At 62.8% G+C, this 54,815-nt stretch carries 42 protein-coding genes and 1 pseudogene (1 of these 43 running past the window's edge); 11 read left to right on the top strand and 32 right to left on the bottom strand.

From position 1 onward, the window contains the following. Nucleotides 1-173: 173 nt before the first annotated feature. From AB4Y36_RS30695 to AB4Y36_RS30685, 3 genes are all read right to left on the bottom strand, one after another. The gene (locus AB4Y36_RS30695) at nucleotides 174-1,127 is read right to left on the bottom strand and encodes a 3-hydroxyacyl-CoA dehydrogenase NAD-binding domain-containing protein (RefSeq protein ID WP_368684974.1); all 954 of its coding nucleotides are present in this window, start codon (nucleotides 1,125-1,127) and stop codon (nucleotides 174-176) included. A gap of 307 nt (nucleotides 1,128-1,434) precedes the next feature. After that, entirely contained in the window at nucleotides 1,435-4,035 is a 2,601-nt protein-coding gene (locus tag AB4Y36_RS30690; protein WP_368684973.1) for an ATP-binding protein, read from the bottom strand. A 33-nt stretch (nucleotides 4,036-4,068) separates the two neighbouring features. Continuing rightward, nucleotides 4,069-4,731, bottom strand: coding sequence for a response regulator transcription factor (locus AB4Y36_RS30685; protein WP_368603453.1), 663 nt, complete (start codon nucleotides 4,729-4,731; stop codon nucleotides 4,069-4,071). 565 nt (nucleotides 4,732-5,296) lie between these two features. On the opposite strand from AB4Y36_RS30685, the gene AB4Y36_RS30680 reads away from it, so the two are divergent. Then, nucleotides 5,297-10,843, top strand: a complete 5,547-nt coding sequence (locus tag AB4Y36_RS30680; protein WP_368684972.1) for an AAA family ATPase — start codon at nucleotides 5,297-5,299, stop codon at nucleotides 10,841-10,843. A gap of 51 nt (nucleotides 10,844-10,894) precedes the next feature. Here AB4Y36_RS30680 and AB4Y36_RS30675 read toward each other — a convergent pair whose 3' ends face one another. The 9 genes from AB4Y36_RS30675 to AB4Y36_RS30635 all read right to left on the bottom strand — a co-directional run bounded on the left by AB4Y36_RS30675 (nucleotide 10,895) and on the right by AB4Y36_RS30635 (nucleotide 21,776). Beyond that, a complete protein-coding gene (locus AB4Y36_RS30675; RefSeq protein ID WP_368684971.1) occupies nucleotides 10,895-12,346 on the bottom strand; it encodes a DUF2252 domain-containing protein in 1,452 nt (483 codons plus the stop codon). 65 nt (nucleotides 12,347-12,411) lie between these two features. Next, nucleotides 12,412-14,163 carry a SulP family inorganic anion transporter gene (locus AB4Y36_RS30670; protein ID WP_368684970.1) on the bottom strand — a complete coding sequence of 584 codons (1,752 nt, stop codon included), beginning with the start codon at nucleotides 14,161-14,163 and terminating at the stop codon, nucleotides 12,412-12,414. Beyond that, nucleotides 14,160-14,834 (bottom strand): TrkA family potassium uptake protein, encoded by a 675-nt coding sequence (locus AB4Y36_RS30665; RefSeq protein ID WP_368610357.1) that lies wholly within the window; start codon nucleotides 14,832-14,834, stop codon nucleotides 14,160-14,162. The genes AB4Y36_RS30670 and AB4Y36_RS30665 overlap by 4 nt, the downstream gene beginning before the upstream one ends. 184 nt (nucleotides 14,835-15,018) lie before the next feature. Then, complete coding sequence (locus AB4Y36_RS30660; protein ID WP_368616305.1) at nucleotides 15,019-16,572, bottom strand: phospholipase D family protein; 1,554 nt, start codon at nucleotides 16,570-16,572, stop codon at nucleotides 15,019-15,021. Between the two features lie 38 nt (nucleotides 16,573-16,610). Then, nucleotides 16,611-17,543: a 3-hydroxyacyl-CoA dehydrogenase NAD-binding domain-containing protein gene (locus AB4Y36_RS30655; RefSeq protein ID WP_368684969.1), complete on the bottom strand. Its 933-nt coding sequence runs from the start codon at nucleotides 17,541-17,543 to the stop codon at nucleotides 16,611-16,613. A gap of 18 nt (nucleotides 17,544-17,561) precedes the next feature. After that, entirely contained in the window at nucleotides 17,562-18,764 is a 1,203-nt protein-coding gene (locus AB4Y36_RS30650; protein WP_368684968.1) for an acyl-CoA dehydrogenase family protein, read from the bottom strand. A gap of 21 nt (nucleotides 18,765-18,785) precedes the next feature. Then, nucleotides 18,786-19,535 (bottom strand): acetoacetate decarboxylase, encoded by a 750-nt coding sequence (locus tag AB4Y36_RS30645; protein WP_368603445.1) that lies wholly within the window; start codon nucleotides 19,533-19,535, stop codon nucleotides 18,786-18,788. 48 nt (nucleotides 19,536-19,583) lie between these two features. Beyond that, nucleotides 19,584-20,813 (bottom strand): CaiB/BaiF CoA transferase family protein, encoded by a 1,230-nt coding sequence (locus AB4Y36_RS30640; protein ID WP_368684967.1) that lies wholly within the window; start codon nucleotides 20,811-20,813, stop codon nucleotides 19,584-19,586. A gap of 90 nt (nucleotides 20,814-20,903) precedes the next feature. Further along, entirely contained in the window at nucleotides 20,904-21,776 is an 873-nt protein-coding gene (locus AB4Y36_RS30635; RefSeq protein ID WP_368684966.1) for an enoyl-CoA hydratase-related protein, read from the bottom strand. A 256-nt stretch (nucleotides 21,777-22,032) separates the two neighbouring features. Here AB4Y36_RS30635 and AB4Y36_RS30630 point away from each other — a divergent pair, with 256 nt between their 5' ends. Beyond that, the gene (locus tag AB4Y36_RS30630; RefSeq protein ID WP_368616310.1) at nucleotides 22,033-22,404 is read left to right on the top strand and encodes a response regulator; all 372 of its coding nucleotides are present in this window, start codon (nucleotides 22,033-22,035) and stop codon (nucleotides 22,402-22,404) included. A 141-nt stretch (nucleotides 22,405-22,545) separates the two neighbouring features. After that, nucleotides 22,546-23,565 carry an AraC family transcriptional regulator gene (locus tag AB4Y36_RS30625; RefSeq protein ID WP_368684965.1) on the top strand — a complete coding sequence of 340 codons (1,020 nt, stop codon included), beginning with the start codon at nucleotides 22,546-22,548 and terminating at the stop codon, nucleotides 23,563-23,565. Here AB4Y36_RS30625 and AB4Y36_RS30620 read toward each other — a convergent pair. Then, nucleotides 23,559-24,266, bottom strand: coding sequence for a response regulator transcription factor (locus AB4Y36_RS30620; RefSeq protein ID WP_368684964.1), 708 nt, complete (start codon nucleotides 24,264-24,266; stop codon nucleotides 23,559-23,561). The genes AB4Y36_RS30625 and AB4Y36_RS30620 overlap by 7 nt on opposite strands. 440 nt (nucleotides 24,267-24,706) lie before the next feature. On the opposite strand from AB4Y36_RS30620, the gene AB4Y36_RS30615 reads away from it, so the two are divergent. From AB4Y36_RS30615 to AB4Y36_RS30600, 4 genes are all read left to right on the top strand, one after another. Further along, the gene (locus AB4Y36_RS30615) at nucleotides 24,707-25,651 is read left to right on the top strand and encodes a LysR family transcriptional regulator (RefSeq protein WP_368603439.1); all 945 of its coding nucleotides are present in this window, start codon (nucleotides 24,707-24,709) and stop codon (nucleotides 25,649-25,651) included. A 113-nt stretch (nucleotides 25,652-25,764) separates the two neighbouring features. Continuing rightward, the gene (locus AB4Y36_RS30610; protein WP_368684981.1) at nucleotides 25,765-26,016 is read left to right on the top strand and encodes an ATP-binding protein; all 252 of its coding nucleotides are present in this window, start codon (nucleotides 25,765-25,767) and stop codon (nucleotides 26,014-26,016) included. 438 nt (nucleotides 26,017-26,454) lie between these two features. Further along, nucleotides 26,455-28,785 (top strand): nitric-oxide reductase large subunit, encoded by a 2,331-nt coding sequence (locus AB4Y36_RS30605; RefSeq protein WP_368684963.1) that lies wholly within the window; start codon nucleotides 26,455-26,457, stop codon nucleotides 28,783-28,785. Further along, on the top strand, nucleotides 28,782-29,117 hold the full coding sequence (locus AB4Y36_RS30600) for a hypothetical protein (RefSeq protein ID WP_368684962.1): 336 nt from the start codon (nucleotides 28,782-28,784) through the stop codon (nucleotides 29,115-29,117). The genes AB4Y36_RS30605 and AB4Y36_RS30600 overlap by 4 nt, the downstream gene beginning before the upstream one ends. 48 nt (nucleotides 29,118-29,165) lie before the next feature. Here AB4Y36_RS30600 and AB4Y36_RS30595 read toward each other — a convergent pair whose 3' ends face one another. From AB4Y36_RS30595 to AB4Y36_RS30575, 5 genes are all read right to left on the bottom strand, one after another. Continuing rightward, entirely contained in the window at nucleotides 29,166-29,609 is a 444-nt protein-coding gene (locus tag AB4Y36_RS30595) for a hypothetical protein (protein WP_368603436.1), read from the bottom strand. A gap of 155 nt (nucleotides 29,610-29,764) precedes the next feature. Then, nucleotides 29,765-30,466: an OmpW family protein gene (locus AB4Y36_RS30590; RefSeq protein WP_368603435.1), complete on the bottom strand. Its 702-nt coding sequence runs from the start codon at nucleotides 30,464-30,466 to the stop codon at nucleotides 29,765-29,767. A 119-nt stretch (nucleotides 30,467-30,585) separates the two neighbouring features. Next, nucleotides 30,586-32,370 (bottom strand): acyl-CoA dehydrogenase C-terminal domain-containing protein, encoded by a 1,785-nt coding sequence (locus tag AB4Y36_RS30585; RefSeq protein WP_368684961.1) that lies wholly within the window; start codon nucleotides 32,368-32,370, stop codon nucleotides 30,586-30,588. A 14-nt stretch (nucleotides 32,371-32,384) separates the two neighbouring features. Further along, the gene (locus AB4Y36_RS30580) at nucleotides 32,385-33,332 is read right to left on the bottom strand and encodes an electron transfer flavoprotein subunit alpha/FixB family protein (protein WP_368684960.1); all 948 of its coding nucleotides are present in this window, start codon (nucleotides 33,330-33,332) and stop codon (nucleotides 32,385-32,387) included. 24 nt (nucleotides 33,333-33,356) lie between these two features. Further along, complete coding sequence (locus tag AB4Y36_RS30575; protein WP_368603432.1) at nucleotides 33,357-34,106, bottom strand: electron transfer flavoprotein subunit beta/FixA family protein; 750 nt, start codon at nucleotides 34,104-34,106, stop codon at nucleotides 33,357-33,359. A 267-nt stretch (nucleotides 34,107-34,373) separates the two neighbouring features. On the opposite strand from AB4Y36_RS30575, the gene AB4Y36_RS30570 reads away from it, so the two are divergent. Next, complete coding sequence (locus AB4Y36_RS30570; RefSeq protein ID WP_368616318.1) at nucleotides 34,374-37,127, top strand: LuxR C-terminal-related transcriptional regulator; 2,754 nt, start codon at nucleotides 34,374-34,376, stop codon at nucleotides 37,125-37,127. A 12-nt stretch (nucleotides 37,128-37,139) separates the two neighbouring features. Here AB4Y36_RS30570 and AB4Y36_RS30565 read toward each other — a convergent pair whose 3' ends face one another. The 6 genes from AB4Y36_RS30565 to AB4Y36_RS30540 all read right to left on the bottom strand — a co-directional run bounded on the left by AB4Y36_RS30565 (nucleotide 37,140) and on the right by AB4Y36_RS30540 (nucleotide 43,774). Then, nucleotides 37,140-38,462 (bottom strand): DUF445 domain-containing protein, encoded by a 1,323-nt coding sequence (locus AB4Y36_RS30565; protein ID WP_368684959.1) that lies wholly within the window; start codon nucleotides 38,460-38,462, stop codon nucleotides 37,140-37,142. Next, entirely contained in the window at nucleotides 38,459-39,310 is an 852-nt protein-coding gene (gene phaZ, locus AB4Y36_RS30560) for a poly(3-hydroxyalkanoate) depolymerase (RefSeq protein WP_368684958.1), read from the bottom strand. Before phaZ ends, AB4Y36_RS30565 begins: the two co-directional genes overlap by 4 nt. A 78-nt stretch (nucleotides 39,311-39,388) precedes the next feature. Continuing rightward, nucleotides 39,389-39,811: a TIGR01841 family phasin gene (gene phaP, locus AB4Y36_RS30555; RefSeq protein ID WP_176365821.1), complete on the bottom strand. Its 423-nt coding sequence runs from the start codon at nucleotides 39,809-39,811 to the stop codon at nucleotides 39,389-39,391. Nucleotides 39,812-39,876: 65 nt separating this feature from the next. Then, on the bottom strand, nucleotides 39,877-41,583 hold the full coding sequence (locus tag AB4Y36_RS30550; RefSeq protein ID WP_368684957.1) for an alpha/beta fold hydrolase: 1,707 nt from the start codon (nucleotides 41,581-41,583) through the stop codon (nucleotides 39,877-39,879). 46 nt (nucleotides 41,584-41,629) lie between these two features. Next, on the bottom strand, nucleotides 41,630-42,094 hold the full coding sequence (locus tag AB4Y36_RS30545; RefSeq protein WP_368603427.1) for a MaoC family dehydratase: 465 nt from the start codon (nucleotides 42,092-42,094) through the stop codon (nucleotides 41,630-41,632). 36 nt (nucleotides 42,095-42,130) lie between these two features. Further along, nucleotides 42,131-43,774, bottom strand: coding sequence for a fatty acid--CoA ligase (locus AB4Y36_RS30540; RefSeq protein ID WP_368684956.1), 1,644 nt, complete (start codon nucleotides 43,772-43,774; stop codon nucleotides 42,131-42,133). A gap of 593 nt (nucleotides 43,775-44,367) precedes the next feature. Here AB4Y36_RS30540 and AB4Y36_RS30535 point away from each other — a divergent pair. Both AB4Y36_RS30535 and AB4Y36_RS30530 read left to right on the top strand, forming a co-directional pair. Beyond that, a pseudogene (locus AB4Y36_RS30535) lies at nucleotides 44,368-44,634 on the top strand (tyrosine-type recombinase/integrase); the annotation flags it as partial. A 260-nt stretch (nucleotides 44,635-44,894) separates the two neighbouring features. Then, complete coding sequence (locus AB4Y36_RS30530) at nucleotides 44,895-45,590, top strand: SOS response-associated peptidase (protein WP_368684955.1); 696 nt, start codon at nucleotides 44,895-44,897, stop codon at nucleotides 45,588-45,590. A 73-nt stretch (nucleotides 45,591-45,663) separates the two neighbouring features. On the opposite strand, the gene rhaS is transcribed toward AB4Y36_RS30530, so the two are convergent. From rhaS to rhaM, 6 genes are all read right to left on the bottom strand, one after another. Next, on the bottom strand, nucleotides 45,664-46,671 hold the full coding sequence (gene rhaS / locus AB4Y36_RS30525; RefSeq protein ID WP_368684954.1) for a rhamnose ABC transporter substrate-binding protein: 1,008 nt from the start codon (nucleotides 46,669-46,671) through the stop codon (nucleotides 45,664-45,666). A gap of 80 nt (nucleotides 46,672-46,751) precedes the next feature. After that, nucleotides 46,752-47,771, bottom strand: a complete 1,020-nt coding sequence (locus tag AB4Y36_RS30520) for an ABC transporter permease (protein ID WP_368684953.1) — start codon at nucleotides 47,769-47,771, stop codon at nucleotides 46,752-46,754. After that, a complete protein-coding gene (locus AB4Y36_RS30515) occupies nucleotides 47,764-48,819 on the bottom strand; it encodes an ABC transporter permease (protein ID WP_368684952.1) in 1,056 nt (351 codons plus the stop codon). Before AB4Y36_RS30515 ends, AB4Y36_RS30520 begins: the two co-directional genes overlap by 8 nt. Continuing rightward, nucleotides 48,816-50,369: a sugar ABC transporter ATP-binding protein gene (locus AB4Y36_RS30510; protein WP_368684951.1), complete on the bottom strand. Its 1,554-nt coding sequence runs from the start codon at nucleotides 50,367-50,369 to the stop codon at nucleotides 48,816-48,818. The genes AB4Y36_RS30515 and AB4Y36_RS30510 overlap by 4 nt, the downstream gene beginning before the upstream one ends. A gap of 16 nt (nucleotides 50,370-50,385) precedes the next feature. Beyond that, a complete protein-coding gene (locus tag AB4Y36_RS30505; protein WP_368684950.1) occupies nucleotides 50,386-51,291 on the bottom strand; it encodes an amidohydrolase in 906 nt (301 codons plus the stop codon). A gap of 20 nt (nucleotides 51,292-51,311) precedes the next feature. Continuing rightward, entirely contained in the window at nucleotides 51,312-51,626 is a 315-nt protein-coding gene (gene rhaM, locus AB4Y36_RS30500) for an L-rhamnose mutarotase (RefSeq protein ID WP_368684949.1), read from the bottom strand. A 213-nt stretch (nucleotides 51,627-51,839) separates the two neighbouring features. Here rhaM and AB4Y36_RS30495 point away from each other — a divergent pair, with 213 nt between their 5' ends. After that, the gene (locus AB4Y36_RS30495; RefSeq protein WP_069266186.1) at nucleotides 51,840-52,832 is read left to right on the top strand and encodes a LysR family transcriptional regulator; all 993 of its coding nucleotides are present in this window, start codon (nucleotides 51,840-51,842) and stop codon (nucleotides 52,830-52,832) included. A gap of 18 nt (nucleotides 52,833-52,850) precedes the next feature. On the opposite strand, the gene AB4Y36_RS30490 is transcribed toward AB4Y36_RS30495, so the two are convergent. After that, nucleotides 52,851-53,633 (bottom strand): SDR family NAD(P)-dependent oxidoreductase, encoded by a 783-nt coding sequence (locus AB4Y36_RS30490; protein ID WP_368603418.1) that lies wholly within the window; start codon nucleotides 53,631-53,633, stop codon nucleotides 52,851-52,853. A gap of 53 nt (nucleotides 53,634-53,686) precedes the next feature. Beyond that, a protein-coding gene (gene rhmD, locus AB4Y36_RS30485; protein ID WP_342947114.1) for an L-rhamnonate dehydratase crosses the window boundary here: on the bottom strand, nucleotides 53,687-54,815 show its 3' portion. It continues 50 nt past the right edge of the window; the window shows 1,129 of its 1,179 coding nt (coding positions 51-1,179); the start codon falls outside the window, past its right edge; its stop codon occupies nucleotides 53,687-53,689.

Below are 54,815 nucleotides of genomic sequence, written 5' to 3'. Positions count from 1 at the left end.
TCGACACATTCGGGAAGTAGTGCGACCTGTTTGCGGTCATCGCCTTCAACGAATCGCTTCATGAGTCACCCAGATCTCAGTGCGTTGATTCAGTTTAGGCGACTAACACGTTTTCACACAGGCTGGAACACGAACGAACGGAGGAAACAGCGCTTATCGGGCACACGCATTTTTCAGGAGGTGCTTGCCTCAGAGTCCGCACCCTGGCGCAGTTTCAGCAGGTCAAGCAGCATGCGCTCGCATTGCGCCGTGAGGTCGCCAACAGACTGGCCCGCTGCCTCGCGCCGCGCACCGTCGATGATCGCCTGCTGCATATTCGGCGTCAGTTCGGGCGACCCTAGCGATTTCCACCACGCGGTCATCGGTCCGGTGAACTGATCGAGGAAGTTCTCGATGCCGCCTTTTCCGCCGCCGAGGTGAAACAGCATGGTCGGCCCCATCAATCCCCATCGCAGTCCGGGGCCATGACACACTGCGGTATCGGCATCCGACACGCTCACCACGCCCTCCGCCACGAGATGCACCATCTCCCGCCACAACGCTGCCTGTAGCCGGTTCGCCACAAGACCCGGCACCTCCTTGCGAACACGGATGGTGCGCTTGCCAAGCGAGGTATAGAAGGCCGTGACCTTGTTGACGGTCTCCTCTGACGTCTCTTCGCCTGCGACGACCTCGACGAGCGGAATGAGATGCGGCAGGTTGAACGGATGCCCGATCACGCAGCGTTGTGGATACGACTTGCAGCCCGCCTGGATGTTGCTCATCGTGAGGCCGGAGGAACTCGAAGCGATGGGTACGTCCGGTGGAAGTAGAACGTCCAGCCCTTCGTACATCGCGCGCTTCAAGTCGATCCGTTCGGGACCATTCTCCTGGACGAAGCCAACGTCCGCCACGGCGCCCGGCAAGTCGCGCGTGAAGGTGAGACGGGAGCGCGAGGCTCGAGGCGCGAGGCCAAGCGCATCGAGCGCAGGCCACGCCGCGTCGACATATTGCTTCAAGCGCTGCTCGGCGTCCGGCCCCTGGTCGAATGCGACGACGTCGAGTCCTTTCGCGAGAAACAATGCGGTCCAACTCGCGCCGATCACTCCCGTGCCAATCACCGCAACACGGTTGAATTGCTTCGTCACTGAGACATTCCTTATAGTCAGATGCGCAATGCGTAGCGTCACGAACGCGAGGGACCCCGATGTCGCTCGCACGCCATGCTGGCGCCCAGCCTGGGTATTCAGGCAGAAGTTAATTCAATCTAGCAATGTCACGACCGCAAAACATTGGAGAATGCAACGAGAGTCTTTATGCATTTCGACAATCGCGTCCCACCGAGGCCGAACGGCTGCGAATGGACAAGCAGGAAGGGGAAATTGAAGGGTCGCATGGCGCATCGCCACGACTGGCGAAGCGCCGGCACGAACCCGTTATTAATGTGAACGGACCCTAGGGGGCACAGTTCGGCAGCACGAACTGAAAGACTGCGCCATGCGGCGCATTCGGCCTCGCCCATAGATGGCCGCCATGGGCTTCGACGATCGACTTGCATATCGATAGTCCCATGCCCATACCGACTAGCTTCGTCGTAAAGAATGGCTCGAACAGCCGGTCGGACGTCGCCGGATCGAGCCCTGCGCCGGTGTCCTGAACGGCAACGCGGATACCGCCCATTTCCGCGGCCTGTGCCGTGATCGTGAGCGCTTTCGGATCGGGAGTCGCTGCGGCCATCGCTTCGATCCCGTTCATGATCAGGTTAAGCAGCACCTGCTGCAGTTGCACCGGGTCGCCGAATACGAAACCGATGTCTGCCGCCAGGTCGGTGCGAAGCGCCACGCCCTGCTCCTGCAGTTCGACCCGGGTCAGTGCCAGCACGTCCGCGATGGCGTCGTTGATGTCGACCTTCGTCAGTTGCGGCCCCGACTTCGATACGAGCGCGCGCAATCCGCGGATCACGTCGCTCGCGCGGTGCGCGTCGTGAACGATGCGGGCCATCGCGCCGCGCATGCTATCGAGATCGGGATTCTCGCGGTTGAGCCAGTTCATGCATGCGGTGCCGTTAGCGGAGATCGCACCCAGCGGCTGATTAATCTCGTGGGCAATCGAAGCGACCAACTGGCCCATGGTCGTCAGGCGGGCGATGCGCGAGAGTTCCGTTTGCGCATCGCTGAGCGCCTCCTCCGCACGCTTGCGCTCCGTGATGTCCATTACGGTGCCGATGAATTCCAGTGCCCCGGATGCCGTGATATCGGGCTGCCCCACCACCTGCAGATATCTGACGGCTCCGCCCGGGAGTTCGATGTGATGCTCGTGCCGGAATCGCCGTCTTTCGCGTACGGCGCCTTCGAGCACCCGCTCGAACGACGTTCGCTCTTCAGGACGGATGCGCCCCAAGAACGACTCATACGACGCCTGATCCTTCGTTTCGAACCCGAAGATGCGCCGCAGCTCTTCCGAAGACGAAACATCGCCGGTTTCGGGCCGCCACCGCCAGCTGCCGGTGTGGCTTATCTTCTGTGCCTCGTTGAGCGATGCCTCGCTCGCTCTGAGCGCCTCTTCGGCATCGCATCTATCCGCGTTTTCGTGAACCAGCTCGGCGTAGAGACGCGCGTTTTCCAGCGAGATCGCCGCCTGCGACGAAAGGAGTTCCAGCACCGCGATCCGGGCGGGCTGAAAAGCATGCGAGGCGAGACTGTTCTCGAGGTACAGCATGCCGATCAGCTCGGCCTGCTTGATCAGCGGCAGGCACAGGATGGAGCGCACGGGTTTGTGACTGAAGTACGCGTCGGCAGGCTGGGCGCCGAGCGTTCGCACGTCGTCGACAATCGCGGGCTGCTTGCTGCGCGCGACCTGATTGAGGATGAATACCGGCGCCTTCGCCGACGTGACCGGCGCCGGCACAATGTGCACCCGCACGGCCCCGCGATCGACACTTGCTTCGGCTTCGACGCGAAGTTTCCCCTCCTGGGGGGAAACCAGCAGCCCGTAGTCTGCTCCAGCGTGCTCGACGGCCAGCACCATCAGTGTTTCGATCAGCTTGTCGCTAACGATCTCGCTGGCTATGGCTTGAGACATTCTGACGACGGTGCCAAGGTCGATCTGCTCGGTCGAGGCTTCGATTGTCGGCAGCAAGGCGGCCGGCGCACGCTCGCGCAATTCAGGGTGCCGCTCTTCGAACTGGGCAGCGAGCGCGAGACCGGGGCCGCGCTGACCAGAATCGAGTGTTTCGATCTGGGCGGCAGCCTCCCATGCTGCGAGGCACTTTCCAAGGTCGGCCGCCACCCCAGCGGCCGTTTGATAGCGCTCCTCGGCAGTCTTTGCCAGAAGCTTCATCAATACGCTCGAAATCTGCAGGGGTGCCCCGGTCGGACCGTCGCTGGGCGAAATGGGCTGGCGCGCGACGTGGCAATCGATCAGTTCGATCGGATCCTTCGTGGCGAACGGTAGCGCACCGGTCAGGATTTCATACAGCGTGACGCCCAACGCGTAGAGATCGCTGCGGGAATCGACGCAGCGGTTCATCCGGCCCGTCTGCTCGGGTGCCATATAGGCGGGCGTTCCAGCAATGATTTCGGGCCGGTCAGGAAGCCGATGCTCACGCGGATGCCGCAAAGCGATGCTGAACCCGGTCAGCCATGCGTGGCCACGGACCACGTCCACAACGACGTTCGCGGGCCTGATGTCGAGGTGCATCAGCCCTCGCTCATGCATGCGGTCAAGCGCCTGTGCGAGCGCGATCCCGACACGTAGAAAGCTTGGAATGTCCAACGGATGACCGACGAGACAATCAAGCGGCTCCCCGCCCGGGTCCTCGAGCACAAGCGTCGTACTGCCTTCGAAGTGCAACAGCGCGATAGGCCGCGCCGCCCAGTCGGAGCTGAGCTCGGGTTCGAGCGAATATTCATGCTCTAGCCGTTTAACCAGCTCCGCACGCTCTGATTCAGCCGGCGTGACGAGCAAAATAGGGTTCAGCCCGTCGCGAGTGCCACGGCGCAGCGTGTACTCGCTGGTCCGCAGCGTGGTCAACCGATAAGTAGAGAGATCTACCATGTAGAACGCACCCCGGGCCGAAGAGACCGTCGCTCAGGCTTCTGGCTCGACCCCCAAGGCCGCTGCCATCCTGACAAGCTCCGCCACGGAGCGTGCCGCCATCTTTTTCATCACCTGCGCCCGATGGATCTTCACCGTCACTTCCCTGACGTCCATCTCGGAGGCGATCTGCTTGTTCAGCAAACCCGCTATGACGTAACCCATGACTTCTCGCTCGCGCAACGAAAGTAATTCGTAAGCCTTGCGAAGTGATGCCACCGATTGTTCCGCGACGAGCCGTTCATGGTCGCGCGCCAGTGCCTGGACAACGGCATCCAGCATGTCCTGCTCACGAAATGGCTTGGTGAAAAAGTCCAGCGCTCCAGCTTTCATTGCCCTGACCGACATCGGAACATCGCCGTACCCCGTCATGAACAGAACCGGCATGCGCAGGTCGCTCTTTGCGCCTTCCTGCTGGAAGGCAAGGCCGCTTTCGCCACGCAATCTGACGTCGAGAATCAGGCAGGAAGGTATGTCGGCCTTGGGGAACGCGAGAAATTCCCTGGGCGAGGCAAAAGTCTCGACATGCAGGCCGAAGGAATCCAGCAGGTTCGTCATCGCGATGCGCATCGACTCATCGTCGTCGATGACATAGACCACCGATTGTGCGCCCCCGCCCATCCCGGCGATCGAAGTCGAAACCGGTATCGCACTCATCCTCTTTCTCCATGTGGGAACGCTGCCTGGTGTGTCCGCTACAACGAACCGGATGCCATACCGCGCCACCCCAAAGCGACCAACATCGGCAGACACCGTGGTCCTACCGTGTTCGAGCTTGTGTCGTCTGGTAGAGAAATTTTCCTTTAACGCCCCGGATCTTATCCAATAAATGCTCGCTACAGCAACGCTTAAGTATAGTGCAGTCCGAAAAACTGAAGGATAGCCCGGGCCGGGTACCAGGTTCCAGCGCGGCAATGAATTCCTTAGTCGCTTAACAACGCTCACAGAGCCGCGCGCAAAGTGGGGCGCCGTTACGGGCGAGCGCTAGAACAATCAGTTATGCGATATTTAAACCTGCCGGGCGGCCGTAAAGGTTCTAAATCCGAAAGCAACGCTTTCGCCGGGAGTACGATTGCAGCATGACTGACGTGACTGACGACGACGCGCCGGTCGTCTTTGATCCGCAGCCCAATGATCATAGGAACCCAGGACAGACGGCGCGGCCTGGGTAGACCCTTCCGGTTCAAGCGAGGACAGACCACCCGACACGGGAGCGAGCGAGTTGAGTGTTTCATTCAGTTCATTTGATATCGATACAAGCGATCCCTTTCAGTTCGTATGGGAAGATGGCGAGCGCGCGTTCTATCGGGGATGGCGACTCAGCGCGGATGGCATGCGCGAGTCCGTACTGGTCGTGCGGCCTGTGGACGCCCATCCCAGTCAGGCTGTCGTCGATCGCCTCGCGCACGAGTACGCGCTGGCGAACGAACTCGACGAAGCGGCGGCGGTGCGGCCGCTCCTGCTGGTGCGAGAACATGGCCTCGTGGCGCTCGTGCTGGAGGATCCTGGCGGCGAGCCGCTCGAGCGGCTCGCCTCGCCAATCGACACGGAAAACTTTCTTCGGCTCGCCATTGCAATTGTCGCTGCGCTAGGCAAGCTGCATGCGCGAGGTCTCGTTCACAAGGACATCAAGCAGGCCCACATCGTCGTGAACTGCGCGGCCGGCGCGGCAAGGTTGACGGGCTTCGGCATCGCAACGCAGATCCCACGGGAGCGGCAAACGCCAAGGCGCCCGGAGTTCATCGAGGGAACCCTCGCCTACATGGCTCCTGAGCAGACTGGACGAATGAACCGGTCGGTCGATTCGCGTAGCGACCTGTACGCCCTGGGTGTCACCTATTACAGGATGTTGACGGGCGTCTTGCCGTTCAGCGCGTCCGATCCAATGGAATGGGTGCACTGCCATATCGCGCGTCAGCCCGTGCCTCCAGCGCAGCGCGAGCGGTCGGTACCAGGCCCCGTTTCGACGATCGTCATGAAACTGCTCGAGAAGAGCGCCGAAGACAGGTACCAGACTGCGTTCGGCGTCGAGCACGATTTGCGCTGTTGCCTGGCACAGTGGGAAACGGGGGGACGTATTGACGATTTCCCGCTTGGCGCGCGTGACACACCCGACCGGCTTTTGATTCCCGAGAAGCTCTATGGGCGGACACGCGAACTCGACACGCTGCTCCGCGCCTTTGATCGCGTGAGCGGCGGCGGCAACGTGGAACTGGTGCTCGTCACCGGTCAATCGGGCATCGGCAAGTCGGCCCTCGTTCACGAACTGCATAAGGAGCTGGGCCCTTCGCGAGGCCTTTTCGCCGCTGGGAAGTGCGATCAATACAAGCGGGACGTCCCCCATGCGACGCTGGCGCAGGCCCTGCAAAGCCTGCTCCGGCCACTCCTCGGTAGCAGGGAAGCCGATTTGAGCCGCTGGCGTGCCACACTGGACGCAGCGCTAGACCCAGGCGGCGCCTTGATCGTGAACCTGGTGCCGGCGCTCGCGACCGTCGTCGGCGAACAACCGCCGGTTCCTGAGCTTCCTCCCGAAGATGCACAACGCCGCTTTCAGCTCGTGTTCAGGCGCTTCATTAGCGTCTTCGCCACACCTGAGCACCCGCTCGTGCTATTTCTCGACGATCTCCAGTGGCTCGACGCGGCGACGCTCGACCTGCTCGAATTTTTGCTGACGCGATCGGACTTGCACCACTTCTTGTTGATCGGTAGCTACCGCGATAACGAGGTCGCTGCGACGCATCCACTCACCCGCAAGCTCGCCGCAATCCGCGAGGCGGGGGTAGTCGTGCATGAGATCAAGCTTGAACCGCTCGTGCCTGACGTGCTCGGGCAGTTGATCGCCGATTCGTTGCGCTGCGAACCGGAACGCGCAGCACCGCTTGCGCGATTGCTACAAGGGAAGACGAGCGGCAACCCGTTCTTCGCACTCCAGTTCCTGACGGTGCTCGCCGATGAGGGATTGCTCAGCTTCAACCACGCAAAGGGGCAATGGTCGTGGGAACTTCGCCAGATCTACGCCAGGGGTTGCACCGACAACGTGGTCGAACTCATGGTCGGGAAGCTGGGCCGCCTGCCGGCCAGAACCCTGAAGACCCTCCAGTTGCTGGCATGCCTCGGCACCATCGCCGAGGCCGCCACGCTTGCTGCCGTGTGCGAGACCTCGGAGCGAACGGTGGGTGCCAATATGTGGGAGGCGGTCCGTCAACAGTTGGTCATCCGCCAGGAGGGCGCTTACCGATTCACTCACGACCGGATACTCGAGGCAGCCTATTCCCTGATTCCGGCCACCAGCCGGGCAGATATGCACCTGCGAATCGGGCGGCTGCTCGCGGCCCGACTTCCGCCGGCGCAACGGGAGGAGTCAGTCTTCGAAATCGTCAGCCAGTTCGATCGTGCGAAAGCACTGATCGTGACGCCAGAGGAGCGTCATCGGGTTGCCCAGCTGAACCTGCTTGCCGGCAAGCACGCCATGATGTCGGCGGCCTACTCGTCAGCGCTCAATTACCTGAAGACAGGCGCGGAGTTCCTGACGGACGACGGGTGGGCGTGCCAGCATCAACTCGCCTTCTCCCTCGCCATTCACCGCGCCGAATGCGAAATGCTGACGGGGGACCTCAAGTCCGCCGAAAGCCGCCTGGCGATATTGTCAACGCGAGCCGAAGATACCGTCGAACGGGCAATGGTTGCGAGCCAGCAAGCCGATGTCTACGTCATGCTTGGTCAGAGTGATCGCACCGTCGCGGTCGGCCTCGATTTTCTGCGACATGAGGGTGTCGACTGGTCTCCTCATCCCACAGCGGAGCAGGCGCGAGAGGAATACGAGCGAATCTGGTCAACGCTGGGCGACCGCACGATCGAAGCGCTCATCGACATCCCTGTCATGAGCGACCTTGCATGCCTTGCCGTTCTCGACGTGCTGACCAAGGTCTTTCCCGCTGCATTGTTTACCGACCTCAATCTCTATTCTCTGGTGATCTGTCGAGCTGTGAATCTTGGCCTCGAGCGGGGCATTTGCGATGCGTCATGCGCCGCTTACGTACGGCTTGGCCTGATAGCCGGTTTCCAGTTCGGTGACTATGCGGCCGGATTCCAGTTCGCGCGGCTCGGCTATGAGTTGGTCGAACAACGCGCGATGAAGCGCTTTCAGGCAAGAACCTATGAGACGTTCGGTCTCGTCGCGCCATGGACGAACCCCGTCCGGACGGCCCGTGAACCTCAGCATCGCGCCTTCGACGTTGCGTGTGCGATCGGCGACTACACTTATGCGGCGTACAGCTGTGCCCACCTCAACACGAATCTTCTACTGGCCGGCGATCCGCTTGTCGAGGTGCAACGTGGCGCCGAACATGGCCTCGAATTCGCGCGGTCGGTTCGGTTCGGATTCGCCGCGGATCTCATCACGCCACAGCTCCAGCTTGCCAGGACGCTTCGCGGATCAACGCGGAAATTCGGATCGTTCGACGATGATCAGTTTGACGAACGCCAGTTCGAGCTGAACTTCTCGAGCAAACCCGCTTTGGCGGCAGTTGCATGCTGGTACTGGATTCGAAAGCTTCAGGCCCGCTTCCTTGCGGGCGACTATGCGATCGCCCTCGAATCCTCATCGATGGCTCAAACTGTCCTGACGAAACATTTAGGATCGCTTGAGATAGTGGAATTCTATTTTTTCGACGCCCTTTCGCGCGCTGCAATCTGCGAGGCCGGATCACCGCTTCAGCGCAGACAGCATGTGGACGCGATGGCTATCGATCACCAAAAACTACAGGCGTGGGCCGAAAACTGTCCGGAGAATTTCGAGAACCGACGAGCGTTGGTGGCGGCGGAAATGGCCCGTCTGCAAGGGGCGGACCTCGAAGAAGTCATGCGCCTTTACGAACTCGCGATACGCTCGGCTCGCGAGAGCGGGTTCGTCCACAACGAGGCGCTCGCCTGCGAGCGGGCAGCAAGGTTCTACGCAGCGCGCGGGTTCGAAGCCGTCGCGCGCCTCCATATGCGCCAGGCGCGTTGCGGCTATCTTCGCTGGGGCGCCGACGCCAAGGTGCAGCAACTCGATGAGCTATTCCCACAGCTCCTGGAGGATGAATCGGACGCGCGCCCGGCAATCACGATCGGCGCGCCTGCGGAGTATCTGGATCTGACTGCCGTCATCAAGATCTCGCAGGCAGTGTTTGGCGAAGTGGTTCCTGAGCGCCTGATCGATACGCTATTGCGTCATGCGATCGAGTATGCGGGCGCCGGGCGCGGTCTCCTGATCACGCCGCGGGACGATGACCTGCGGGTCGAGGCCGAAGCCCTCGCCGGCTGCGACAGGGTCGTCGCGCAGCCAGGGACCGGCGCTGCATTGCCGGAATCGGTCGTTCACTACGTCGCGCGAACTCGCGAAAGTGTGATCCTCGGCGATGCATCGGTCCAGAACCTGTTCTCTGCCGATCCCTATATCACCCGGTTTCGCCCGAGGTCGATGCTTTGCCTGCCGCTGATCAACGGAGCCAAACTGGTCGGCGTGCTTTACCTCGAAAACAATCTCGCGTCGCACGTATTTACCTCGGCGCGCATCGCCATGCTGAAACTGCTGGCATCACAAGCCGCCATTTCGTTAGAGAACTCCCGGCTGTATCTCGACCTGGCGGAACGCGAGGTGAAGATCCGGCGCCTCGTCGAGGCCAATATCATCGGGATCTTCATTTGGCGACTCGACGGCCAGATCGTCGAGGCCAACGATGCCTTTCTGCGGATGGTGGGCTACGACCGCGACGACATCGTCGCCGGCCGGGTCAAACGGGATGGCCTGAGCGCACCCGAGTGGCGCGAGCGCGATTTGCGCACCGTCATCGAACTGAAGACGGCCGGGATCGTGCAGCCCTTCGAAAAGGAATATACCCGCAAGGATGGGCAACGCGTGCCGATCCTGATCGGCTTAGCCGCTTTCGGCGAACAATCCGATCAGGGCGTGGCATTCGTGCTGGATCTGACCGAGCGAAAGCGCGCCGAGACCGAAACACGCGAGGCCGAACAACGCTATCGCGAGATGCAGGCTTCGCTCGCGCATGCGAACCGGCTCGCGACCGTCGGTCAACTCACCGCCTCGATCGCACACGAAATCAAGCAGCCGATTGCCGCGTCGGCCGTCAATGCGCAGGCCGCCATGCGATGGCTGCGCGCCGAGCCGCCCAAGCTGAAAGAGGCCCAACAGGCGCTCGATCGTGTAGTCGCCGATGCCATGCGGGCGGGCGATGTTCTCTCTCGTATTCGCGACCTCGTCACGAAGACCCCCCAACACAAAGATCTTCTGCGTATCAACGAAGCCATCGTCGAGGTCGTCGAACTGATCCGGGGCGATCTGACGAAGAACGAAGTAGGGGTAGAACTGGCATTGGCGGATAACTTGCCGCTGGTCCGTGGAGACCGCGTTCAATTGCAGCAGGTGATGCTCAACCTGATACTCAACGCCGTAGAAGCGATGACAGGCAGCCGTGCCGGGCCGCGGGAATTGCTCATTGGCACCGCGCCGGACGATCCGGGTGGCGTGCGCATCACGGTGCGCGATTCGGGGCCTGGCATCGCATCCGCGAATATCGAGCGAATCTTCGAACCGTTCTACACCACGAAGTCCGGCGGCATGGGCATGGGGCTGTCGATCTGCCGGTCGATCGTGGAAGGCCACCGGGGACGGATGTGGGCGGACGCAAGCATGCCTGGCGGCACCGTTTTTCAAGTCGTGCTTCCGGGTCATTACGCGGGCGATGACGCGGAAGATACCTTCGGCTGAGCGGCGGCGCGGCGTTCGTGGCTGCGACGTGACCGGCAGCAGCCACATGAATCACGTTTGAACCTGAATACGTCCAGCCTTGACTGCCGCCTTCAGCACAGACCAGTCCTTCTCATTCTGATCGGCATACGCAAGGGCGAAGCGCTCGATGGCCTGGTCGAATGCATCCGACTTGCCGGCATATCCCGCGAGCAGCGCCGGATCGCCCGCTTTCGCCATGGAATGCGCCAGTGCGTGGGCGCAGGACGCCGCATATTCGCTGAGGTCTTCGACATCGAACGTCGTGAAGTCGAATGCGCCCTTCATGTCGCGGAGTTGCCGCACGTAGAAGTCGTTGCCCGTATGCTGCATCTTCGACCAGCCGAGGAAAATATCGCTCGCCGACTGCAACAGGCGCTGCCCGTTCACCACGCGCTGTCCGTGATTCGGATACCGGCTCGGCGGCAAATAGCCCTCCAGCGCCGAAGCCCGCGCCTCCTTCAATTGCAGAAACAGCGGACACTCGCCATCAGCCATGAAAAGCGCCTCATAACAGCGCGTGCCGACCGAGCCGATCCCCACGACGCGAATGGCCACATCCACCAGTTCATATCGATCGAAGAGCGCGCGCCTGTCATCGGGAAGCGTCAGCCGGTAGTCGGCGAAGAAACGCCGCACCATCGAATCGTACTGCTTCTGGTCGTGCGGACTTTCCAGCGGGACGTGATACACGAGCGGAGGCACGTCCTTGATGCGCAGCTTGCCGTTGACCGTCTCGGTCGAATGATTCATCACGGAGCGCGACGACTGCAGCCGGGCCGCGTCAATCACGGCCCGTTCCTTTTTTCGTTCCTGGTCCGTATCGGCGATAGCCAGCATGCTCTCGGCCTGGAACTGGTAGTACCAGACGTCGAGCGTGTCCATGCGGCTGAACTCGGTCATTCGTTGCCGGAACGTCTCGCACAACCGGTGCACGACGCCGCGCTGATCTCGTGTCGCGAAGCCGCGCTCGCGCGCTGCGATCACAAACGAAGCCGCCAGCCGGCGCACGTCCCAGTCGAAGGGCCCAGGCAGCGTTTCGTCGAAGTCGTTCGGCCCAAAAAGAATGCGCCGCTCCGGGCTCGCGAACAGCCCGAAATTGGCCAGATGCGCATCGCCGCCGAGTTGCACGTTCACACTGGAGTGAGGCAGCTTCGACAGGTCGAAGGCCATGAGCGGCGCAGCGCCGCGATAGAACGCGAACGGACTCTGCACCATGCGCCCGTAGCGGATGGGAATGAGTTCCGTCACGCGCCCCGCGTTGGACGCTTCGAGCAGCGCGAGCGGGTCCCGATCCTCGACCTTGCAGTCGGCGAGCCTCTCGCGCGGCATCGTCTTTCGCGCCGCCTTGCCCTGCTCGACTCTCATGGCGAGCGACCCGCGGCCCGCAAACATCGTGGACGGATCGCCTGGTGCCGCCACGGTCTTCGAATCGACGTGTTCCGCGGCAGGCTCGTTTTGCTTCGCGGCAACGGTATTGAGCATCTCGCCCTCCTTTCAATTGACCGTCAAGGCGGCCTTCTCACACCTTACTTCCCACATGCCCTGCCTCAATCCGGCTTCGTGTCCGAAGGAGATTCGGGTCCCGGTGCCGATGGCTGGGGCGATGGCGACAGATCACGCAGGGCCACTACGGCCGCGTCCACCGTAGCAAAGATCTCGCGATGCGCACCGTGCGCACGCAGTGCCTTGTATCGTTCGATCTGATGCCGCACGCCTGTGGCAAGCGCGACGGCGGCGATACCCACGCCCCGCTTGTCGAGTTCCTCGCCGAGCTGGACCAAGGTCTTGCCGGCCGTGTAATCGATGTTGTACATCTCAGTGGCATCGACCACAATCCAGCGCGGTGTTGGGCTCGCTTCGCTGACGACTTTGAGCACTTCCTCAGTGAAGCGGCCGGCGTTCGCATAGAACATGTCCGCTTCGAACCGGTAAACGACAATACCGGGCGCCGCGAGCAGATTGGGCGTAACAGGATGCGCGATCCACCGGTCTGCGGGGCCGCGCGTGAGCACACGCGTGCGCAGGCGGTAGCTATGCCGCGCATGCGCAATCAGCGACAGCACGACGGCCGCCAGGATGCCGTGCATCACATCGACGAACACGACCACGCCGGCGGCAAGCAACGCCACGACGAACTCGTCTTTCTGCATGCGATACAGCTCAGCCATCCCCTTCATGTCGATCAGCTTCACGCCGATCATGAAGACGATGGCCGACAGCACGGCGCCAGGCAGAAAGCTGAGCGGCTTCGTGAGGAACAGCAGCACGATCAGCACGATTGCAGCGGTCGTGAGATGGGCGATCTGCGTGCGGCCGCCCGCTTCGTCCACCATCTCGGTTTTGGTCGGGCTACCGTTCACAACGAAAGTGCCGGTGAACGCGGCCGCGGCGTTTGCGGCGGCGAGACCGATGATGTCGGCGTTGTCGTCGCCCTTCTCGTTGTAGCGGTTGGCATATGCGCGCGCGGTCGCTGCGCTCTGCGCAATGATGACGATGAAGCACGATGCCGCGGTGGCGAGCACCTGGTTGATTTCATTCATATGCACCGGCGGCAGGAACAATGAAGGCAATCCGCCCGGCACGTCGCCCGTGACCGCGATGCCACGCGAGGCGAAATTGAACACCGCGCTCGCCGCGATGGAGCCGATCACGGCGATCAGCGCACCAGGCGCACGCGGCACAAACCGCTTGCAGCCTACGATCACCACGAGCACGGCGATCGCCAGCGCTGCAGTCGGCACATTGATACCGCCGACGCGCTGAAACACAGACACGATTTGCATGATCGGGCCATGCCCCTGTTTCGCGAGCCCGAGCAGTCCGGCGAACTCGCCTGCCGCGACCTGCACGCCGACGCCGGTCAGGAAACCGATCAGCGCGCTTCGGGAAAGAAAGTCCGCGAGAAAACCCAGCCGGAAGACGCGCGCGATCACGAGCATCACCCCGACCGCCAGCGCAACGGTGCTGGTCAGCGCGATATATTCCTTGCTGCCCAGCGCGGCGACGGCGGTCAACATGCCGGCAAGGATGGCGGCAGTGGCGGAGTCCGCGGCGACCACCAGTTGACGCGACGCGCCAAAGAAGGCGAATGCGACCAGCGGCAGCAGGATCGTGTAGAGGCCGGTGACCGTGGGCGTGCCGGCAATCTTCGTGTACCCCATCACCTCGGGAATGCCAAGCGCCGCCAGCGTGATCCCAGCGACGATATCGTGCGGCAACTGTGTGGAGTTGATGGGCAAGAGGCCCTGCAAGAAGGGCATGCGATGCAGCCGCGGTTCCATCGAAGCAGCAGATTTCATGTTGTCGCCTCCACTCGGTTTGTGAGCTTGCCGACCAGCGCATCCGCGATGATCACATCGAGGATGATCACATTGGACGCGCCCGCGTTCTCGAACAGCCCTTTTCTCAGGGGATTTTCACCCGGCACGGCGATCGGCAGCGCGGGATTGAGCGTATGCGCGAGCAACGTGATGGCCAGGTTGTTGTTGCTGTCGGGTGTCGTGACGACGAGCGCCTTGGCGCTATCGAGCCGCGCGCGCTTGAGCACTTCGTCAAATGCATCGGGCGAGCCGAGCACGACCAGATGGTCATGGTCCGCCGCGCGTTCGGCCTGCGCTTGATCACCGACGAGGATCAGCACGGTGTGCCCCGCATCGCGCAAACGATCGGCAACCAGCGTCCCGAGGGAATGATATCCAACCACGACAACGTGATTGGCGAGCTGTTCGAGTTTGTGTTCCATGGTTCTATTCTCCCGATACGCCATGACGTCGTCGCCGGATAGCATGCCGGTTAGCTTCGACACCGCGAATCCGCCTATCACCAGCGTTGCGAGCATGGCCAGCAGCATGAAGATCTTCTGATTCTCGTTGAACTCGGCAAAGTCGCCGACTGTCGTGACGAGATTGACCCCATCCCAAATGGCGTTGAACAGCTTGTTGGGAAACGGATTACTCGAACTGTCGAGCATGACCAGACCCGTAGCCGCGCCGCCTAGCAACAGCAGGAGCAGGCCCACGGTGTGGCGCGCCCGGCGGCGCCACTCCCGAATGCGGATACGCCCAAGACGCGGCTCATCGACACGGAAGATCCACATGGCTACCTTCGTACGGTTACATGCCCCTCACGCCCGGCGGCAAACAGCGCGCCAGCACTCATAGCTCCGATTCGATCGGCAGCAGACCCATGAACCAGATGCTCGTACGCCGTCCAAAAGTGACATCCGGCTCCGAGTCCAGTTCCGTTACCGTGCCGTTTTCGGTGGTGTCGATCCAGACGATCCGTTTCGAGCCGTTCGCGTCGGTGCGCAGCTCCACTCGCCACGCGACCTCGTCCAGATGCGGTTCGACGTCTTCGACCACCTGGCCGGCAATTGCCGGGCTATTGCAGAGTACGCCGATCTCCGTGTTGAGGCGACTCGAGCGCGGATCGAGATTCATCGACCCGATGAAAACGCTTTGCCGGTCGAACACATAGGTTTTCGCATGCAACGACGCCCTTGATGAGCCAAAGATCTTTCGTTGCGACTTCACGTGCACGGAGCCAACGGGTTTCAGCTCATACAGGTGTACGCCGGCCTTGAGGAGATCTTCGCGATAGTGCTCGTAGCCGGCATTGACCGCAACGACGTCGGTTGCAGCGAGCGAATTGGTCAGCACCGTGACGCGCACGCCGCGAGCAGTCAGATCGCTGATCCATGCCACCCCCTCTTTGCCCGGCACGAAGTATGGCGAAATGATCAACATCTCCCGCGTGGGTTTGAGGTTCAGGGCCGCGAACTTCGTCATGAGGTGGCCATTCGGATCGTTCGGATCGCGCGTGACCTTGGCCGGGTCGTCGTACAGCAGCGTGGCTTGCCCCCACGCAAAGTCGGTGCTGCCGGGGTCGAGCACAGCGGCCATCCGCGCTCTCGCTTGCACGACATAAGCGGAGTCGTGCACCGAATTGATGTAGTCGTCCAGTTTCGCGCGGTAGGCGGCCAACGCGGACGGATCCGCCGCGTGTCCCATCAGTTGCTCGATGGAATAACTCGATTCGGAATTCCAGAACTGATCGAAAGCGTTAGACACCTGGTGGACAACCGCACCGTGCACCAGTACATCCAGATCCCCGAAGGCCACCACGCTCGAGGCCCCGAAGTATTCGTCGCCAATATTGCGCCCGCCAAGAATGGCGGCTTCGTTGTCCGCAATCATCGCCTTGTTGTGCATGCGCCGGTCGACACGCGAGAATTCGAGTGCAGTCGCAACCGACTTGAAGTTGCGGCTCGCGACCGGATTGAATAGCCGTATCTGCAGGTTCGGGTGCGAGTTGAGCGTGAGCAGCACCCGGTCGTCCGCGTTCGTGCCCAGGTCGTCGAGCAGGACACGAACGCGTACGCCCCGGTCTGCGGCCTTGAGCAACGCCGCCGCCAGTTCACGGCCAACCAGATCGTCGTGCCAGATGTAGTACTGCAGATCGAGCGAACGGTCGGCGTTTCCGGCGAGCATAATGCGGGCCACTATCGCATCGGTCGGGTCTTGCAGCAGGTGAAACGCCGTGTCGCCCGGATGCTTCTGCTCGTCGGGAACGAAGAGTGTGCCGAGCCGGGTGCTTTCCGTGTGTTGCAGCGCAAAAGTCTGTGGCTGGTTCGTCTGTGGCGGCAAACCGGCACAAGCGGCCACCACGAAGACAAGCGCAATTACGATGAGACGCTGCAGGCTTTTCATCTTCACACCTCACAGATCCGCGCCTTCGGTGAAAGGCGTCACTCCTTGTTGCGCAACCGAAGCAATCCCATCAGAACCTCATCGCGATACGTTGCAAGCTCGTGCAACGAGCGCGACTGGACTTCTTCGTGCACGCCCTTGATGATGGTCTCCCGCACGTCCGCCGTGAGTTCCGGTGTTCCGAGCACGTGCCACCAGGCTGTCAACGGGCCGGTGAACTGCTCGAAGAAGTGTTCGATACCGCCCTGCCCGCCGCCGAGATGGTAGAGAAGACTCGGCCCCATGATCCCCCACCGCAGGCCCGGGCCCCACGAAACGGCCACGTCGGCATCGCCGACGCTCACGACACCCTCCGCAATCAGATACACCACTTCGCGAAAGAGGGCCGCCTGCAGGCGATTGGCGACGTGGCCCGGAACCTCCTTGTGCAAGCGGATGGTCCGCTTTCCGAGGCCGCGATAGAATGCGCTGACGCGATCAATGGTCTCTTCGGAGGTCTTCGCGCCACCCACGATCTCGACCAGCGGTATCAGATGCGGCGGGTTGAATGGATGACCGATTACGCAGCGTTCGGGATGGTTCGGGCAGGCGGATTGAATCTCGCTCATCGTCAGGCCCGACGAACTCGAAGCGATGATCGCCTCCGGCGCCAACGCTTCATCGAGCCGCCGGTAGAGGTCCTTCTTGAAGTCGATGCGCTCCGGACCGTTCTCCTGAACCAGATCGCTCCCGGCTATGGCTTCCTCGAAGTTCGCCGTGAATTGAAGCTTCGAAGGCGACGCGCCGGGCGTGAGCCCCAGTTCCTCCAGCGCGGGCCACGCGGCTGCGATGAATTCGTCGAGTTTCTGCTTTGCATCGGGGGCGATGTCGGTCGCGACCACATCCAGACCTTTGGCGAGAAACAGCGCCGCCCAGCTCGCTCCGATGACCCCGGTCCCGATGATCGTCACGCGCTCGATTGTCTTGCTCATGGTAAGCACTCCGTGGCGTTAAACGAACGCACTGAACCCGCTAACCGCCTTGCCGACGATCAGCGAATTCATCTCGCGCGTGCCTTCATAGGAATAGAGGGCTTCCGAGTCGGCCATGAAGCGCGCGACGTTGTAGTCGAGCACGATGCCATTGCCGCCCAGAACTTCGCGGGCCCAGCCGACCGTCTCGCGCATGCGTACCGTGCAGAATGCCTTGGCGAGCGAGGCATGCTCGTCCTTTAGCTTGCCCTGGTCCTGCAGCTGCGCGAGACGCACGACCATGCACTGCGAGGCCGTGATATTGCCGAGCATCTTCGCGAGCAGGTCCTGGACCATCTGAAACGATGCGATCGGCTTGCCGAACTGTTCGCGCGTCTGAGCATACTTCAGCGCGTGTTCATATGCGCCCATGCTGCATCCCACCGACTCCCACGCCACATACTGGCGGGTCAGGCGCAGCACGCGTGCCGTGTCGCGGAAGGTCGAGTCGCCCTGCAGGCGGTTCTCTTCCGGCACGCGGCAGTTATCGAGCGTGATGACGCCGTTTTGCACAACCCGCAGCGCGACCTTGCGCTCGATCTTCGAAACCGAGAACCCCGGCGTCGTCTTGTTTTCCACGATGAATCCTTTCACCTGGTTGTCGTCGACGTCACGTGCCCAGATGATGGAAAGATCGCACCATGGCGAATTGCCGATCCAGCGCTTCTGGCCGTTGAGCACCCAGGTATCGCCTTCGCGCTTCGCGGTCGTGAGAAGGCCGCCGCCGGCGCCCGAGCCGACCAGCGGCTCGGTCAGGCCAAAGCAGCCCACCTTCTCGAGACGGGCCATGGGCGGCAGCCACTTCTGCTTCTGCTCTTCCGACCCGCCGAGGTAAATGGAACCCATGGCGAGGCCGCTGTGCACACCGTAGAACGTGGCGATCGAGGCGTCGACACGCGCAATTTCCATGGCCATGAAGCCGTCGAGCAGAACGCTGCCGCCGGGGCAGCCATAGCCCTCGAAACCAATGCCGACGATATTCAGATCCTGAATGCCGGGGATCAGCTCGAACGGGAACTTGTCGTCGGCCCAGTACTGGTTGATGACGGGCGCCACGGTCCCTTCCATGAAGCTCCGCACCTTCTTGAGGAGCGCCTGCTCATCGTCGCTCAAGACCTGGTGGATCATGTAGAAGTCGCTATCGGGCGCTGGCAGCGCGTGAGGAAGCTTTGTTTCTGGCATGGCGTGTCTCGTTGGTGATGATCAGGACTGCGTATGGGACAGATAGTCGTAGACCACTTCGGCGTTGCCGAGTGACAGGTCGGTCAGCAGATGCACGGCCGACAGAACCTCGAGCACCGGCAGCTTGGCGACGGGCGCGAAGCAGTGCGGATGCAGTTCCAGTGAGGCAGGGCCTGTCCACGCGCCCTTTACAGTCAGATCCTCGATGTAATACCTGACGATCTCGCACACCCGGGCCGTGCAGTCCACGTGCGGCAGGATCTTAAGCAGATAGCCTGGCGCCTCGAGAGTCTTCCTGACCGAGGCGAGATCGAGCGCCTTGTACTTGTAGGCCATCGTGGCCGTGGCAACGCGCACGCCGTTATAGTCGAGCGTGCCAACGAGCGCGTCGTTGCGCACCTCCAGCTTCGGTTGCGCGAGCACCTTGGGAAAACCCAGCAGTTCGCGGCCGGAGGCGATGCCCGCCTCGCTGTCGAGATACATCGCATGCGTGAAGCCGCCGGCCACGCCGTTGAGCGTAACGGGAATCACCTGGCCGGATTCGGTGTACGAGCCCAGCCCGCTCGAATCGGGCATGTTGATGAACTCGTACTTGACGATCGGCTCGCCAGGCATGAGCGGAGCCGGGACCACTCGCGCAAGCGCCTCTGGATCGGTGCGATAGGTGATGATCACGAACTCGCGATCGACGAACCGGTACGGCACTTTGGGATAGGCGGGGCTCGTCAAGGGCATCGCGTAGGCCGATGCGCGCACTTCGTCTTCAGTCATGGAATGCTCCATAGTTGCCGTGCGGGGTGAAAGGCGCGACGGCCTCGCTCACGACGCGCGCTTGAATCGTGCGACGGCACCCGCATCGTTCAGGCGTGCGACCTCGGCGTCGTCGAACCCCAGTTCCTGCAGGATTTGCGCACCGTGTTCGCCGAGTTGCGGGGCCGCCGTGGGCTTCACTTTCGGCGAGCCGAACACCTGAAACGGGCTGCTGACGGTGCGGGCTACTTTCCCGCCGGGCTGCGCGAGCGGTACGACGATCCCGTTGGCCGGCAATTGGGGGTCGTCGATGATTTCTCGCGCGACCTGAACGACACCGAAGATCACGCGGCCGGCATCGAGCACCTGCTTCCAGTACGCGAGCGGCCGGCTCGCGAACATCGGGTCGAGAATCTCGACCAGTTGTGCGGAGTTGGCGATGCGGTTTTCGTCGACGAAGCGCGGGTCCTCCAGCAGGTCGGGCTTGCCGATCGCCTTGCAGAAGCCCGGCCAGTCCTTGCGCTGCGCCGCAACGAGCAGAATCCAGCGCTTGTCGGCGGTCTGGTAAGGATTGAGCAGCGCATTGGGCGGCGACTTGCGGTCGTGCTGAGCGAAGAAGTGGCCGCCGTTCAGGCCGCCCTCGACCCACGCGCCCGCGGCCCAGATACCGTTGGCGATCAGCGAGGTCGAGACATGGCTGCCCTTGCCGGTCGTAGCACGCACGTAGAGTGCGGTCACGATCGCTGCATAGAGCGTCGTGGCCGTCGCATGGTCGCCAATTCCCGGGATCGGTAGCGTCGGCGGACTGCCGGCGTCATGCGTCACTTCCATCAGGCCGGAGCGCGCCCAGTATGCGGTGACATCGAATCCCGGCGTGTCGGCCTCCGGGCCTTCGGAGCCATATCCCGTGACGTCGGCGTAGATGAGCTTGTCGTTGAGCGGCACGAAGTCTTCGTAGGTGCAGCCGAGCGATGCCTTGACACGCGGAGGAAAGTTCACGACGACCACGTCGGCCCAGCGCACGAGGCGATGCAGCACTTCTTTGGCGTCGGGCTTCTTCAGATCGATCGCGATGCCGCGCTTGTTGCGGTTCGTCAGTTGCCACGCATAGTTGACGTCACTCGTCGGGTTTGGCGGCATCGCCGAAAAGTAGCGGTAGACATCTCCGGTGCCCGGCGGCTCGACCTTGATCACGTCGGCGCCGAAGTCCGCAAGGATCGTCGTCGCGGCAGGGCCCGCAATATAGCTCGCAAGGTCGAGCACCTTCAACCCGGAGAAGATGTGATTGCCGACGTTCATCGAGTCACCTCCATAATTTTGTTCTGCCCGCTTCCGATCGCTTGCGCGCCCGGCGCAAACGGTCGTGAAGGGAGTGGCGAGAGCCGCGATTTATCGACCTGTGAACTTCGGAGGCCGCTTTTCCAGGAAGGCTTTCGTGCCTTCCGTCTTGTCATCGGTGGAGGCACATACCCCAAACAAGGCCGCTTCGAGCGCAAGCCCCTCGGAGAGTGAGCCATCGAGACCGCGATTGACCGCCGCAATCGCATGGCGCACCGAAAGCGGCGCATTGGCGTTGATCTTCGCGAGCATTTCCTGCGCGCGGTCGATCAATTTCGATGGCTCGACAATTTCGCTCACGAGCCCAATGCGCAGTGCGTCTTCCGCTGGAATCATTTCGCCCGTGAGGATGAGTTGCAGGGCAACGCTCTTGCCAACCACGCGAGGAAGGCGCTGCGTTCCGCCGAAGCCGGGAATGAGACCGAGCTTGATCTCGGGCTGCCCGAATCTCGCGTTAGGGGTTGCCAGGCGGATCGTGCACGCCAACGCCGTTTCACATCCGCCGCCGAGCGCGAGACCATTGACTGCCGCGATGACGGGCTTGCCCAGGTTTTCGACGAGATCGAGCAAAGCCTGTCCGGCGCGTGCTGCATGCACTGCCTCGACAGCCGTTGCGGCGGCCAGTTCGCCGATGTCCGCTCCCGCAATGAATGCATGATCGCCTGCGCCGGTCACGATGACCCCGCCAATGCGCGCATCGTCCCGCGCGTATTCGAATGCCGCTTTCAATTCTCGGATGGCCTTCTGGTTCAACGCATTGAGGACCTCTGGGCGATTCAGCATGATGAGCGCGGATGCGTTCCGCTGTTCATAGACAATCGTTTCGAACGATTGATGTGCAAGTGTCTGTTCCATGAGTCTGTGGATTCCACACGAACTGTTCAACTCACGGACGATTTCACCACCACCGGGATTGCCGGTCACGCACTATCTACGCACTAATCCGCCCGATTTTCCCGTACCGTGATCAACTCGACGGTGGGAAAATCGAACGGACTGCAATTCAGCGGGCGAAGTCGCGATGGTATGTACCAGCGATGTCCATACGAGTGCCAGGCAAGTCATACTTTGGTGTAAGCCGATTACACCAACGAACAATCTTCATCGCTTGGCTCGCAGCCTGGTACCGATGCACGATGGCGTAGCGTTCACTGAGCAAAGCTAATCGAGGGATCGCTGCATGCGTGCGCCCCAGGTCGTTTCCATCGTCGATGACAACGAGCCTTTCCGCTCGGCGACTGCGCGCCTCGTGCAAGCATACGGGTGGATCGTGCGGGCATTCGATTCCGCGGAGCGATTCCTGGACTCAGAGGACGTTCACAACACGGCATTCCTCATTTCGGATATCAAAATGCCGGGCATGTCCGGGCTGGCAATGTACAGCCGCCTCCTGGAGCTGGGACTCGCGCCTCCTGCCGTTTTCGTTACCGCGGCTGCAACTGCCTCTCTGCGTGCCGAAGTTCTGGCAACGGGAGCGTTTGCCTTGCTCGAAAAGCCAATGGATCCCGACGAACTGGAGCGGTGGTTGAATCATGCTTTACGCCAGCCTTAGTCTGTCGTTGCGAGTCTTCATTAAGGATTTCGCTACAACGGCGCGCCGCCTTGTGCACAACCTCGTCTGGGCGAGCACCTATACTTCTTGCAGCGGCGTGGCAGCCCTTTTCCCATTCCCACCCAACCCGGGGGTTCGCTCATGAGTGGCATTGGAATTGCAGAGGTCGCGCGGCGGTCGACCCGCGACCTGCCTGCCCCGCACCGTCTCGATGTCTGGGCGGATGTGCTGACTTCGGCCATGATTCCCGTGTATGTCCGGGCCAGCAATCCACGCGAGTTCGAAGCGAACATGACTGTGGCGGCCTGCGGGCCGCTGACAGTAGTGCTGCAGTCGGGCACCCCGCACACCTGCGGACGGGGGCGCAGCGAACTGGCGCGCAGCGGCCAGCGCCAGTATCACCTGATGATGAGCCTCAACCACACCTATCACGTCTCGCATCGCAATGATCTGCGCCTCGCGCCCGGTGACCTCGTACTCGTCGATTCGGACCTCATTTGCGGCATTGATCTGATGCGCCGGTACGAATTTCTTAATATCGGCATTCCCGTCGAGTGGCTCAGGCGCTGGGTTCCCGACGTTGGTTTTCTTGTCGGAAGGCGCATTCCGGGCAATTCCAACTGGGGTGCCGCCCTTGCCGCCTACCTGGTCCAACTGTTGCCTGAGGCGGTTGCGAACGCGCCCATCCCGCGCAGCGTGCTCGCCGACCAGGTGGGCGCCCTGCTGGCGCTCATCGCCCATGAGATGAGCGGCCAGGAGCCGCACAGCAAGCCTGCCGAGCGATCGTTGCGGGATCGCGTGAGCGACTGCCTCGCCCAGCGCTGCCACGAGCATGGCCTGACCGCCGAAGCTGTCGCCGACTCGCTCGGCATCTCGGTGCGCACACTACATCGAGCGCTAACGGGATGCCAGCAGACCTTCGCCGATCAACTGCTCGATGCGAGGATGAATTGCGCGCTGCGGATGCTCGAATCGAAGATATTCGCGCGGATAACGGTGGGTGAAATAGGGCGTCGCGCTGGCTTTGCGGATGCGTCGCACTTTACCCGCGTGGTGCGCAGAAGGATGGGGGTTACACCGCAGCAATTGCGTATGCGCAGCGGCACCGTTTCGAGCGACACAGCCGCCCGACATCCCGCTGAAAGCGATGGAGATCAATAGTTATCCTGCGCGTCCCAAGCAACCCATGCAGGCTTGCCTTTTGGCGTCTCTATCCCGAGCGCTGCAGTCATTCTGACGAGATCCGCCACCGAGCGCGCGGCCATTTTTCTCATAACCTGAGCGCGATAGATCTTGACGGTGATTTCGCTGAGCTTCAGCTCGTTGGCGATTTCCTTGTTCATCAAGCCGTCCACGACGAACAGCATCACCTGCTGCTCCCGAGGCTTCAAGGAATCGTAGCAAGTGCGTAGCGCGGCGAGCGCCCGGTGGGCCGCGAGCCGCTCGCTATCGCATGTCAACGCATCGGTGACCGCATCCAGCATGTCCTGGTCGCGGAAAGGCTTAGGGAGAAAGTCTACTGCACCGGCTTTCATCGCCTTCACCGACATGGCGACGTCGCCATACCCGGTCATGAAGATGATTGGCATCCGAATACCGCTCTTCACGAGTTCATCCTGGAATGCGAGCCCAGTCTCGCCGTGCAACCTGACGTCCAGAATCAGGCAACTCGGTACGTGCTCCTTATGGAATGCCGAAAATTCGCGGCAGGACGGGAACGCCTGGGCGCGTAGCCCGATTGAATGCAACAGGTCAACGAGCGCAATGCGCATCGCCTCGTCGTCGTCGATCACGTATACCATCGAGACCAGACCGTCGGCAGGGTTCATGTTCGTAACGGCCGAAACCGGCTCAGCACGCATCTCGTTCTCCCGCACCTGACTTGCGAACCGCTACGCTCTGCACCTCCACTCACAGGCAAACCGATTCCACGTTACCGGCGCAGCCGCGCCCCGTATTGGTGAATACAACGGTCCCGTATCGTGAGAATATCCCTGCCCGCACGGTCTGGATGGTCTGAGCATGCCATTCATGGTCGGAAATCCGGTCTGCACGCGCCATAGCAAGGTGTCTCGTTTCGCTTGGCGGGAAATCGCTGCATAGCAGCGAAGCTTCATTCCGCACGGTTATACGAACGTATGATTCTCTTGGCCTATCACGTGATCTCCACAACCGATCCCACATTTGTAACCAGAACGCCTCTACGTTACCTTTTATCCAGTACGAATCGACATGCATGGCTCGAACCTTCGAAAGGGTTTTCATCGAGGTTCGGACTGAACTCCGGAGCGGAGAGACGATTATGGATTTGTTGAAGAGCATGCGGATTTTTGAGCGTGTGGCCGACGGCGCAAGCTATACGTTGGCGGCTCGGGAGCTGAACATGAGTACGGGTTCAGTCTCGCGGCTCATTTTCGACCTCGAGCAGCATCTTGCCACGCGACTCCTGCATCGCACGACGCGGCGGATTGCCTTGACGCCCGCGGGCAAGCGCTATCTGGCGCGTTGCCACTCGATTCTCGAAGCCCTGGACGAGGCAGAAGCTGAAGCCAAATCGATTCACATCAGTCCCACAGGCTGCCTTAGGGTTCACGCCTCCCAATCGCTTGCGCAACACTATTTGGTTCCCGCAGTGAGATCCTATCGGGAGCGGCATCCGTCCGTGCAGGTTGGGCTGACGCTATCGGACTCTCCGGTCAACCTTCTCGCCGGTGAATTCGACATGGCCGTCGTGGCGACCGAGGTGCTGCGCGACTCTTCGCTTATCGGTACGCGTCTTGGCAGCTCCTACAGCGTGATGTGCGCGTCTCCAAACTATCTCGACGTGCATCCGATGATCAACAGGCTCGCTGACCTTTCGAACCATAGTCTCGTTTGTCTCGCCCCCTCCTGGTCGGACAACGTCGAATTGACGTCGCAAGGGGCAAACGGCTGCGAAACGGTTTCCGTTCAACCCGGGCTGTGCATCAGTTCACAATCTTCGCTTGCCAATGCCCTCGAACTTGGGATGGGAGTGGGCTTACTGCCGCTGCATGCAGCCGTTGATGCGTTCCGCGATGGACGCCTCGTGCACATACTGCCTGCCTGCCAGTTTGAACACGTTGGCATCTACGCACTCTTTGCGTCGAAGATGTTTCTCGACGCAAAGGTGAGAACGTGGGTTGAACATCTGAAAGGCAGTTTTGCTGAATCCAGCAAGAACGTTCAACTGGTTCTCTACAACTCGAGTGATTTGCAGGTGGCGTGAGCCTCCCGCAGACAGGCGGTCCGGCACGGCGATGCGCCTACCGCGGCTTGCGCTTCATCGAGAGACTGCGTCTGGTATGGCCGTCTCGCCCCCTGCCAGAGACCCAGTTGTCGATGATCGCGGCGACGGTCAGTTCGACCGTCAGCGTGCGCGATACCGGCATCGGAATCGCGCCGGAGCATGCCTATCGGTTGTTCGACGCTTTTTTCACGACGACACGCGGTGGCAAGGGGATAGGTCTCGCGATGTGCCGTTCGATCATCGATGCACATTGCGGAACCAAATTGGCATTCAACAACGCCGGGCACGGTGGAACGTTTCAATGTCGATTGCCCGTGATTGAAGCAAGCGCCAACGCTGAGTGAATCGTGGTGGCTCGGCATGGCGCGCCGCCACGCAATGACAAGTCCCCCGCAATGAATTCATAGCCATCCGGATCGCACCGGCGCAACCGGGCTGAAACGTGCAACGCGTTTTTTTAACCCGGAACGACTCCCAACATACACATGTATGATCCCACTACCCTTCTGGGGGGCTACGCGAGCCGTTGGTACGATTTTCTTGTTTTCGCAATTGCGACATGATGATATCCGCTCCGGGTGCTGCACGGCTCTCGTGGCGCCGGAGGTCAATTGCTATCACCCGCATTTGGACTCCTTATCACTTGTTGAAATTGAAACCGATCACACTCCAGATCTATCCAATCCGCCACTTGGCAGCCGCAAAGGACTGATACTCGGAATCGCAAACGAGTATTTGATCGCCGAAGACTGTGCACGGGCATTTCGCGAAGGAATGGAACCATGAATGCAAAGCCGCCGCTCACCGCGGGCAATCGTTGTCCGCAAGATCGCACGAGCCGGGTCCTGATCTGGGTTTTCATCGTGGTCACCGCGCTCTGCTGGGTGGGAATGATCCTGGCAACGCGCGCCACCTATCAGCAGGCAGCGCCACTGCCACAGCAGATGGTCGCGCCCAACCGCGCACCGGTGATGAGCTACGCCGACATCGTCGCGGGCAAGTCGGGATTTCAGCAAGCGGATCTGATGGATTTCGGCAGCCTTTATGGCATGGGGTCCTACTTTGGCGAGGATTTCACCGCCAAGTACCTCGTCGAGCTGGCGAAGGAGGTGCGCAACAATCTGGCGCTATCTCGCTACGGCAAGTCGTTTGACGCCGCGACGGCCGATCAGCAGGCAAGCGTCACGCGTACCATGCAGGCACAACTTCAGGGCATCGATCTGAGTCAGCAGCAGGTTGTGCTTCCGGACAGCGTGGCTCAGGCGATTCAGACGTTGCGGCCACGCATCAGCACAGCGCTGCTCAGCGACAACCTTGCGCAAGGGTATACGGGGGCACGTTCGCTCGACGCGTCCTCAGCAATGCAAACCGCGAGCTTCATCCTGTATTCGTCGCTCACGACCGTCGCCCGCCGCCCCGGCAAGGACTATTCGTGGACAGTCAACTGGCCGCCCGAGCCGCTGGTCGGCAACTCCCCCACTGCTGCCACGTTCCAGTGGACGTGGATTTCGTTCACGATGATATTTTTCGCGATTGGCGCGATCCTGATGATCTTTCGCCTCTGGATCGAGCCCAAGGCCGCGAATGAAACTTTCGAACCGGTGCTGCGAGACTTCAAGGAACCCACGCCCAGTCAGCGTGCGCTCTGGAAGTATTTTTTGGTGGTGGCCGCTGTCCTGCTGGTGCAGATTCTCGCGGGTTCGATCATGGCGCACTACTACACCGATCGCACCAGCTTTTACGGCATCGAAGTGGACAAATGGCTGCCGTTTGCCGCCCTGCGCAGCGTCCACCTGCAGGCGCCGATCGTGTGGATCGGCGTGAGCTGGATCGCTGGAGGACTCTTCCTCGCGCCTCTGATCGGCAAGCGTGAACCTGCCGGGCAGCGTGCGATGGTGAACCTCATCTTCTGGGTACTGGTGGTCATCGTGGCGGGGGCGCTGATCGGCGACTACCTCGGTGTGATGGGCATCATCCGCGCACACTGGTTCTGGTTCGGTAACCAGGGACTGTCGTATCTCGAGTTGGGCCGCTTCTGGCAGGTCCTCTTCTTTGTTGGCCTCGCCGTCTGGTGTCTGGTTTTGCTGCGTGCATTCTGGCCCACCCTCAAAGCGCTGTTCAGGCAAAGCGGCGGAACGCTCTACGGCCTGTTCCGCATCGAGCATCTTCTCTGGGCCGCCACGCTGAGCGTCACGGTGCTCTATGTATTCGGCATGATTCCGTTCGGCTCGCCCAACCCGTCGTTCTCGATCACCGATTTCTGGCGCTGGTGGGTCGTGCACCTCTGGGTCGAGCTTGCCTTCGAGTTGTTCGCAGCAGCGGTGACCGGCTACTTCCTCATGGCGCTGGAACTGGTGTCGCGGCAGATGGTTGAGCGCGCAGTGCTGTTCGAATGGATCCTCATTATGGTCGGCGGGGTGCTCGGCACTGGCCATCATATGTACTGGGCAGGCGAACCGAGCCTCTGGGTGAGTTTCGGCAGCATGTTCTCGTTCCTCGAGGTCTTGCCGCTGTTCCTGCTGGTGCTGGAAGCCATCGAGCAGCAGCGTCACATCCAGCACGAAAAGGATTTCCCGTATCGACTTGCCTATCTCTACATTCTCGGCTCTGCATTCTGGAACTTCGTGGGCGCCGGGGTGTTCGGCGGCGGCACGCTCAATGCGCCGCTGGTCAACTATTACGAGCATGGCACCTTCCTCACGCTGAACCACGCGCATACGTCGATGTTCGGCGCGTTCGGGTTGCTCGCCATTGGTCTGATCTACATGGTCCTGCGCTATTTGAACGGCCATCGCGCGTGGAGCGACCGCTGCGGCGTATGGGCATTCTGGCTCTACAACGGCGGCCTCGTAATGTGGATCGCGATGAACTTCTACCCGGTTGGCTGGCCGCAACTGCTGGCGGTTTACACGCACGGCTATGCGTATGCGCGAAGCCTCGAGTTCTACAGCACCACCACCTTCTGGCAGTGGATGCGCATGCCGGGTGACATCGTGTTCGCCATGGGTGCCCTGTTGATGGCCTGGGACTTTATTGTCAAGATTCTCGCGCAGCGCGCAGCGGCCATTGCCGAGGCACCGTCTGCGACCGTCGCATCCGGGCAGTCGCTGTGAGCAGCCTCGCGCTATTGGGTATCGCCCTGAGCGGATTGCAAAATCCGCTCATCTGCTCGTCGCTCGCCGCCTGTGTCCTATCACTGGCGGCCTGCACCAGCACTTCGGATGTCGCCGCTACCGACAAGCCGAATGTGTTTACCGTCACCGCCAGTACGCGGGGCGCTCGACTGTCGTGGGTCAGCGCATATCGAAAGGCCGTCAGCAGCGCCAGTGACTACTGCACCAAACGCGGCATGCAGGTCGGCACCCGGTTGGATTTCATACGCAGCGGGCGCGAACTGGAACAACAAGGAACGGAGTTGACCTTCGAGTGTCACCCGCCATTCTGACCGGCCGGCGGGAATGATTCACGGGGTATGATGTGTTCGGGGGCAAGGCTATTTGTCGCAAACGACCGCCGTCATGACGAGCGGCATGACTTCCCTTACCGTCGCCGGGCTACCCGTTTCGCGAATGCGTTCGCTGACCGCCTCTTTCCCTGCCATGACGACGACACCATAGACGCGATGGGGCGTTTCACCTTCGCTGATTTTCTGGGTGAACATGGCGTCGTTCGGGGAGAAGCCGAAGACGGCTCGCACCTTGAATCCGAGTGCCGTCAAGTTCTGATTCGGCCTGAGCCGGTACGCGTTGACCGAGTTGGCCGACACTTTCATTGGTACAGGATCGATCTCCTTTTCATCGACCAGTTGCTCGATGAACGTGTGGGGACCGAGATGGCAATCGAGGCTGGCGCCGATCTCCTGTGCATAAATCGCATTCGAGACGAACGCTGCGCCGAGGGCGACGCATCGAGGCAAATGAGAGACTTTCACGAGCATCTTCTCCTTGAACGATCGGCTCGCCGGCTCGACCAGCAATAGAAGCTTAAGCGCAAAGCGATCCGCAACTCAATTGCACAATGGTGTTAGCCACTTATCCATGTCGATGGAGGGGGCGCGAGCGCCGGGCCGAACGAGTCGCGCACCCAGTCTGATCAAAATCGGTATCCAACCCCCACGAACGTAATCCATGGATTCGCAGTGATTCGCGTCTTGTTCGTGAGCGCAGGCTGTCCATTGGCGGCATAGGCCGTCACTGTCGCATTCGTCTTGAGCGGTAAATAGGTGACCGACGCCGTGGCGTACCAGTTCTTGCTGAAATTGTACGAGGCGCCCGCATTGAACGCTGGATTCCAGGACGGACTCAAGGAGCTTTCGACATGGCTGCCCGGCCCGGCGAACCGCTGCAATGCGCCGCTAAAAGTCGAGTTGAGTTCGGTATGGGAATACCATGTGTAATTCACGCCCACGCCCGCGAACGGCCGGAATTTCGACTGCGCATCCCCAAGGTAATACTTCACGAAGAGGATCGGCGGCCATGATCGCGTGGTGGCGAGCGGCTGCAGGTTGCCCAGGTCGAGCCCCGGACCGCTCGGCCCGACTGGCGTCACCCTGCCCTGCGCATAGAGCTTGAGCTTGGGCGGTATGCCGCTCGCCAGATCGAGCGCGATGTGGTCCGTGACGAAATACGTCATCGAGAGTTCGGCGGTGAACGTATTGTGGATCTGCCCGCCCGTGCCCGGCGAAGTATAGGTGCCGAACGCCGTGGTGCTTGTCATGGGCGTCGCCGACGATTGCCCGAAGTCGAGCCACGCCCCACCCACGCTGGTGATGAGGCTGCCCGCACTCTGGGCCATCGCGCTACTGCATATCGCCCCGGGTATCAGGGCGAGACATACGAATTTCTTCACTTTCATTTTGATATGGAGTCCGAATTGACTTCAACGGAGGTTTCTGAAAATTCCGTGCAACTGCTTTACAGCTGTTCGATGACGACCGCGCCCGATGTGCCGGCCTTGATCGCCTCCAGCAACGCAGACGCCTTGGGCAGGATCTTTTCCGCGTAGAACCGTGCGGTGGCGAGCTTGGCTTGATAGAACTCCGGATCTTCCTGCGCCACCAGCTTCTGCGACGCCACCGCCGCCGCGCGCGCCATCTGCCAGCCGCCGCACACATAGCCCACGAGCATCAGGTAATCCGCCGAACTGCCGAGTGCTTCATCGGCGTCTTTGGCGAACGCGCCCAGCATCCAGGCGGTAGCGTCTTCGAGTGCCTGCACGGCCGCGGCAAAACGCGTGCCGATCGATACGACTTGCGCATCGGCGTTGCGCTCCAGTGCGGGCAGGACTTCGCGCAGCTGTGCAATCAGCGCTGCCATTGCCGCGCCGCGATCGGCCGCCAGCTTGCGGCCGGCCAGATCTGCCGCCTGAATGCCGGTCGTGCCTTCGTAGATCGTCGCGATCCGCGCATCGCGCAGGAACTGGCAGGCGCCCGTTTCTTCGATGTAGCCCATGCCGCCATGCACCTGCACGCCCATCGACGCGATCTCGACACCCAGTTCGGTACACCAGCCCTTGAGCACCGGAATCAGCAGATCGATGCGAGCCTGGTGACGCGCACGCTCGTCGCCGTCGGGATGCCGGTGCGCACGATCCATGTCGCTTGCCATCACGTAGGCAAAGGCCCGCATCGCTTCGACCTGCGCCTTCATCGTCATCAGCATGCGGCGCACGTCCGGGTGATGCACGATCGCCACCGCGTTGGGCGACTTGCCGCTCGCGAGGCGCCCCTGCACGCGTTCCTTCGCGTATTCGCGGGCCTGCTGCCAGGCGCGCTCCGCCATCGCGAGGCCCTGGATACCCACCTTCTGGCGCGCTTCGTTCATCATCGTGAACATGTGCGCCAGGCCCTTGTTCTCCTGGCCGACCAGGTAACCGATCGCGCCGCCGTTTTCGCCGAAGCTCATCACGCAAGTCGGGCTCGCATGAATGCCGAGCTTGTGCTCAAGAGAGATGCAGCGCAAGTCGTTGTTGGCGCCGGGCGTGCCGTCGTCGTTCAGCAGGAACTTGGGTACGAGGAAGAGCGAGATGCCGCGCACGCCTTCGGGCGCGTCCGGCAGGCGCGCGAGCACGAGGTGGATCACGTTGCCGGTCATGTCGTGATCGCCCCACGTGATGAAAATCTTCTGGCCGTGGATACGATAGTGTTCCCCCTCAGGCACGGCTTTCGTTCGCACCGCCGCGAGGTCCGAGCCGGCTTGTGGCTCGGTCAGGTTCATCGTTCCGGTCCATTCGCCGCTCACGAGATTCGGCAAATAGCGCTCCTTCAGCGTCTGCGAACCGTGCAGGCGGATCGCTTCCGTTGCGCCCGCCGTGAGCATCGGGCACAGCGCGAACGCCATGTTCGATGAGTTCCACATCTCCACCGCGGCTGCATGCATCAGTTCAGGCAAGCCCTGTCCGCCGAATTCCGGGTCTCCGGCGAGGCCGCACCAGCCGCCCGAAACATACTGCTCATAGGCACGCGCGAATCCGTCGGCGGCAGCCACACCATGCCCGGTCAGGCGCGCACCCTGCGCGTCGCCGGGCTTGTTGAGGGGATCGAGCACTTCGGTCGCAAACTTCGCCGCCTCGTCGAGCACGGCATCGGCGAGTTCCGGCGAGACGTCATCGAAACCGGGCAATGCCGCGATCGCCTCGAGGCCAGCCAGTTCGTTCATCACAAAGCGCATGTCGCGCAGGGGGGCAATATAGGTCGTCATGGTCGGCTCCTTCGTCAGCCTTGCTGCAGTTTGTCCAGTTCGTGTGAGAGTTCGGGCAGCACCTTGAAAAGGTCGCCGACGATCCAGTAATCGCAGACCTGGAAAATCGGCGCTTCCTCATCCTTGTTGATCGCAACGATCACCTTCGAGTCCTTCATGCCGGCCAGATGCTGGATCGCACCCGAAATGCCCACCGCGACGTAGAGTTGCGGCGCGATCACCTTGCCGGTCTGTCCCACCTGATAGTCGTTGGGCACGAACCCCGCATCGACCGCCGCGCGCGAAGCGCCCACCGCTGCGCCAAGCTTGCCGGCGATATCTTCGAGCAGCGCAAAGTTCTCTCCGGACGCCATCCCGCGTCCGCCTGAAACCACGCGTCGCGCAGCGGTCAGCTCCGGCCGCTCGGAGCGTGTCAGTTGCTGGCTCACGAAACGGGCACCGGGCATTTCAAGCGCCGGCTCCAGCGGTTCGACGGCAGCGCCGCCGCCTTGCGTGCTCGCGGCGTCGAAGGCCGTCGTACGCACGGTAATGACCTTGATGCGGTCGGCGCTGCGCACGGTCGCGAGAATGTTGCCCGCGTAGATGGGGCGCACGAACGTATCGGCGGATTCGACGGCGACGATGTCCGAGACTTGCGCGACATCGAGCAGCGCGGCGACGCGGGGCATCACGTTCTTTGCGGTCGTGGTGGCCGGCGCGAGCACGTGGCTATATTCAGGCGCGACCTTCACGACGAGCGCCGCGAGATTTTCGGCCAGCGCGTGGCCATAATGGGCAGCATCGGCCACGCGTACGCGGGTCACGCCGGCAACGCGCGCCGCCTGTTCGGCCACGTTCGCGCATCGCGAACCGGCCACGAGCACATGGATGTCGTCCGAGAGACGCGCGGCGGCGGTCACGGCGTTCAGAGTCGCTGCCTTGAGCACCTGATTGTCGTGCTCTGCAATGATGAGGACTGTCATTTCTGTTTCCTTTTCCTTGGCGTATCAGATCACTTGGGCCACGCTGCGCAGCTTCGCCACGAGTTCCGCGGCGTCGGCCACGCGCACGCCGGGTTCGCGCTTCGGCGGTTCGGTGACCTTCAGTGTTTGCAGTCGCGGGGCGACGTCCACGCCGAGCGCATCGGGCTTCACCACGTCGAGCGGCTTCTTCTTCGCCTTCATGATGTTGGGCAGGCTCGCGTAGCGCGGCGTGTTCAGACGGAGATCGGCGGTAATGACCGCGGGCAGGTCGACTTCGATCGTCTCCAGGCCGCCGTCGATCTCGCGGGTCACGACCGCCTTGCCGCCTTCGATCTCCACCTTCGAGGCGAACGTCGCCTGCGGCCAGTCAAGCAGCGCAGCCAGCATCTGGCCGACCTGGTTCGCGTCGTCGTCGATGGCCTGCTTGCCGAGCATCACCAGCTGCGGCTGCTCCTTGTCCACCAGCGCCTTCAGAAGCCTCGCGACGGCGAGCGGCTGCAGCTCCACATCGGTTTCGACGAGGATGCCGCGGTCGGCGCCCGTCGCCATCGCCGTACGCAGCGTTTCCTGGCAGCCCTGCACGCCGCAGGACACGGCGACCACTTCCGTCGCGGCGCCGGCCTCTTTCAGGCGAACGGCCTCCTCCACGCTGATCTCGTCGAAGGGGTTCATCGAGAACTTCACGTTTGCGACATCCGCACCGCTACCGTCGGCTTTCACGCGCACTCTCACGTTTGCATCGACGACGCGCTTGACTGGTACAAGTACTTTCATTGCCTGCTCCGCTCCTTTAGATCATCCCAATGGTATGGAGAACGAACTGTTCTCCGTGCTTCCCACGCTGTGGCCTTGTGCGCTGCAACGTAATTTGTCGCGCTCAACCGCACCAGCTTCGTAGCGGTTGGGCTATCATTTTTCCGTCCGCTTCGTTAGATGCCATGGTCTCTCAGGCTGACGCGGTGCAATATCCCCCATACAGGGGTGACCGATCGAAAAAAAAGGGGACGCAGCCGGGGCGAACCCGCTGACACGGAGCAGCCCATGCACGTGACCGAAGCGTCAGGAGCGGTGACTGGAGGAGCATTCGCGGCCAGACCTCCCGTTTTGCTCGCGACGAAGATCTTTCCGCCCCGGCTGCCCGCGGGCCTGATCGACCGCCCGCGCCTGGTCTGCCTCGCCGGGGAGGCCGAGAACAAACGTCTCACCGTCATCAAGGCCCCGGCGGGCTTCGGTAAGACCTCGCTTGCGCTGACCTGGCTCGAGCGCTTGCGCAGGGAGGGCGTACTGGTGGCGTGGCTGTCGCTCGACAGCGAAGACGACGAGCCCGCGCGCTTCCTCTATCACCTCGCGCAGGCCCTGCAGCAGGCGTGCGACAACGTCGGCGCGTCGGCCATCGGGCTCACGACAGCGGCGTCGCTGGTGCCGGCACAGGCGATCGTCTCGACGCTCATCAACGAGCTCGTCGAGGTCGCCGACGAGGTCTGCATCTTCCTCGACGACTTCCATCTGATCAGCCTGCCGGCCGTCCACGACGCGGTGTCGTTTCTGGTCGAAAACGCGCCGTCGCACGTCCACGTGGTGATCTGCACGCGCACCGACCCGCCGCTGCCGCTCGGCCGCCTGCGAGCCGGCAACAGCCTGCTGGAGCTCGACGCCTCCACGTTGCGCTTCGACTTCGACGAAACGCGCAGCTTTGTCGAACACGAATGCCCGGGCAAGCTGCATGCATCCAGCATCAAGTCGCTCTTTACCCGCACCGAGGGATGGGCCGCCGCATTGCGCATTTCCGCGTCGGTGCTGGCGCGCGCCGCACACAAACCGGATGCGGAGGTCGCGCCGGCCTCGGGCGCGTCGCGCCCCTTTGCGGCCTATCTGGAGGACATGGTCAAGCGCCTGCCGGGCGGCATGGTCGAGTTCATGCTGCGCACCTCGATACTCGAGCGGCTGAGCGCGCCGCTGTGCGAGGCGCTCACCGGCGTCAGGACGAGCCAGGCCATGCTGGAGTCGATCGCCGCGCGCCAGTTGCTGCTCGAACCGCTCGATCTCGACGGCACCTGGTTCCGCTTCCATCATCTGATGGGCGAATACCTGCACCGGCGCCTGCAAACACAGCACCGCGACGAGGTCGCCAACCTGCATCGCCGCGCATGCCAGTGGTACGCGCAGGAAGCGCAATGGACAGACGCGGTCAGGCATGCCATCGCCGCGGGGGATGCCGAAGAGGCGGTCTCGCTGATTGGCCGGTGCGCAATGGCGCTGGTCACGAAAGGCGACCTGCTCACACTGCTCGGCTGGCAGCGGCAGTTCCCGGCGCACCTGATGCGCTCGCAGATCAAGGTCACACTCGCCATCGCCTGGGGAATGGCGCTCGCCATGCGCTTTGACGAAGCGCTCGCCATGCTCGATACGATCGAGAAAGACGCCGCGTCGAGCGCCGATCCCGACTCAGTTCACTGGGAATGCCAGGCGATCCGCTCTGTCGTGGCCGCCCTTCAGGACGACGCGCACGCCTGCCTCGCGCTTGCCGAAAGCTGCCTCAGGCGGCCATCGACCGACGTCTGGACCACCAACGTGGCCTCAAACGTCGCGCGCTTCGCACACTGGAAAATGGGCAGTCTGGAAGCGCTCTACGCGGTGCCGTGGGTTCCGTATTCGATCGAAGAGGACTCGCGCAACGTGTTCGCGTCGGTCTACCGGCTCACGCTGCTGGGCCACGTGGAGATGCAGCAACTGCACTTCCCGCTGGCCGAGCGCTATTTTCAGGAAGCCATGCGGCTCGCGGAGCGGCACGCCGGCCCGAAGTCCATCGCCGTCGCGCAGGTCGCGCCGATGATCGGGCAGCTGCGCTACGAGCAAGGCCGGCTGGACGAAGCCGAGGCGCTGGTGAGCGACCTGATGCCCGTGATCGACGCGGCCGTGCTGCTCGACAGCGCCCTGATGGCCTACCGGATGCTGATCCGCACCGCCGGGGCGCGTTCGGATACCGTGCAAGCCTATGCGTTGATCGATCGGGCGCAGGCATTGGCCTACGCGCGCAAATGGGACCGCCTGAGCGCCGGCGCCCTCGTCGAACGCACGCGGCTCAACCTCGCCGAAGGCCGCATCGTGGAAGCCGCGGCCAGCGTGGCGCAGCTCGACCGGCTTGCGGATGCGGCCAGCGCTGCCGCAACGTCCGCGGCTCCCGAGATCGCCACCTACCGTGGGCTCGCGCGCGCGTATCTCGCGATGGAACAGGGCCGCACGCAGGACGCCGCCGACACATTGACGGCCTCGCTGCAAGCCATCGAGTGCCGGCACGGCTGCTATCTCGCGCTGCGCCTGCGCACGGTGCTCGCGCTCGTCTGGATGGCGGCAGGCGAGCGCGCGCGCGCCGTCGAGACCTTTCGCGAAGTCTTGAAGGCCGCCGCGCCCGCGGGGCTCTACCAGTCCATCGTCGATCAGGGGCCGCAGATCGTGCCGTTGCTACAGGCCGTGCGTGAAGCGCTGCGCGGCGAGGCGCAGGCGAAGGCGCTGCTGGCCTACGTCGATCGTCTGCTGGACGGCAGCCGCGCACTGTACCAGCCAGGCGACACGCGCGCGCGCAATGCGGAGCGCGAGGCGCTCAGTGCACGCGAGCGCGACATCATCGGGCTGATTGCGCACGGCCAGTCGAACAAGGAAATCGCGCGCACGCTCGGCATCGCGCCGGAGACCGTCAAGTCGCACGTGAAGAGCATCTTCGTGAAGCTCTCGGTGGACAAGCGCGCGCAGGCGGTGGCGCGGGCACAATCGCTGGGACTGGTGGGGACCGTCTGAATCGCACCGGCGTCACCTCACGATCACGAGCGCGAGCCCATGCAGCAGCACGCCGACCATCCCGCCCACCAGCGTGCCGTTGATCCGCACGTATTGCAGATCATGGCCGATCTCCGCCTCGATCTTGCCGCTGACCTCCTGCGCGTTCCAGCCCTTCACGACGTCGGTGATCAGCGCCGAGAGTCGATGGCGATAGCGCACCACCAGCTCGCGCGCCAGTTCCAGCCACCACGCGTTGAGCTTGTGCTGGATCGCGCTCTCCTCGCTCACGCTTCTGCCAAGCGTTGCGAGCACGCCTGCCAGCGCGCCGCGCACGATGGAATCGTCACGTTCGACATCGGCGATCACGCGCGCGCGCACGTGGTCCAGCAAGCGCTGCGCATAGGCCTCGTTTCTGAAATGGCGGAGACAGTCGCGCATCAGCGACCGGCCAAAACGCCGGTACACGGGCGAACGCTGTAACTGGACGATCAGGTCCTGCGCCGCTTCGTCGAACTGGTGTCGAAGCTCGTGCTCCGGGCTCGCCGCCACTTCATGCAGCAGCGCGACGATGCCCTCGACGAACTTCCTCACGATATACGCATCGAGCGGCGCGGGCGTGTATCTCGACGCTTCGCTGAACTTGGCCTTGATGAGGTCTACGTTAGCTGCGAGCCATTGCTCCAGTCCTGCCAGCCCCCGGTCCAGCAGCGGCTGATGATGATTGCCTTCGGTCAGGACTTCGAGGATTTCGCCCATGGCGCGGGAAACGTCGAGCTTGCGCAGTTGCGGCGTGGCCACGCGCTCGAAGAACTGCTCGACGTGCGCGTCGTCGATGCCGTTCAGCAGGCGCGGCAGCGAGTCGGCTACCACGTCGCCGATGGCCCGGCTGTTGCGCGGCTCGGCGAGCCACACGGCCAGCGCCTGCGCGGCGTTATGCCCGCTCAGCCGGCCAATGATGAGCTCGGGCGCAAGGAAATTGGCCTCGACGAACTTGCCGAGGCTCACCGCAATGCGCTGCTGATTTCGTGGAATGATCGCGCTATGCGGAACCGGCAGGCCGAACGGCCGCCGGAACAGCGCGACCACCGCATACCAGTCCGCGATCGCGCCCACCGTGCCGGCTTCCGCGAATGCCCTGAGCCAGGGAAGTCCGGCCAGCCAAGGATATTTCGCCTGCAGGAAAACGCATGCGAGCAGCACCGTGAACACGACCGCGAGCAGACTTGTCGCGGTGCGCTGCATGCGTTTGAGACGCCGCGTCTTGCGTGCTGCCAGTGCCTGGTCAGCCGCATTCAACGGGCTTTCGTCGCCGTCGGTCATCGCGCTGACTTGTTCGCTGACTGACTCGTTCACGCCAGTTCCTCGCGCAGGAAACGGCGCACTACGGGCGCGACTTCCTTCGCACGCGCGATCAGGAACAGGTGACCGTCGTCGATCACGTAGAGCGTCGAGTTGCGGATGCGGGCCGCCAGGATTTTCGCGTTGGTCAGCGGCACGATGGGGTCGTCGTTGCCGTGCATCACGAGCGTGGGCTGACGCAGCGCACTGAGCCACGGCAGGCTGGTCCAGCCGGACGCAGCGAGCAGCTGATAGAGGTAGCCGCGGCCGCGCGGCGGATGGATATGCCGGCTATGCTCCTCCAGCAACCTGGGATCGCGCCGGTAAGCACCGCCATAAATCTCGGCGCCCACCTGCTTCATATAGCTGCGGTCGGTGTAGCGGCGCGGTCCGATCATCTTCGCGAGCACCGAGAGCCGCGCCGGCACCATGATGACGCCCGGCGACGTCGCCGCGAGAATGAGCCTGCGGCAACGCGTGGGGTAGAGGCGCGCGAACTGCTGCGCGAGCGCCCCACCCCACGAGACCCCGAGCACATCGACCGGCCCGTCGTAGCCGAGCCGCGTCAGGAGCTTGTCCGCGAGCACGGAAAGCGTCGAGAAGCGGTACGGCACGAGCGGCACGGGCGACCCGCCGACACCGGGCACGTCGAAGATGACGACGCCCACGTCCCCCAGCGCCTCGACGAACGGCTCCACCAGTTCGAGATTCGCGCCGATGCCGTTGAAGAGGAGCAGCGGCGGGGAAGCGTCGCTGCCGTGACGGACGCCCACGCGCAGGACCTGACCGTCAATGTCGACGGTCTGGACCTGCATGCTGGCCGGGCCACCGCTCGAATCGGGACTGCAAGCCTCTGCTCTCATCTGCTCGACCTCTTGCACGGGTGTCTCGCTGCGGGACGCGTCATTGGAAACATCGGCGTTTTGCATCGCCGTACCCTCTTACTTCTTCGGCTGCAGGAGCGCCTTCAGCTCCTCGACGTGCTCGGCCACACGCTTCGTCACGACTGCGATGCTGTCCGACTGCGCTCGGTAAGCCGTATCCGCGAGTTCCTGCATGTCGACGAGCGCCTTATGCAGCGCCTGCTGCACGACTTCGCCCGCATTCGCACCCGGCGCCGCGCCTTGCGCGCCCAGCTTCGCCACGAGCGACTGCAGCTCGGTCATGGTCGTGCGCAGGATTTCAGCCTGTTTCAGACCGAGGGACTGCACGCCCGCAAGCGCCGCGCTGTTGGCCTGGGCCAGCGCCTCGATGTCCTTGCGGCGCGATTCGAGAATAGCGGCCACATCGACACCCGGCAGTTTGAACTGGCCGAGAACCTTCGTGTATTCGGCGAAAAGATGAGTCGGATTGGTAGATTCCATGATTAAAGCTCCATTAGTACTACGTTGAAAAAACAATGCACAGCGTAAGAACGACGGGTCGTATATCAGGCCTCGGTCACGTACGTTCCCGGTGCGTCGGCGAGCGAAGCGTGACGCTCGTTGCCGAGCGATGCCGGCGCGCTGCGGCGCTCACCCGAGCGGCTGGCCAGCCACTCGCGCCAGTTGCCCCACCACGAGTCCTTTTCGGGCGTGGCGCTTGCGAGCCACGCATCGGCATCCGCAGGCAGTTCCGGGTTCATGAAGTACTTCGCCTTCGGATTGCCCGGCGGGTTGATCAGGCTCTGGATATGACCGCTCGAGCTGAGCACGAAGCGCGTCTTGCCGCCGAACGTTCGCGCCGTGTTGTAAACACCCTTCCACGGCGTGATGTGATCCGTCATGCCCGCCACCACGTAGGTGTCGCATGTGACCTCGGAGAGATCGATCGGCGTATCGAGCACCGTAAGCGCGTGGCGCTTGCTGAACAGGTTGCCCGTGAAAATGTCGAGCAGCTGGCCGTGAAAGCGCGCGGGCAAGCGGGTCGTATCGTTGTTCCAGTAGAGGATGTCGAACGCGGGCGGCGTCTTGCCCAGCAGGTAATTGTTGACCCAGTAATTCCACACCAGATCGTTGGGCCGCATCCACGCGAACACGCGCCCCATCTCCTCGCCCGCGAGCACGCCGCGCGCAAGGCTGTTCTGCTTGGCCGCCGCGATCGCTTCGGGCGTGCAGAAGAGGCCGAGCTGCGAATCGGCGGTGCTGTCCAGCACGGCGACCATCAATGTAGTGGCGTTGACCGTCTTGTCGCCGCGGCTCGCGAGGTGCCCGAGCAGTGCCGAAATCGTCATCGCGCCGGAGCATGCGCCGTGCAGGTTCACATCGTCGCTGCCAGTGATGTCGCGCACCGCCTCGATGGCCTCCAGCAGCGCCGAGACGTACGTATCCATATCCCAGTGGCTCTGGGCTGCCGTGGGATTGCGCCAGCTCACCGCGAACACCTGGAACTCGTTCTTCACGAGGTAGTCGACCATGCTCTTGCCTTCGGAGAGGTCGAACACGTAGAACTTGTTGATCTGCGGCGGCACGATCAATTGCGGACGGCCATAGACCTGCTCCGTGGCCGACTTGTACTGAATCAGCTCCAGCACTTCGTTGCGAAACACCACCGCGCCCGGCGAAGTACCGAGGTTCTTGCCCACCTCGAAGGCGCTCTTGTCCACCTGAGCGGGCATGCCCTGATTCTTCAGCATGTCGAACATGGCGTTCTTCAGGCCGCCAATCAGGCTCGCGCCGCCCGAATCGACGACCTTCTTGAGCGCCGCCGGGTTGCCAAGCAGCGTGTTCGTGGGCGAAAGCGCATCGGTGAAGAGCGACATCACGAATTGCGCGCGCTCTTTGCTCTTCGGGTCCAGTGTCGAGCGGTCGACAAAACCGCTCAGGGCGTCGCGCCATACCAGATAGCCCTGCAGCGCCATGCGATACCACGTGTTGTCCTGCCACGCAGGGTCGGCGAAACGCTTGTCGCCTGCGGGCGGCGTGCTTTTCGCATTGCCGCCCAGCACGGCCAGCAGATTACGCACGAGCGCCGCTTCCTGTTCGACCAGCAGCGCGGGCTGCCGCACGGCCTGCGCGCCGATCTGCTGCGCCGTGGCCAGGATATCGCAAGGCCGCAGCCCGACAAACGGATTGGGGCCGAGCATGCCTTCCGTTGCCGACGCCGAGATATCGTCGATCTGTTCGTTATGCGAATTGTCTTTCGGGGTTGCAGCCATTTTCCTGCTCCTTATTCGACGCATTGTGCGTCCTTGAACGCCCGAATTACGCCACGAGCATCGCGAGGGTCTCGGCGACCAGCGCGGGCTTGTCTTCGCCTTCGATCTGCAGTTCGTTCATCGTCTTGACGATGATGCGCCCGCCGCCTTTCTTCTCCACCGACACCAGGGTCACGCGGTTGCGCACCCGGGCGCCCGCCTTCACCGGCGTCATGAAGCGCACCTTGTCCAGTCCATAGTTCAGGCCCGCCGACGCATCCTCCGGAATCATGCCGATCTCCATGGCGAGCGCGGCCAGCAGCGAAAGCGTGAGATAGCCGTGCGCGATCGTGCCGCCAAACGGACTCTCGCGTCTGGCGCGCTCGACGTCCACGTGAATCCATTGCCGGTCGCCCGTGCAGTGCGCGAATGCGTCAATGCGTGCCTGATCGACGACGACCCATTCCGATACGCCCAGCTCGCGGCCCACGAAGTCGTCGATCGTGGCGATGCTGTATCCCTTGATGCTCATAGTGAGTATTCCTCTTTTAACCTTGTGAATGACCGATCAGGCGAACTGCTCGCGCAGCCACTTCTTGTCGATTTTCCCGACGCTCGTCTTCTTCAGTGCATCGACGAACTTGACGATCTGCGGCACGGCGTACTTCGAGATCCGGCCCGACGTGGCGAACGTCATGACGTGCTGCTTGATGTCGCTCTCGCTCGCTTTGGCACCGGGCTTGAGCACCACGAGCGCCACGGGACGCTCGCCCCACTTCTCGTCCTTGATGCCGATGACCGCCACTTCGGCCGTGGCTGCATGCAGCGAAATCAGGCTTTCGATTTCGAGCGACGACACCCACTCGCCGCCCGACTTGATCACGTCCTTGATGCGGTCGGTAATCTGCAGATTGCCGGTCGGGTCGATATTGGCGATGTCTTGCGTATGCAGATAGCCGCCCGCCCAGAGCTGCTCCGATGCCTCGGGATTCTTCAGGTAGCCCTGCGTGAGCCAGGGGGTGCGCACGACGATTTCGCCACTGGCCTTGCCGTCGCGCGGGAGGTCGTTCATCTCCTCGTCGACGACGCGCAGATCGACGAGCGGAACCGGGAAGCCCGTCTTGCAGCGCAGGCGCACCTGTTCGTCGAGATCGACCGCCTCGCTGCCAATCGGCAGTTGTGCGAGGCTCAGCACGGGGCCAGTCTCGGACATGCCGTAGCCGGCAAAGATGTCGATGCCGCGTTCGAGCGCGCTGCGCGCAAGGCCCTGCGGCAAGGCTCCGCCGCCAATCACGATCTTCCACTTGCTCAAGTCGACCGACTCGGACTCGGCGTTGTTGAGCAGCATGTGCAAAATCGTGCTCACGCAGTGCGAGAACGTGACGCCTTCGTCGCGCACCAGGTGCAGCAGGCGGTCCGGCATGTAGCGGCCCGGATAAACCTGCTTCACGCCCATGACCGTCGCGATATAGGGCATGCCCCACGCGTGCACATGGAACATCGGCGTGAGCGGCATGTACACGTCGCCGCGATGGAAGCGCTGACCGGACACGGGACTCGCCAGCGCCGCCATCAGCGTGAGCGTATGCAGCACGAGTTGACGATGCGAAAAGTAGACGCCTTTCGGCAGGCCGGTCGTGCCCGTCGTGTAGAACGTCGTGGCGCGGGTGTTCTCGTCGAAATCGGGAAAGTCGTAGTGCGCTTCGCTCTGCGCCAGCATCGCTTCGTATTCCGCCACGAAGTCGATCGAATGTGCGGCGGCCACACTGTCCGGCTCGTCGATATAGACGAAGGTGTGCACGTTCTCGAGCTTGTCCTTGATCGATTCGACGACCGGCAGAAAGTCGGTGTGCACGAGCAGCACCTCGGCGCCGGCATGGTCGATCGTGTACGCGATTTCATCGGGCGAAAGACGCACATTGACCGTCTGCAGCACGGCGCCCATCATCGGCACGGCGAAGTAGCACTCCAGATAGCGATGGCTGTCCCAGTCCATCACAGCGACCGTGGTGCCATGCTGCACGCCGAGCCCCTTCAGGCCGCTGGCGAGGCGCGCGATGCGCTCACGAAGCGTCGAATAGGTCATGCGCAGCTGCCCGCGGTAGACGATCTCCTGGTCCGGCGCCTGAACGAATGGCGTATGCAGCAGTTGCTTGATCAACAGCGGATAGGCATGGGCCGAAGGCGCCGCTTTCTGCACGTCGTCCTGCATCAATCTCTCCTTGAGTCTGAAAGTGGATGGCGGGCTGGCACAGATTTGTCGTACTACTGGTGGACAGTGACATCCCGAATGACGTCATCTTCGGCTCAGACAAGGGGGCGGAACATCCCCTGAACGGGGGAGCGAGGGGGGTGAGGCGAAGAGAGGAAGGGGCGGACGAGGGCACCCCATGGGGGACGCGCGCGCAGACGTGCCGCTTTGCGTGGCGGCACCCACGAAGGTTTCAACGGGATTCAGGGATTCGGAAGATGGCCTTCCTCATGCCCGAAGCTCTACGCGAACAACCTCTGGAGGAAATGGGACGACTCCGCCAGGATTTGGGGTTGGGCGCCCCAAAGCCGCCTCCCTGTAGATCAAGACCAACCGCAGGAGAGCCCCAGCGAGACAAGCGTGAATGCGTAAGTGCAATATATCGATGAACTCTGGTCAGTGGCCGTAACGACACCAGAGCGGCAGGAGGCTGGGATGCCGCCACGCCGCTGGTGGGCGCGCTGGATGTCAAACATGAAGCGGGCGAGCATGACGCCCGCGGCACGACGGACACGGGGATTAGTGCCGCGCGGCTGCGGCGGATCACAGGTGAGTTTTTCCAGGAGGTGGCGGCCTGCGTGGAAGCGCGAAATCCGCCGCTCGCCGTGAAGCTGAGGCTGGCGAGCCCGCACTGGCTGCGGCACACCCACGCCTCGCATGCGCTGGGCGCCGGGGTCGAACTCGTGGCCGCGCGCGACAACCTGCGGCACGCGTCGATTGCGACGACCTCAACCTACCCGCACGGAAGCGACAAACGGCGCGCGCGCCAGGTAGGCGCCGCGTTCAGCCGCGCCGCCCCGGGCAACAGTGCTCGTCAATAACACAGCGCTCACCCTCGTAATCGGCAATGCAATTCCCCTCCATTCGGAAGACTGCACGCCCGCCGCACGAAAATGTATTCTAGTCCCTTGATAACGGTCGAAAACGGGGCTTCATGTGACATATCACCCACAGAACGTATCTAAATGTAGATAAATGATCTAATTTTTTCTTTATAAAACAGTTGCTTACAGTCAATCCGATCCTCCAAATGCGTGCATCCATTAGCCATACCGACTTGAAGGACGGGACGGAGACGACCATGTGCACGAACTACGCCGCCGCACGCCGTGACTACCTCTTCAGGCACTACGGCGTCCTGCCGCCCGACGACCCGTGGCGCGACGAGATCTTCAAGGACTATGCCGCGCCGGTCATCCGCCGGGCGAGCCCGACGGACGATCTGCCCGGGACTCCCGATGCGCGCGAAGCCCTGCTCGCGACGTTCGGCATGGTGCCGCGCAAACAGATTGCGCCCGGCGTGAAGGTGTTCGACACGATGAACGCGCGCGCCGAATCGGTGGGCGAGAGGCGCAGCTTCAGCGGCGCATGGAAGAAGCTGCAGCTGTGCCTGATTCCATGCGAGGCGTTTTTCGAGCCGAGCTACGAAACCGGCAAGGCGGTGCGCTGGCGCATTGGTCTCGCCGACGGCGCGCCGTTTGCCATTGCCGGCTTATGGCGCGAGTGGGACGACGGCGAGGCCGGCAAGGCGTACTCGTTCACGATGCTCACCGTCAATGCGAGCGATCATCCGCTCATGAAGCGTTTCCACAAGCCCGGCGACGAGAAACGATCCGTGGTGATCGTGCCGCCTTCCGAGTATGAGAGCTGGCTGGCGAGCCGTTCGATGGACGAAGCGAGGTCATTTCTCAATCTGTATCCGGTGGAGGGGATGGCGGCCGAGCCTCAGCCCCTGCCCCCGCGCGCGAGCCCGAAGCCCGATTCGAACGGCCAATAGCAAACGACCCGGGAAAACGACCCGGCAAACCGGGTCGTTTAGCACTCCACGTCAATCAAACCAGCAACGTAAATCAGAAATTGAAGTTATCGATATTCGAAGCATCGAACGTCGTGGGCGGCCCGAGAATCACTTCGCCGCTCTTGCCGATCGTACGCTTGCCGAGCTTGCCTGCTTCAAACGACTCGCCTTCCTTACCCGTGATGGTGCCCGAAGCAAGATTGGCGGCCGCATACGCGGCGAGGTAGCCGAGTGCACCCGGATCCCAAAGCTGGAACGCCTTCACGGTGCCGTTCTTCACGAACGCACGCATCTGGTTAGGCGTGCCGAGGCCCGTCACCACCACCTTGCCCTTGCTCGGCGACGAAGAAATATAGCGCGCCGCCGCGGCGATGCCGACCGAGGTGGGCGCAACGATCGCCTTCAGGTTCGGATACGCCTGCAGCAAGCCTTGCGTCTCGACGAAGGACTTCTGGTCGTCGTCGTTGCCGTAGGCGATCTTCACGAGCTTCATCTTCGAATACTCGGGCTTCTTCAGCTCTTCCTGCATCCACTTGATCCAGGTATTCTGGTTCGTCGCGTTAGGCGTGGCCGAGAGAATCGCGAACTCGCCTTCGCCGCCCATCAGCTTCGAAACGAGCTGGATCTGGCCGCGGCCAATGCTCTCCGCGTTCGCCTGGTTCACGAAGATCAGCCGCCCTTCGGGCGCCGTGTCCGAGTCGAAAGTCACGACCTTGATGCCTTGATCCATCGCGCGCTTCAAGTAAGGCACGAGCGCATTCGCATCGTTGGCCGCGATGACGATCGCGTCCTGGTGCTGCGTGGTCAGCGTATTGATGTACGAAACCTGCGAGGACGCGCCCGCGTCCGAAGGTCCGACCGCCTTACCCTCGCCCTTGAACTCCTTGATTGCGTCCAGACCGCCGTTATCGGCGATTACCTCGTAGGGGTTGTTGATCTGCTTGGGCACGAACGCGATCTTCAACCCTTCCTTGATGCCGGCCGCATGCGCCGCGACACCGCCTCCCACTAGCATCGCGCACAGCAGGGCCGTGCACACGTGACGTACTGGCTTTCTCATGAATCGTCTCCTCGATGGGTACCGGACGCGTCCGGCTGATTGACTGCCTCTTGACTTCCTTGCCCTTCTTCACACCTCGTTCATGCCGCCCGCGCCAGTGCGCGCCGGTCACGCATCGTGCGCCAGCGCGCAGCGAGATTCGGGATCAGCACCGAAGCCAGCAGCAGCGCCCCGGTCACGACCGTGAGCGTTTCGCTCGACACATCGACGAGCGTGAGCGCATTCTTCAGTACACCGACGATCAGGAGCGAGAGCAGCACGCCGTACATCGACCCGCGCCCGCCGAAAATGCTCACGCCGCCGAACAGCACCGCCGCGATCACCGAAAGCTCGAAGCCTTCGCCGTTGTCGCCGCGCGCGCTCGTGAAGCGCAACGTATAGACGATGCCCGCGAGCGCGCTCATGACGCCCGAGAGCACGAAGAGGCGCAGCTTGATCTTCGGCACGTCGATGCCCGAGAACGACGCGGCCGTGGTGTTCGCACCGATCGCGAAGAGGCTGCGGCCGAACGCCGTGGCCTGCAGCCATATCGTGAACACGATCGCGCACGCCGCGACGATCAGGAACGGCAACGGGATGAACGTGTTGCCCAGGTTGCTCATGCCAAAGAGCGTATAAGCGGGCGGGAAGTCGGCAATCGCCTGATCGCCGAGCAACACGTAGGCCAGCCCGCGAAACAGCGCGAGCGTGCCGATCGTCACCGCGAGCGAAGGCAGATTGAGCTTCACGATCACGAGCCCGTTGAAGAGACCCGCGAGGCCGCCTGCCACGAGCACGAGCGCCATGGCGACCGGCATCGGCAAGCCCATGTGCCAGAGCACACCCAGCAAGGCGCTCGAGGCGCCGAGCACGGAGGCCACCGAAAGGTCGATTTCGGCGGCGACGATGATGAGCGTCATCGGCAAGGCCATGAGCGCGACTTCGGTGAGGTCCGCGAGCACGTTGCTGATATTCGCCCCCGTGAGGAACACGGGCGAGAGCACGCGCCCCACCACCAGCGATGCAACGAGAATGACGACGAGCAGCGCTTCCCAACTGAGCGGCAAGCCGGGCTTGCGCGTGAGCAGCGCGGCGTCGGGTTTCGGGGCGTTCTTAGCCATGGTCGCGTTTCCTCATCATGCGTTTTGCCACGGAGCGGGCGAGCAGCGTATCGGCGGCGATGGCGGCCACGATCAGCGCGCCCTGGATCGCCTGCTCCCAGAACGGCGAGACGTGCAGCACCACGAGCGCGATGCTGATCACGCCCAGCACGAGCGCACCGAGCGTCGCGCCGAGTATCGTGCCCACGCCGCCCGTGATCGCCACGCTGCCGACCACGGCGGCCGCCACCACCTGCAGCTCGATTCCCTTGGCGGTGCTCGCGTCCACGGTGCCGAAGCGGGCGAGCCACAGCGCGCCGGCCAGGCCCGCTATCGCGCCGCTGATCAAGAAGCCCGTCGCGACGCGCCGTTCCACGTTGATACCGGCAAGGCGCGCCGCTTCCGGGTTCGAGCCGATCGCGTAGTATTCGCGGCCCGGCCGGAACTGCTTCAGATACACGGAGAGCGCAGCAAGCAGCACGATCGCGATGAGCGCCAACACCGGAACGCCGAGCACCGAGCCCGTGGCGAGCCGCGAAAACGCGTCGGGCAGGCTCGTGGCGTTGATCTGGCCGCCATGCACCCACGCGTAATCGGCGCCGCGGAAGATGTAGAGCGTGGAGAGCGTCGCGACGAGCGACGGCACGCGCCCCACGGCCACGAGCAGCGCGTTGATCGCGCCGGCCACGAGTCCGATGGCGAGCCCCGCGACCAGCGCCACGAGCACAGGCATGTGCGGGAACGCGACGTAGAGACTGCCCACGCCATAGGCGCTGATGCCGACCGTCGAGCCGATCGAGAGATCGATATGGCGCATCAGGATCACGATCGTCATGCCCGCCGTGAGCAAGCTCACGATGGAGACGTTGAGCAGCACGTCGCGCAGATTCTGCAGGTTGAGGAATTGCGGCCGGGCGAGCGCCGTACCGCCCACGATCAGCATCAGCACCACGAACAGCGTGGTCTCGCGGCTGCGCGCCAGCGCTTCGGCCAATGCACCCGCGTTGCGCCGCTGCGGGCGCGGCTCGCCGCCGTGCAGGGGATGAGGAGAAGTGGAATGGCGCATCATGCGGCGTGCCCCAGATGAATGTTGGTTTCGCCGAGCGCGGCGCTCATGATGCGCTCTTCGTTGGCATCGGCACGTGCGATATCGGCGGTGATGCGGCCTTCGTGCATGACGAGCACGCGGTCGGCCATGCCGATCACCTCGGGCAGTTCGCTAGAAATCATCAGCACGGCCATGCCCTCTTTCACGAGTTCCGCGAGCGCGCCGTAGACTTCGGCCTTCGCACCCACGTCGATGCCGCGCGTCGGTTCGTCGATGATGAGCACCTTCGGCCCGGTGGCGAGCCACTTGCCGAGCACCACCTTCTGCTGGTTGCCGCCGGAGAGCGTGCCCACCGGCGCGTTCAGATCGCTCGCCTTCAGACGCAGACGCTTGCCCCATTGCCCGGCCAGCTCCACTTCGCGCCCCGTGGAGATGAGGCCGAAGCGCACGAGCCGCCCGAGCACCGTGAGCGAGGCGTTGCGCGCAATGCTCAGTTCGAGCGCGAGACCTTGCTGACGCCGGTCCTCGGGCACGAGCGCGAGGCCGGCCTTCACGGCGGCAGCGGGCATGCCGGAGGCCAGCGGCTTGCCCGCGATCTGCACCTGCCCCGCGTCGGTCGGATCGATGCCGAATATCGCGCGCGCCACTTCGCTGCGCCCCGCGCCCACGAGCCCCGCGAGCGCGACGATCTCGCCCGCGCGCACGTCGAACGAAATGTCCTTGAAGACGCCGCGGCGCGTGAGGCCGCGCACGCGCAGCATCACTTCGCCCGGTTGCACGTCCGCCTTCGGGTAGAACGTCGCAAGGTCGCGTCCCACCATCTTCGCGACGATGTCCTGGGTCTTGAGCGTGGCCGTGGGCGCGTCGAACACCTTGGCGCCGTCGCGCATGATGGTCACGTGCTGCGTGAGCGCGAAGACTTCTTCGAGCCGGTGCGTGATGAAAAGAATCGCCACGCCACGGTCGCGCAGCGTGCGCGCGATCGTAAAGAGCCGCTCGACCTCGGGCAGCGAGAGCGCCGCCGTGGGCTCGTCCATGATGAGTACGTTCGCGTTGAGCGAAAGCGCCTTCGCAATTTCGATCACCTGCTGGTCCGCGATCGAAAGTCCGCGCACGAGCCGTTCGGGCTTCAATTCGACGCCGAGCGACTGGAGCAGCGCCGCGACCTCGCGATGCATCGTTTCGTAGTCGATGCGGCCCACGCGATCCACGGGCTGACGCCCCATGTAGATGTTCTCCGCGATCGACAGATCAAAGAACAGTGTGGGTTCCTGATAAATTACCGCGATACCGGCGTCGCGCGCCTGAGCGGGCGTCGCGAACGCGCGCTCCACGCCGTCGATGCGCATTGCGCCGCCATCGGGCTGATACACGCCCGCGAGGATCTTCACGAGCGTCGACTTGCCCGCGCCGTTTTCGCCGAGCAGCGCGTGCACCTCGCCGGGCATGAGGCTCAGGCTGCCGTCGATGAGCGCGCGCACGCGCCCGAACGACTTGCTCGCGTTACGCAGTTCGAGCCGCGGAGTGTCGCCGGACCTGCTTTTTGCTTTTGCTTCCACGCCTGTCTCCATGTCGTTGCGCGCACACTCAAATACGGTAGATACGTTCCGCGTTGCCGCGAAACAGCGCCGTATGTTCGCTCTCGCTGGCGCCGCTCACGATCGACGCATACGCATGCCAAAGCTTCGAATAGCCGCCGAACAGGCGGTCGACCGGAAAGTTCGAGGCGAACATCGCGCGATCCGCGCCGAACGCGTCGATCGTTTCCAGTACATAAGGCCGCAGGCTTTCGACGCTCCATGCATGGTCGAACATCGCCAGTCCGCTGATCTTCACGGCCACGTTCGGGCATGCCGCAAGCAGGCGCAGGCCGTCGCGCCACGCGCGGTAGCCCGCCACGCTGCTGCGGTCGACGAACATGCCCGCGTGGTTGATCACGAGCTGAATGCCGGGATGCGCACGCGCGAGCGCGGCGGCCTCCTCCATCTGCGAGGGATATAGCTGCAGGTCGAACGACAGACCGTGCTTCTCCAGCAGCGCGAAGTTCTCGCGCCACGCCGCCTCGCGCATGTAATGCCGCCCCACGTAGTCGTAGAGCTGGTTCTCGTGAACGTTGAGAATCTGGCGAATGCCGCGCGTACGCGCAAACGCCGCGTGCGCCTCGAGCAGCGCAGGCGCATTGGGCGAACTGAGATCGCAGGCCGCGACGATCGCGTCGGGCAACGCACGTGGCTCCCCCGCATTCTTGGCAATATCCGCGAGCCCTTCCAGCCAGCGCGTTTCTTCCACCGGATCGTCCGGGTCGTGATTCGCTTCGACATGCACGACCTTGAGCACGTCGATGTCGCCGGCCTCGCGCAACAAGTCGGCGGGCAGATAGTTGTGCTTGAGTTCGCGCGCATCACAGACGAACGACGTGCCCGGATTCGCGAGCCACGGGTAATGATGCGTATCGAGGTTCCAGAAGTGGACGTGCGGATCGACGACCTGCATGGCATGTTCCTCGCGTGTGCTCAAGGCAAATGAAAGACCTGCACGAGCGGCTGTTGCAGCGGCACGTTGTGGGCATCCGTCTGCATGATGTCGGCCATGTAATCCCACCATTTGCGCATGACGGGCAGCTCGGGCAGCGCGTCCATGGTGTGATCGTCGCGGCGCTCGAGCACGGCAAAGAGATGGTGCGTCGCTTCGTCGAGAAAGATGCGGTAATTTTTTACGCCCGCATCGCGCAGCGCGCTCGCCAGTTCGGGCCAGATTTCGCGGTGACGCCGCTCGTATTCGTGCCGCTTGCCGGGATCGAGCTGCATGCGAAACGCAATTGTCTCCATGATCGTGTCTCCGTCCAGCCTTGATACGTCGTGCGCTTGTACCGCTCATGCGAAGCAGGGGCACGCGTCGACTCGGTGTTTGCCCTGGCTTCGCGGTGCGCGGTTGCACGCGTTTTTACGTGGTTAGCTGCGTTGTGATCCGACTATAATTCCCGCATCGATAGCCAACCAATCCGATGTTGGGATCGGGCGATGCACAAACCGGATCGCTCCATGAACCATCACACTTCCGTCGTCGCACTCGTCAACCGGCTCAGATTCAAGCACCTTGCCCTGCTCGTCGCGCTCGACGACGCGCGCAACGTTCATCAGGCCGCCGATGCCATCAACGTGGCGCAGCCCAGCGCGAGCCGCATGCTGAGCGACATCGAGGAAGCGTTCGGCTTCCGGCTCTTCGAGCGCAACGCCCGCGGCATGCAGCCCACCGCGCTCGGCGTCGTCACGCTCGCCTACGCGCGCCGCGCGCTTGCCGAACTCACGCGCTTTGCCGAAGACCTCGACGTGAAGCGCCGCGGCGGGCACGGCCAGCTCACCGTGGGCGCGATCATGGGCGCCGCGCCCGACCTGCTCGCGCAAGCCGTCGCCACGCTCAAGACCGAACGGCCGCTGCTGCACGTGCGCATCCTCGGCGAAACGAGCGACCAGGTCGTGCAGCTGCTGCATCGCCGCGAAGTCGATCTCGCGCTCGGGCGCCTCACTACGCCGCTGCAGCACAACGATTTCAGCTTCGAACCGATCGCGCGGGAAACGCTCGTGCTCGTGGTGCGCGCGCGCCATCCGCTTGCGCGGCGCGAACAGGTCACGCTCGCGGAACTGATGGACTGGCCGTGGGTTGCGCAGCCCATCACGAGTCCCGCGCGTGAATTGTTCGAAGGCGAACTCGCGCGCGCCGGTCTCGGCACGCCCGCCAATCTCACCGAGTCGGCCTCGATCTTCGCCACGCTGCAACTGCTCGAAAGTTTCGACGCCGTGGCCATGCTGCCCGAGCCGGTCGTGCGCGACCATGTGCGCGGCAAGCTGCTCGTCGTGCTGCCGCTCGAAATCGGCAAGAGCCTGCCGGGCTACGGCGTGCTCACGCGCAAGAACGAGCCGCTCGCCGAGCCCGCCGAGCATTTCGTCGGCTTGCTGCGGCGCTTTTCGCAGCCCTTCAAGATGGACGATATCGCTCACGATGGTTCGCACGCGGTCGTGCTCGCTCCTCATTGATACGTGTGGGCCCAGGGCTCACTGCAGATTCACGAATAGCCCGCCGTCCACGAGCAGCGCGGCGCCCGTCACATAGCGCGCGCGGTCCGAGGCGAGAAACACCACGCATTCGGCCACGTCCTCGGGCGCGCCCAGCCGCCCGAGCGGAATGCGCTTTTCGAAGTACGCACGCTTGCCTTCGTCGCTCAGGTCTTCGGCGTTCAGGTCGGTGGCGATGGTGCCCGGCATCACCGAATTGCAGCGTATGCCATAGGGCCCGAGCGCGATCGCACACGACTGCATGAGCGAATGCACGCCGGCCTTGGTCGGCGTGTAGTGCGTCTGCATGCCGCCGCCCACGAGCGCGCTGATCGAACTCGTCGCCACGATCGCGCCGCCCGTGCCCTGCTCCTTCATTTGCCGCGCGACGGCCTGGGTCACGTAGAACGCGCCGTTCAGGTTCACGCCTATCGTGCGTTCGAGCACGGCGGGCGGCATGTCGAGAAACGAGTGGAACGGGCAGATGCCCGCATTGCTGGCGAGCACATCGACCTTGCCGAAGCGCTCCACCGTCTGGCGCACGAGATCCACGCCCGTTTGCGGCGCGGCCACGTTGCCTTCCAGCGCGAGCGCGCGGCGTCCTAGCCGCTCGATTTCGCCCAGCACCTCGTCGATCGCCGAGCGACGGCCGTACGAGGCGTCGTTGTCACCCCAGTAGTTGATCGCGACATCGGCGCCCTCGCGGGCGCTCGTAATCGCAATGGCGCGGCCAATGCCGCGCGAACCGCCGGTGACGATCACCACCTTGTCCTTGAGCAGCACGTGTTTCTCCTCGTAGCTTGTGATGAGCCTCGCCTGGTGCGCGTTCGGCGCGCTCAGTGCGTGTATGGCCGGGAAAGTTTGCAGTCCGGATTGAGCCGCACACCGAAGCCCGGCGCATCCGGCACCTTGAGCCGTCCTTGCACCGGCACCGGTTCGTCGAGCAGCAGCGGTGTAAACATCGGCACCACCTTGTCGGCCTTCGGCGCCATCATGAGGAATTCCGCGAACGGCGAGTTATGGCGCGTCACGACGAAGTGATAGCTGTACACCGAGGAGCCGTGCGGTACGACCAGCACGTTGTGCGCGTCGGCGAGCGCCGAGATCTTGATGAGTTCGGTCATGCCGCCGCACCAGTTCACGTCGGGCTGGATCAGGTCGCAGCAGCCCATTTCCAGCAGCATGCGAAAGCCCCAGCGCGTGGCTTCGTGCTCGCCGGTGGAAACCATCATGCCGCGCGGCACATTGCGGCGCAGTTCGGCATAGCCCCAGTAGTCGTCGGGCGGCAGGCATTCCTCGATCCACTTGAGGTCGTACTCTTTGGCGGCCTGGGCGAGGCGCGTGGCATAGCGCACGTCGAGGCTCATCCAGCAGTCGTACATGAGCCAGAAGTCGTCGCCCACACGCTCGCGCATGGTGGCGAGCAGTTCGAGGTTCTTTCTGAGGCCCTCCTCGCCTTCGGCCGGACCGTGCAGCAGCGGCAGCTTGCCGCCGATGAAGCCCATTTCCTTCGCGAGATCGGGGCGCGCGCCGGTGGCGTAGAACATCAGCTCGTCGCGCACGGGGCCGCCGAGCAACTGATACACGGGTTCCTTGCGGATCTGCCCGAGCAGGTCCCACAGTGCGAGATCGACGCCCGAGATGGTGTTGAGCACGACACCCTTGCGGCCGTAGTAGAGCGTGGCGTAGTACATCTGATCCCACATCTTCTCGATGTCGGTCACGCGCTGCCCTTCAAGAAAACGCGCGAGATGCTTCTCGACGATGAATGCGCCGATCTCGCCGCCCGTGGTCACGGCAAATCCCACAGTGCCGTCGCTCGCCTCGATTTCCACGACGAGTGTCCCGAGCACGTCGATGCCGAACGAGCGGCGGCTCTGACGATACTCGGGATAGCGCGCCATCGGCGTGGAAATATGGTCGTCGATCCAGTGGCCGTCGGGTTGATCGTGATAGTCGGCGCCG

The organism is Paraburkholderia sp. BR10936, from assembly GCF_040965735.1.
GTDB lineage: Bacteria > Pseudomonadota > Gammaproteobacteria > Burkholderiales > Burkholderiaceae > Paraburkholderia > Paraburkholderia nodosa_A.
Note: the sequence above shows the minus strand (reverse complement) of the source record. Positions and strands in the feature narration are given on the sequence as shown.

Bases quoted from the DNA above. Each gene is read 5' to 3' on its own strand.
- AB4Y36_RS30595 (WP_368603436.1), bottom strand. From the start codon at position 29,609: ATGCTCGTGAAAGTCTCTCATTTGCCTCGATGCGTCGCCCTCGGCGCA.
- AB4Y36_RS30645 (WP_368603445.1), bottom strand. From the start codon at position 19,535: ATGACTGAAGACGAAGTGCGCGCATCGGCCTACGCGATGCCCTTGACG.
- AB4Y36_RS30505 (WP_368684950.1), bottom strand. From the start codon at position 51,291: ATGCAGGTCGTCGATCCGCACGTCCACTTCTGGAACCTCGATACGCAT.
- AB4Y36_RS30625 (WP_368684965.1), top strand. From the start codon at position 22,546: ATGAGTGGCATTGGAATTGCAGAGGTCGCGCGGCGGTCGACCCGCGAC.
- AB4Y36_RS30545 (WP_368603427.1), bottom strand. From the start codon at position 42,094: ATGAGCATCAAGGGATACAGCATCGCCACGATCGACGACTTCGTGGGC.
- AB4Y36_RS30660 (WP_368616305.1), bottom strand. From the start codon at position 16,572: ATGAAAAGCCTGCAGCGTCTCATCGTAATTGCGCTTGTCTTCGTGGTG.
- AB4Y36_RS30610 (WP_368684981.1), top strand. From the start codon at position 25,765: ATGATCGCGGCGACGGTCAGTTCGACCGTCAGCGTGCGCGATACCGGC.
- AB4Y36_RS30495 (WP_069266186.1), top strand. From the start codon at position 51,840: ATGAACCATCACACTTCCGTCGTCGCACTCGTCAACCGGCTCAGATTC.
- AB4Y36_RS30570 (WP_368616318.1), top strand. From the start codon at position 34,374: ATGCACGTGACCGAAGCGTCAGGAGCGGTGACTGGAGGAGCATTCGCG.
- AB4Y36_RS30615 (WP_368603439.1), top strand. From the start codon at position 24,707: ATGGATTTGTTGAAGAGCATGCGGATTTTTGAGCGTGTGGCCGACGGC.
- AB4Y36_RS30655 (WP_368684969.1), bottom strand. From the start codon at position 17,543: ATGAGCAAGACAATCGAGCGCGTGACGATCATCGGGACCGGGGTCATC.
- AB4Y36_RS30550 (WP_368684957.1), bottom strand. From the start codon at position 41,583: ATGGCTGCAACCCCGAAAGACAATTCGCATAACGAACAGATCGACGAT.
- AB4Y36_RS30530 (WP_368684955.1), top strand. From the start codon at position 44,895: ATGTGCACGAACTACGCCGCCGCACGCCGTGACTACCTCTTCAGGCAC.
- AB4Y36_RS30620 (WP_368684964.1), bottom strand. From the start codon at position 24,266: ATGCGTGCTGAGCCGGTTTCGGCCGTTACGAACATGAACCCTGCCGAC.
- AB4Y36_RS30675 (WP_368684971.1), bottom strand. From the start codon at position 12,346: ATGCTCAATACCGTTGCCGCGAAGCAAAACGAGCCTGCCGCGGAACAC.
- AB4Y36_RS30690 (WP_368684973.1), bottom strand. From the start codon at position 4,035: ATGGTAGATCTCTCTACTTATCGGTTGACCACGCTGCGGACCAGCGAG.
- phaZ (WP_368684958.1), bottom strand. From the start codon at position 39,310: ATGAGAGCAGAGGCTTGCAGTCCCGATTCGAGCGGTGGCCCGGCCAGC.
- AB4Y36_RS30510 (WP_368684951.1), bottom strand. From the start codon at position 50,369: ATGGAGACAGGCGTGGAAGCAAAAGCAAAAAGCAGGTCCGGCGACACT.
- AB4Y36_RS30665 (WP_368610357.1), bottom strand. From the start codon at position 14,834: ATGCTCGACAGTTCGAGTAATCCGTTTCCCAACAAGCTGTTCAACGCC.
- AB4Y36_RS30580 (WP_368684960.1), bottom strand. From the start codon at position 33,332: ATGACAGTCCTCATCATTGCAGAGCACGACAATCAGGTGCTCAAGGCA.
- AB4Y36_RS30670 (WP_368684970.1), bottom strand. From the start codon at position 14,163: ATGAAATCTGCTGCTTCGATGGAACCGCGGCTGCATCGCATGCCCTTC.
- AB4Y36_RS30540 (WP_368684956.1), bottom strand. From the start codon at position 43,774: ATGCAGGACGACGTGCAGAAAGCGGCGCCTTCGGCCCATGCCTATCCG.
- AB4Y36_RS30685 (WP_368603453.1), bottom strand. From the start codon at position 4,731: ATGAGTGCGATACCGGTTTCGACTTCGATCGCCGGGATGGGCGGGGGC.
- rhaM (WP_368684949.1), bottom strand. From the start codon at position 51,626: ATGGAGACAATTGCGTTTCGCATGCAGCTCGATCCCGGCAAGCGGCAC.
- AB4Y36_RS30585 (WP_368684961.1), bottom strand. From the start codon at position 32,370: ATGACGACCTATATTGCCCCCCTGCGCGACATGCGCTTTGTGATGAAC.
- AB4Y36_RS30590 (WP_368603435.1), bottom strand. From the start codon at position 30,466: ATGGCCCAGAGTGCGGGCAGCCTCATCACCAGCGTGGGTGGGGCGTGG.
- AB4Y36_RS30575 (WP_368603432.1), bottom strand. From the start codon at position 34,106: ATGAAAGTACTTGTACCAGTCAAGCGCGTCGTCGATGCAAACGTGAGA.
- rhaS (WP_368684954.1), bottom strand. From the start codon at position 46,671: ATGAGAAAGCCAGTACGTCACGTGTGCACGGCCCTGCTGTGCGCGATG.
- phaP (WP_176365821.1), bottom strand. From the start codon at position 39,811: ATGGAATCTACCAATCCGACTCATCTTTTCGCCGAATACACGAAGGTT.
- AB4Y36_RS30605 (WP_368684963.1), top strand. From the start codon at position 26,455: ATGAATGCAAAGCCGCCGCTCACCGCGGGCAATCGTTGTCCGCAAGAT.
- AB4Y36_RS30520 (WP_368684953.1), bottom strand. From the start codon at position 47,771: ATGGCTAAGAACGCCCCGAAACCCGACGCCGCGCTGCTCACGCGCAAG.
- AB4Y36_RS30650 (WP_368684968.1), bottom strand. From the start codon at position 18,764: ATGCCAGAAACAAAGCTTCCTCACGCGCTGCCAGCGCCCGATAGCGAC.
- AB4Y36_RS30640 (WP_368684967.1), bottom strand. From the start codon at position 20,813: ATGAACGTCGGCAATCACATCTTCTCCGGGTTGAAGGTGCTCGACCTT.
- AB4Y36_RS30630 (WP_368616310.1), top strand. From the start codon at position 22,033: ATGCGTGCGCCCCAGGTCGTTTCCATCGTCGATGACAACGAGCCTTTC.
- AB4Y36_RS30515 (WP_368684952.1), bottom strand. From the start codon at position 48,819: ATGATGCGCCATTCCACTTCTCCTCATCCCCTGCACGGCGGCGAGCCG.